Genomic DNA, 57480 nt, shown 5'->3' on the forward strand with positions numbered 1-57480 from the left:
ACGGCCTGTGTGCGGCTGTCCACCTTGAGCTTCAGGAGGATCGCCGAGACATGTGCCTTGACCGTCGCCTCCGATACGCTCAGCTCGTAGGCGATCTGCTTGTTAAGAAGCCCTTCGGCCAGCATGCCCAGAACCCGGCTCTGCTGCGGCGTAAGCGTTCGCAGGCGTTGGATGAGATCGGCGACATCGGGATCCTGTTCCTTCGCATCCCGGTGATTGACGGGTATCCAGACATCTCCTTCCAGGACGGCCCGGATGCCGTCGCGTATATCGTCGATTCCCGATGATTTGGAGATGAAGCCGGAGGCGCCGAGTTCGATGGAACGTCGTACTGTGGTGGCGTCGTCCGTGGCGGAGACGATGACGATCGGCAGGCTGGTGTATTCGGCTCTCAGTGCCATGAGGCCCGAAAAACCGCTGACGCCCGGCATGGACAAATCCAGAAGCATCAGGTCCGCATCGTGCCATTCGGCGGCTGCCTTGCGGGCTGCTTCAAAGTCGCCGGCCTCGATGATGGTCTGCTGCCCTTCTATGCCGGATACGGCCTGTTTGAGGGCTCCGCGAAACAGCGGATGGTCGTCTGCAATGATGATCGCAAGTTCCGACATTGTGGCCCCCTCCCAAGGGCGTTGATGCGGTTCTTTTTCTATTTTCCTCACACCTGTCGGCCGCTTGTCGCAAGCGGCGACGAAACCTCTGCCCCAAAAGTGCGCCAATCATTTGCTCATTACAAGAAAAAGCTTTCTCCTGAGTGGGCTTCCGGTTGACGGAGTGCAAAAAATGCGGCGGAAACTGTGGACAATAAGCCCGCTTTGCTGCAAACCGCGCTCGCAGCCACCCCCTTCGGAGACGCCCATGCAGGAAAACCCCGCGGTCATCTATAAAATCGTGCCGGAGGCGCTTTGGGCTGCTGCCAAGGCAAAGGGTGTTTTCGAAGGTGCGCCGGTGGATCTGGCTGACGGTTTCATTCACTTCTCCACGGCACGACAGGCGGTCGAAACAGCTGCGCGCCACTTTGCCGGACAGGCCGGGTTGCTTCTCGTTGCGGTCAGCGGCGAGGCCCTCGGTGAAAAGCTGGTCTACGAGCCGTCCAGAGGCGGCGATCTCTTTCCACACCTATACGCCTACCTTCCCATGACCGCGGTCCTCTGGGAAAAAACCCTTCCACTGGCCGAGGACGGTCGCCACCAGTTTCCGGAGAACCTGTGATGAACGGATTTTTTTCCTCTATTGGCCGTAAGGGACTGTTTCTGGTCGACCCCGAAAAGGCGCATGGACTGTCCATCGCAGCCCTGAAGAGCGGTTTCCTGCCGACCTGCATGGTCCCGCATGATCCAAGCCTGCAGCAGACCGTGGCGGGCCTCGTTTTTCCCAATCCGCTCGGCATGGCCGCAGGCTATGACAAGAATGCCGAAGTGCCCGGCCCGCTTCTGCGGCTCGGTTTCGGTTTTACCGAGATCGGCACCGTCACGCCGCGCGGCCAAATCGGCAATCCGAAGCCACGCATCTTCCGTCTGGTGGAGGACGAAGGCATCATCAACCGCCTCGGTTTCAACAATGAAGGCCATGGCCCGGCGCTGGAGCGGCTCAAGGCGGCGGGCCTGCGTGGCATCGTCGGCGTCAACATCGGCGCCAACAAGGATAGTGAAGACCGCATCGCGGATTATGTGCAGGGCATCGAGGCCTTTTATTCGGTTGCCTCCTATTTCACGGTCAACATCTCCTCGCCCAACACCCCCGGCCTGCGTGATCTGCAGGCGCGTGAAAGTCTTGCCGCTCTGCTGAAGGCCGTTTTGGAGCGCCGTGCGGTTGAAGCCGCGCGTTCCGGCAAAAGCGTGCCGGTTTTCCTGAAGATTGCTCCCGATCTGACCGAGGAAGGTCTTGATGATGTTGCCGAAGAGGCGCTGGCGCATGATCTCGATGGCCTGATCGTATCCAACACCACCCTGTCGCGTGAGGGCCTGCGGCCCGGTCCGCACAAGGGCGAGGCCGGCGGGCTTTCCGGCAAGCCGCTTTTCGAGCTTTCGACCACGGTTCTTGCCAAGATGCGCAGGCGTGTCGGCGGAAATCTGCCGATCATCGGCGCTGGCGGCGTGTCGTCTGCGGAAACGGCGCTGGAAAAGGTGAGGGCAGGGGCTGATCTCGTGCAGCTCTATTCATGCATGGTCTATGAAGGGCCGGGCCTGCCGTCGACCATCGTCAAGGGGCTGTCGAGGCTCGTTGCGCGTGAAGGCGTGGCGAATATTCGCGACCTGCGTGACAGCACCGTCGACCGCTGGGCCGATCGCAAGCTGGGCTGAGCGACCCTGGAGCGCCGTGCGTTTTTCAGGGCGCACAAAGAACGCTCCAGCGCGTCGAATTTGCTTAACGTGCGTTCCGAAGGTCGATCTTGGTTTTCGGGCGCGATGCCCTATGCGCAAAGCACCATCGCCCAGTAAGGGCGGTTTTTGGCGTTGGCATCGTATGCTACTGCCACGCCAAGTCCGTTATACGGCCCGAGCATGTTTTCCAGATGGTGTGGAGAGCCGATCCACGCGCGGACCACGCGCTCCACGGTATCCTGACCGCTGGCGACGTTTTCTGCCGCCGGTAGCGGAACATTGCCATCCTTCATGCGGATGAGAAAACTGTCGGTCAGGCCGATGAGATGGGCCATCTTTTGGGCCTTCACCATACGGCCTGCCTGATAAGCGGCGGCCTTGCTGGCCGCGTTATCGATGGAGAGTGGCGAAAGTCCCTTTGAGCGGCGCAGGTCATTGACCATGGGCAGCGCTGCGGCTGTCTCATCTCTCGTTCCGGAGGGGGCTCCCTTGTTCGTCGGCACGGAGACGCATGCGGAGAGCAGCGAGCCAGCGGAAATCAGCACGAAACCGCGCCGGGACAGTGTGATAAGCGATGTGTCGGTCATGTCAGCGGCGGAAGCTCAGGAGGCGCAGGATGATAAAAACGGGAATGACGATGGTCGCGCCCAGCAGCAGATAATCGCCGATGCTGCCCAGAGCATGAAAGCCCGTGTACCAGAGGTCGAGAACAAAATCGCGGATCCCGTAAATGACGTTCCATGGCGTCAGGTTGAAGACGCTCATGACGAAACCGACGATCAGCGACACGACCAGCAGCTTGACGATCGTTCGTCCCAGACTATCACCCAGCATCTTGTTGACCTCACCGGCCATCGGCATATCTCCTAAAGTTTGCAGGCAAACGCCTCGAGCCAGACATATGAAGTCAGACGCGCCCATGCAAGTTTCAGCACACTATATTGCGCCATAGTTGCGCGTGCCATGAAATAGGACTTGAGTTTTTTTATGGCTTGATAAATGACAGCCAACCTCTTCTCAGGAAATATTGAATGGCCTCGAACCAGTTTTCTTCCGGTGACGTGATCGCGGATCGTCGGGCCGACTATGCCCGCATGCTGGCCGAAAGCGGCGATCATGCCGCCGCTGCCGAACTGATAGAGCAGGCGCTGGAACTGGCCCCGCTTTGGACGGCCGGATGGTTTCGACTGGGTGAATATAGCGAGAAGGCGGGGCAGGCGGTGAAAGCTGTCGCCGCCTATGAGAAGGTGGCCGGTCTCGATGCGGAGGGTATCTTTGCAGCGGAACTGAAGCTTGCCGTCCTGGGTGCTGCCGAAACGCCGGAGCAGCCGCCAAGCCGTTATGTCGAAGGGCTGTTTGACGATTATGCCGACCGCTTTGAAACCTCGCTGGTGGAAAAGCTGGGCTATAGCGTGCCGCAGAAACTGGCCGCGCTGATCGAAAAGGCGAAACCCGACAGTGGCGGCTTCCGATGCATCGTCGATATAGGCTGCGGGACGGGCCTGCTCGGCACGGAAATCAATGGCTGGACCGGACGGCTGGAAGGTTTCGACATCTCCGCCAACATGCTGGCCAAGGCTGGGGAAAAGGGTATTTATCATCATCTGGCGCAGGCGGACCTCTCACTTGCGGCGGATGCTTCCGGCCTGTTTGCCGACGGCCTGGCGAAGGGCCGGGCCGACCTCGTCGCCGCAGCCGACGTAATGATGTATCTCGGCAGTCTGGACACCGTCATGCCGCTTGTCGATGCACTGCTTGTCACGGGAGGGCTGTTTGCCTTTTCCGTGGAAGATGCGATCGGTGAGGAGGGCTTCGTTCTGCAGCCTTCCCTGCGCTATGCCCACTCGGAAAACTATATCCGTGGTCTACTGGCAGAATCCGGCATGGATGTGCTGGACGTCGAAAAAACCACCATTCGCAAGGATGCTGGAAAACCCCTTTCCGGCATTCTGTTTCTTTCCAGAAAACGCAGCTGATCTTTTCGTTTCTTGCCATTTTATCGATAGGTCAGCTTTGCTTACGTATCGATATTGAAACTCCGCCTGTTGCAGTGCAAAATACGCCCATGAAGCCGAACCCCAGCACGATGCTGGCGGTCAATCGGCGATGCATTTTCAACGACACAAATGGCAGATCTCTTCGGGGGTACAGGCATGGCATTCACGAGAAGCGTCTATGGCATGTGGAGTGCCGATCCGGCGAAGCACGCTCCGGTGGAAGATGTGCAGGGCATCGTGACCGGTGCCATCGTTTCGGCGCTCGGCTTTTATCTGCTCAACAAGGTCGGGCTGCTCACGGGCGGCACGGCGGGCGTCGCCTTCCTTCTCCACTATGCTTTCGGCGTCAGCTTCGGCCTGCTGTTCTTCCTCGTAAATCTGCCCTTCTATTACCTGTCCTTCCGTCGCCTCGGTCTGGCGTTTTCGCTGAAGACGTTCATTGCCATCGGCCTCGTTTCTGTGTTGACGGAACTTGAAGCGCGCTGGATGGTGATCGACAGCATCAACCCGCTCTGGGCCTCGCTGCTCGGCGGCCTGCTTCTGGGATACGGCCTGCTGGCACTTTATCGCCACCGCGCGAGCCTCGGCGGTATCGGTATTCTGGCGATCTACATTCAGGATCGTTTCGGCATTCGTGCCGGTCTTATCCAGCTTGCTTTCGATGCCTGCGTCATGGTCGCGGCTTTTGCTGTCATCAATCCGGAAACGGTCGTCTATTCCATCATCGGCGCTTTCGTCCTCAATATGTTCCTTGCCATCAACCATCGTTCGGACCGGTACATCGTCGTGCGCTGAGGCTTGAGTTTTGCGACGCGGAGGCGCAGAGAATGAGGCGAAGGAACAGGGGAAGTTGATGAGCGAAGTTGTTGAACGCAAGCTGACCAGGCTGTGGGCCTCCACGCCGGATCGCCATTCGCTGCTGGAAGACATTCAGGGCGTGCTGGCGGGCAGCATGCTGGTGTCGCTCGGCGTCACTCTGTTTTCTTCCGCGGGATTGCTGACGGGCGGCACGGTCGGGCTGGCGTTTCTGGCGCACTACGCGACCGGTATCAGCTTCGGTGCGGTCTTCTTCCTCGTCAATCTGCCGTTCTATTATCTGGCGTTTCGCCGCCTTGGCCTTGCCTTTACGGTCAAGACATTCTGCGCCATCGCCATGACGGCGGTCCTTTCGGACTACATGCCCGCCCTCTTCGCCTTTGAGAGCATCAATCCCGTTGCCGCCGCACTGTTCGGCGGACTGACGGTTGCCGCGGGCATGCTGGCGCTGTTTCGCCATCGCACCAGCCTTGGCGGTTTCGGAATTCTGGCGCTTTATCTCCAGGACCGTTTCGGCTGGCGGGCTGGTCTGGTGCAACTCGGCTTCGATGGCATGGTGCTCGTCGCATCGTTCTTCGTCGCCACCCCTTTCGTCATTGTATGCTCGATCCTTGGCGCGCTGGTCATGAACCTGACGCTGGCGATCAATCACAGAAACGACCGCTACATCGCCATGTAACGGTCGTTCTATTGCGGTCTGGTCGGCTCAGGCTGCCTTCGCGGTCGCGTCAATCGGATGCTGCGAGCGGAAGCCGACGGCGATCCGGTTCCAGGTGTTGATGGTGCCGATGGCGACCGTGATCTTGACGATCTCCTCGTCGCTGAAATGCGCCTTCAACGCGTCATAGGCATCATCCGGCGCGCCGGTTTCGGCAATCTTTGTCACGGCATCCACCCAGCCGAGAAGCGCGCGTTCCTGTTCTGTATAGACGGGCGATTCCCGCCATACGCTCATCAGGTTGATCCACTGTTCGGAAAGACCGTCCTTGCGGCTTTCCTTCACATGCATGTCGACGCAGAAGGCACAGCCATTGATGATCGAGGCACGAAGCTTGATGAGGTGAATGAAGCGGTGTTCCAGCCCGCTGTTCTGAACGTAAGTCTCCAGAGCCATCAGGGCCTTGAATGCTTCCGGAGATGCCTTGGCGTAATTCATTCGGGTTTTCATGGGATTCTCCTTGGTTACTTGGTTTCAGGGCATGCTTCATCGATCCGGAAAGCGATGCGGCAATCCGGGGTCATCTTGGAACGTCGTCAGGTCAGCGTGCGGATTTGCGCTCGTTCAGTTCAAGGAAGGCACAGCCGCGTGCGGCAATACCGCCATCGTCATTGGCGGCAAGATCATCCAGAACATCGGCAATGCTGGTTTTGGCCAGCTCCGCCCGATAGGCTTTCTCTGCTTTCAGCATGGCGGCATTGATGCCGCAGGGTTTGGTGAAATACCGTTTTGGCAGAGGGTTCGGTCCGCGTTGACGGATTTCCGCACAGCGAAAAGCCGGCTCCGGCCCCTCTACCGCCAGAACGATATCGAGCAGGGTGATCTTGTCCGTCGGTTTCGCGAGCCGGTAGCCGCCTTTCGGTCCCGGCACGGTGGCGAGAATTCCGGCACCGGAAAGCAATTGCAGGTGTTTCAGAAGGTAGCTGGTCGAAACGCCATGAAACTCCGCGAGTGCGGCGGCGGAAAGGACACCGCCGTCGGAAAGCCCCGCCAGCATTCCTACGCTGTGAATGGCCTGTTCCACGCCATCGCCAAGTTTCATCGTGTTCGCTCCTCTATCATGGATTAAAATTATCCATGATTATGTGCGGATGTCAAGTCGTACTGCTGCCCTTCTTTTTTGGGACTTTTTCACTACCTTGAGAGGATGAAATTCGCCGAGTCGTCCATTTCCGGCACCAACGTCGGTTCCTTGCCCTTGCCGTTCCAGAAGTGGTTTGCGCAAAAGGGGTGGCACCCGCGCGCGCATCAGCTGGAGCTTGCGGCGCGTGCCCACAACGGCGAAAACATGCTGCTGATCGCTCCGACGGGGGCGGGCAAGACGCTCGGCGGCTTCATGGCATCGCTGACCGATCTGGCGGAGCGCGGCAAGCTGCCGCCCGGTTCCGGTTTTGTCGGTGTGCACACACTTTACATCTCGCCGCTGAAGGCACTGGCGGTGGATATCGAGCGCAACCTGATGAAGCCCGTTTCGGAGATGGGCCTTCCGATTTCCATCGAAACCCGCACCGGCGATACGCCGCAGGGCAAACGCCAGCGTCAGAAGATCAAGCCGCCGGATATACTGCTGACGACACCGGAACAGGTGTCGCTGCTTCTCGCCAACAAGGAAGCCGAGCGCTTCTTCAAAGACCTGAAATATGTGGTGCTGGACGAACTGCACTCGCTCGTCACCTCCAAGCGTGGGCATCTCCTCTCACTGGCGCTGGCCCGTATTCGCAGGCACGCGCCAGCCATGCGCACCATTGGCCTTTCCGCTACGGTCGCGGAACCGATGGAACTGCGCCGCTATCTCGCGCCGCAGCGGGAAGGTGAACCTCCGGCCGGTCTTATAGCCGTCGATGGGGGGGCAAAGCCCAACATTTCCATTTTGCAGACGGAAGAGCGCATTCCGTGGTCGGGACACTCGGCGCGCTACGCGATGCAGGATTTGTACGGGTCGCTGAAAGAGCATCAGACGACGCTGATCTTCGTCAACACCCGCTCGCAGGCGGAGCTGATCTTTCAGGAACTCTGGACCATCAACGACGACAATCTGCCGATTGCTCTGCATCACGGCTCGCTGGATGCGGGCCAGCGTCGCAAGGTGGAAACGGCAATGGCTGAAAACCGGCTGCGCGCCGTCGTCGCCACCTCGACGCTGGATCTCGGCATCGACTGGGGTGATGTTGATCTCGTCGTGCATGTCGGCGCACCGAAGGGCGCGAGCCGTCTTGCCCAGCGCATCGGCCGTTCCAATCACCGCATGGACGAACCGTCGAAAGCCATTCTTGTACCCGCCAACCGTTTCGAGGTGATGGAGTGCCGCGCCGCACTGGATGCCAACTACATCGGCGCGCAGGATACCCCACCGATTGCCGAAGGCGCGCTGGATGTGCTGGCCCAGCATGTGCTTGGCATGGCCTGCGCCGAACCATTCGATGCGGACGAGCTTTACCGCGAGGTCACGAGTGCTTCGCCCTACGCCGACCTGCCGCGCCAAACTTTTGACCGTGTGGTGGATTTCACCGCGACCGGCGGCTACGCACTGCGCACCTATGAGCGTTATGCCCGCATCCGCCAGATGAAGGATGGCCGCTGGCGGGTGTCTAACCCGCAGGTCGCACAACAGTATCGCCTCAACCTCGGCACCATTGTCGAAGCGGCCGAACTCAATGTCCGCATGGTCAAGCGCAACGCAAAGGCCACCTTCAGGCGCGGCGGCATGTCGCTTGGCAAGGTCGAGGAATATTTCCTCGAACAGCTGGTGCAGGGCGATACCTTCCTGTTCGCGGGCAAGGTGCTGCGCTTCGAGGGCATCCGCGAAAACGAATGCCTCGTCAGCCAGGCCTTTTCCATGGACCCTAAAATTCCCTCATACGCAGGTGGCAAGTTTCCGCTGTCGACCTATCTGGCCGATCAGGTGCGCTCCATGCTGGCCGATCCATCGCGCTGGCACGCTCTCCCGGATCAGGTGCGCGACTGGCTGGGGATTCAGAAGGAGAAGTCGATCATTCCCAAGCGCGATGAACTGCTGGTCGAGACATTCCCGTTCCGCAAGCGCTTCTTCATGGTCATGTATCCGTTCGAGGGGCGTCTGGCGCATCAGACGCTCGGCATGCTGCTGACGCGGCGGCTGGAAAGGGCAGGGGCGAAACCCATGGGCTTCGTCGCCACCGATTATTCGCTGGCCATCTGGGCAATGGAAGATATCGGCACGCGCCTCAGATCCGGACGCCTTTCGCTGCCGGACCTGCTGGACGAGGACATGCTGGGTGACGATCTGGAGGCGTGGCTGGATGAATCCTTCATGCTCAAGCGCACCTTCCGGAATTGCGCGGTCATTTCCGGCCTCATTGAGCGCCGGCATCCGGGCAAGGAAAAAACGGGGCGGCAGGTCACGGTATCCGCGGACCTTATTTATGACGTTCTTCGCAGCCATGAACCGGACCACATCCTGCTGGAAGCGACGCGGCGCGATGCGGCGGCAGGGCTTTTGGACATTGGGCGTCTCGGGGATATGCTGAGGCGAATCAAGGGCCACACCAACCATTGCGCGCTGGAACATGTTTCGCCGCTGGCTGTGCCGGTCATGCTGGAAATCGGTCGCGAAACGGTGGCGGGTGAGGCACAGGACGATGTGCTGGCCGAAGCTGCCGATGAACTGATCGCAGAGGCGATGTCATGATGAAAAAGGACATGCAGACGTGCTGAGCCGCCTTGCCCTTAGCGAGAGATTTTCAACCGGTTTCGAATGCCTCGGCTCGGAGATCGAGATCAATGGCGTCGCTGGCTGGTGCGATCCCTTGGGCGGGCTCTATCTGCCTGATTTGTCGCTGCTGGTGGTCTCCGACCTGCATCTGGAAAAGGGCGCGGCGTTCGCCCGACGCGGACAGCTGCTGCCGCCTTACGACACGATTGCGACGCTGAAGATCCTCGCCTCGCTGGTCGCGCGGTATAACCCGAAGATCGTCGTCAGCCTTGGCGATAATTTCCATGATCGCGCCGGCTCCGAGTTTCTGCCGTTGCCCCTGCGCGAAATCATCAGGGAAATGGCGTTGGGCCGCGAATGGATATGGATCAACGGCAACCACGACCCGGATGGCACGGTCGATCTGCCGGGTTCGTCGGTAGACGAGATGTTTTTCGCAAATCTGGTTTTCCGCCATGAGCCGAAGGCCAGGCCAGCGGATGCGGTGGGTGAGATTGCCGGACACCTCCATCCTTCCGCCACTGTGCGCCGCCGCGAAAAGACGGTTCGCCGACCCTGCTTCGCCACGGATGGCGCGCGTATGCTGATGCCTGCTTTCGGAGTGATGAGTGGCGGGCTCGATCTGCGCCACAAGGCGATGAGCGGCCTGTTCAACCGCGATGCACTGGTTGCCCATCTCATGGGGCGGGATCGGATCTATTCCGTCAGGTTCGCGAACCTTCTTGGTTAGGGGCAAGACTGAAACAGTTTTCGCTTCCGCGCTTCATCAGGCTATTGCCGGTAGACCAGAACCGGTATCTTCGAATTCTTCAACACCCTTGCGGTAACGCTGCCGAGCATCATTTCGAGGAAACTCTTGCGGCGGTGCGAGGCCATGGCTATGAGATCGCAGCCGCTTTTGTTAGCGGCTTCGATGATCGCCTCGTCGGGCCTGCCAGCGCGTGCCAGCAGCGCATCGCATTCGATGCCCATCGATACGGCGCGATCGCGCGTATCCTTCAGAAAGTGCTCCGCCTCCTCGCAACGGTGGAATTCTTCCTCTGCAATGGCGGCGATATCTTCGACATCGCTGGCAATCACATGAAAGGGTTCCGACACCGTAACCACGGTCACCTTTGCGCCTGCGTCTCTGGCAAGAGCGAACCCGTTATCGATTGCGATCTGCGCCAGCGGCGAGCCATCGGTGGGAATGAGAATGTGCTTGAACATGCCATTTCTCCTTTTCATCCCGGCCACAGCCGCAAATCCGGCGGCAAACGCCATCTTCGGCTGTAACAGTTTGAATTTTACTGCAAACCGATGAAGGAAGCGAACGCTATCTTGTGCCGATCAGCGATGACAATGATGAATGCCGTCAATCCTTGCGGAACAGAATGCTGGCGCCCCAGCCGGTGATGACGGCAAGCAGAACGCAGAGCGTTCCGTAGGCCAGCGGCGTTTCATGCGCGGCATTGGTTATGGCCTGCTCCATGCCGGTTTTCACGACGCGCAGCTTCAGCTCGCGCTGGGCGATGAATTTGCCGCTCTTGAACAGGTATGCATGGGCGGTGTGCACGCCGTTCGGCACGTTGGCGGGAAGCCGCAGTGTTGCCCAGAAAAGGCCCGTTCGTTCAAGCCGCACGCCGGTCGCATCGTTTCGATAGATGCCGCTCGTCAGCTTGAGCCGTCTGTAGGCCTCCTGAAAATCGTACACGTTGTCGGGTACGCCGGAAAAGGCAGCACTCTTCAACGGCAGGTGATCGACGCCAAGCCCCATCGCCCGCAACGTTCCGGCGGATGCAATGGCATTGATGTCGCGCGTGCTGGCCATCGAATAGGATTCAGGCAGCGGCGTGAAGGTGATTGCACTGGTATTGATCCAGATGCCCGCGACGCGATCTTTCTTGCGCACGGTCATGTAGTCGTTCGGGCCTTCAAGCGTGACGATGATATCGTATTGACCGATCGCCAGCAGCAGTTGGTCGGTATTGTTGAGGGCGCCGAAAAGCGTGAAATCCGCCCCACGGAAATCCGAAGTTATGGGAATTTCGGTAGTCGACGCACCGATCTCGATGTTTTCCTGCAGCGGTCCCTGCTGCGGGGCAACGGGGAGGGCAAGCGGCGGTGTTTGCGCCAGCGCCGGGTTGGTGACGGCAAGGCAGTCAAGAAAAATAGCGGCAAGCAGGAGACGGAAAGTCAATATCCCAGCCCTCCCACGGCAACGGAGAACAGATCTTCCGGGCGCACCACCAGAGAGACGGCAAGACGCAGGGCGACCGCAAGCACCAGTAGTGCCAGAAGCGCGCGCAACTGTTCGCCGCGCAGTTTCTGCCCGACGCGCACGCCGTATTGTGCACCGATGACGCCGGCAACCATCAGGATGAAGGCGAGAACGACGTCGACCGAATAGTTCGTTGCGGCCTGGACAATCGTCGTGTAGGCGGTCACGAAAATGATCTGGAACAGCGATGTTCCGACAACGACGTTGGTGGGAATGCGCAACAGATAGATCATCGCCGGTACCATGATGAAACCGCCGCCCACGCCCATGATCGAGGTAAGTACGCCGATGCCGAAGCCGAGCGTGATGACCGGGATGATGCTGAGATAGATCTTCGATTTCTTGAACCGCATCTTCAGCGGCAGGCGGTGCACCCAGTTGTGCTGACCGGGCCTGCGAAGCACCACGGTTTCATTGCGTGCGCTCCGGCGCAGCGCCGAAATGCTCTCCTTCAGCATCAGCCCGCCGACGGTGCCGAGCAGGATGACGTAGAGCAGCGCAACGATGAGGTCGAGTTGCCCGATGCTGCGCAGGAATGAGAATATCCAGACGCCGACGGTGGCGCCCGCCAGACCCCCGACAAGCAGCACGCTGCCGAGCTTCACGTCGAGTGTCCCGCGCCTGAAATGGGTGATGGATCCGGATACGGATGATGCGACCACCTGGTTTGCGCCCGTTGCTACGGCGACGACGGGAGGAATGTTGTAGAAAATCAGCAGTGGTGTGATCAGAAACCCGCCGCCAACACCGAACATGCCGGATAGAAAACCGACAGCCGCACCCATGCCGAGAATGATGAAGATGTTCACCGACAGTTCTGCGATCGGCAGGTAGACAGTCACGGCTCGGACCTCGGGCACATGGTTCCGGGCGGCATGGTCTGTCCGGGTGGATAACCGTGCCGCGATTTACATTTTCTGTCTGAAAAGGCCGCACATGCCAGCCTTCATACCTCATGCCCGCGAGGACGTGAGGTGTCAACATTCAACGGGAAATACGTTGATATTTTGGAAAGATAGAGGAGGTGTGAAGGCGGATGGGGAAAGCTGGGCGCGCAGAACGCGGAAAGCGGCGCAGTTGGCCGCTTTCCGTCGTGTCATGGCTTACTTGTTGCGGTCGAGCAGTGCCGTCACCAGTTCGTTGGTGATGCGGCCATCGGGTGTCTGACCAACGGATTTCTGGAAGTCCTTGATCGCGGTAACGGTATTCTTGCCGAGCTTGCCATCAGGCGTACCAGCATTGAAGCCATTGTTGTTCAGGATCGCCTGAATGTTGCGGATCGCCTTTTCCATGTCGACGGATGCGGTTTTGACGCCTTCCTTGCCTGCCCATTCGTCGGGCGGGGTTACGCCGTTCGCATCCTCGTTCAGGGGCGTGACTTTCCAGGCATCGACCTTTGCGCGGGCGCTCTGAAGCTGCTCGGGGCTCAGCGCCTTCGCAACTTCGTCGCGCTTCTGAGCGGCGTCCCCGTCTCCATCCCTGGCGGCAATCGCAAACCACTTGTAGGACTCTTCGATATCCTGCTTCACGCCGCTGCCGCGAGCATAAAGGATGGCAAGGTTGAACTGGCTGTCACGAACACCAAGCTCGGAGGCCTTGATGAACCATTGCGTTGCGGCTGCGAAATCCGGCTGGCCCGCGGCATCGGAGGCAAGCAGGACGGCGAGATTGTGCATCGCGCCCGCGTTGCCCTGTTCCGCTGCCATCGTGTAATAACGCTTGGCTTCCGAAAGATTGCGATCAACACCGTTTGCCTTCTCGTACATGTTGGCAAGGCGGTACTGTGCGGCTGCAAGCCCGTGATCTGCGGACAGCTTGTACCATTTCGCTGCCTCGGCACGATCGGCGGTCACGCCGCGTCCGTCCGTGTAACGGGCTGCAATTTCGAACAAAGCGATCTTGTCGCCTTTCGCAGCTGCTTCGGCAAGCGAGGCAGGCTCGATGCCGGCCGGTACGGCGATGGTTTCCTGCACCTGTGCAACCTGCGGTACGGGCGTTTCGAGTTGCTGCGGCTGCTGGTTTTCAGCCGTGGTATCGGCTGTCGCAGCATCGACAGTCGGCGTTTCGGCGACAGGAGCCTCATCCGGCAAAGGTGCGCCACCGACCGTGCGTTGATCGATGGTGTTTTCCGGCTGGCCGGTCGCTTCGAGACTATCCGCGACTTCCGCCTCTTTTTGGTCGATGGCAAGATCGGACGGAATGGTCACGGCCTGCTCATTGCCATTCGGTGTGACAGAAACTGGAGCTTCACCCATTTTCTGTTCGATGGCCGGTGCCGGTGCGTCGCTGCCGGTGATGAGGGTCTTGACGAGGGGCATCGCCATCATAGCAAGAAGAATGGCGCCGATGCCGAGCAGTAGGGGACGACGATAGCGGGAAAGTGCCGAACGGCCTGTGCTTCCTGCCTGCCGGTCCGCGTCGTCTTTTTCCGGTGCGGTTTCCATGGCCGCGGCCTGTGCCGCCCGGCGTGCGGCAGCGATGAAGTCCGTACGGCTGTCGGCGTCGACAGGCTTTCCACCGGCGGCGACCTGGTTTGCGCGTACACGCTCGAGAATTTTCTTGATGTCCGGTGCGCCGGAGCCCGGCTCCAGAAGTTCGTTTTCTTCACCGGCGGGCAGAACGTCAATCGGATCGAGCGACGGCGCCGGTTCGACATGCGTGCGGCCGGAAACGGTCGGAGCAGCGGCTGCGGGTGCCATCGGTGCTTTTGCCGTACCGGAGCGGAACCGCTTCGTCAGACTGGCAAGCAGGCTCGTCCGTTCCTTCTTCGCGGGGTTGGCCACGGCGGGCGGCGCAATCGTAGCCGTGTCCGTATCGCTACCGGCCAACTGCGGTGCCTCGTCGAGGAGTGCCTGTTCTTCGGCAATGTAATCTTCTTCCGCAAAGGCTGCCGCAGGCATCCGCACGTCTGCATACGCATGCTGCTGTTCAGCTGCAGGAGACACCATGTGCTGCGCGATGGTGTGAACCGGAGCTTCGTCCCGATAGTCAGGCGAAGACGTGGTTTTGCGACCGAAATCACGGGCGATATCGCGATTGTCGAGACTGTCGAGACGACTGGCAATCTGCACCAGTGTTTCGTGCAGCGCTTCGAAAGTGCGGTGCGTACGCTCTTCGGTGTTGCGGCTCAGTTCTTCCAGGCTGCGAAGGTCGTTGGCCAGATCGCTCAGCGCCGTCATGTCGGTCAGGCTGGTGCTGGCGCCGAGATTGTTGCGCGTATAGGCTTCCAGCACGGCTTCGGCGGCCTGTCGCGCCGCTTCGATGATGTACTCATCGTTCGATGCCATATAGTCTTCGATCGCTGCCATACGGGCATCGAGTTCCGGCGGAAGACCGGCGGCTTCTGCGCGGCCGGGCTGGCTGACCAGCGAGGACAGATGCGCGATCTGGTTTTCGAGGCTGAGCAGTGCGCCGTTGTCGGCGGGTGCCGCGTGGGAGGTTTCGTCCAGACGCGCAGCAATGTCGCCGAGCCGCTCTTCCAGTCGCAGGAAGGCGCTGTCATCGAAAACAGGCGCTGGCTGCGGCTGGCTGTAACGATAGTCGAGGTCGTCTATGCGACGTGCGATCAGGTCGAGACGCTCTGCCAGACCGTCGTTTACGGCTCCATGATCCAGCGCGTCGATCTTGCGGGAAATGTCGCTCAGGAAAGACGTCAGTTCCGCCTGCTGTTGCGGGCGCTGCGAACGCTCCAGAAGCAGTGAAAGCTGGTCCAGCCGCTCATGTAGTTCCGCCGCTTCGCGGGCGGCGCTGAGTTCATCGATCTTGCCGGTCAGTGTTTCGATGCGGGCCGTCAGCTCGGACGTCGGGTCCGGCCGGGCTGCAAGGCGATTGATGTCGTCCAGCTGCTCGGCAAGGCTGCTCAGCCGTGTTTCCAGACGCTGTGCCAGCGCGTTGTCCACGGCCTGCGTGTTAGGGCGATTTCCGGCGGCGGCAATCGCGCGGCTGATTTCGTCGAGCCGCTGGTCCAGACCGGAAAACTGCTCAGTGAATGCCGCCTCGTTCGGCCGCATGTGTTTGCCAAGCTGCTCAACGGCACCTGCAATGGCGATCAGCTTTTCTTCAAGGACGCGCACGGCGGGATTGTTGCTCATGCTGCCAAGCTGGGTCTTGATATCGTCCAGACGATAGGCAAGCGAAACGATCTCATCCTGAAGGGACGACGCATCGAAACCGCGCAGGCTGTCCTCGACGGTATTCCAGCGGCTTTCGATCCGGTGCACGCTGTCTTCGCGGGCAAGCTGGTCCATCAGCAGCCGCAGTTCTTCAAACTCGCCGCGCAGGTCCTGCGCATCTGAAGGCGCAAGGCCGCCCAGCTGGTCGATGCTGCTCGCCAGCCGTGAAATGTCATCGCGAAGGTCGCCAGCGAACTGCTGGTCTTCAGCGAAGGAGCGGATGTTGCGTATTTCGGCGCGAAGACCGTGCATTTCGCGTGCCACGCCTTCAGAAATGTCACTCTTCAGCTCATGACGTAGGTTGACGAGTGCCTGTGCGATTTCCTGCATGGCTGCGTCGTTCTGCGGCTGGCGTGGTTCATTGAAGGCGGCCGACGGGCGCTGGCGGACGTTCGGCGCTGCCTGGGTTTCGTGACGTTGCGCTTCCTGCACGAGCGGCCGGGTGATTGTCCGTTCGGGTCTGGCTGCAGGCTCCTGCGCACGCTGGAAGCGTGCTTCCAACAGACGCTGGCGCTGACGGATTTCGTTGACTGGATCGAGTTGCGGCGGCGTCATCGAGGCCCGCTGGTCGCTCGGCACGGAATGCGCTGCGGCTTTCGGTTCGCTGGTGGCGGCGAGCGGCTGCTGTTCGCGAGGAAATCTCTGGCTCATCAGCCCCTCGATGCGAGCTTCCAGCCCTTCAATCGTGCGATTGAGCGCATCAAGAGACGATCTGTCGCTTGGCTGTGGAGTTTTTGATCGCAATCCGTTCATCTTCTCGCTCGCTTCGCTTGCCAACCGGAACACCTGTCTATTGCCATGATGGTGAGCGGGTCGCCGCACCGTCGTGGTGTTACTCAGGAATTTTCAAGCCGTGTCCGCCTCTTGGGGGTGAATGCGCTGATTCACGGCGCAGTTACCTTTCCGGGAACAATTCACGAAACGTGGTAAAGAAGTGGTTAACTGTGGTGGGAATTTTTTAACTTTTGCGGCAGGATTGTTTCGTCTGACGGTTGTGCCGGGTGGACAGAGATCGCGCTTCTGTTCAAAGTCGCCAAAATTATTTGACGTTTACGCGCACGTCAAATAATGTGACCGCATATCGCCGGATCATGTCCGGTTTTCACGATGCGGAGGAACATCGGTAATGCCTGTTTACAAGGCCCCTGTCAAAGACACGCTTTTCATTCTCAATGACGTTCTGGGTCTGGAGCGTTACAACAATCTGCCCGGTTTCGAAGATGCAACGCCCGACATGATCGAGGCGATTACCGGCGAGGCTGCAAAGCTTGCCGAAGAACAGCTTTTCCCGCTCAACCTTTCGGGTGACCAACAGGGCTGCAAGCGTGCCGATGACGGTTCGGTTTCGGTTCCGGATGGCTTCAAGCAGGCATACGATGCCTATTGCGAGGGTGGCTGGACCGGTCTTGCTGTACCTGTGCAATATGGTGGGCAGGGGCTCCCCTATACGCTGCACGCGGCGATCGGCGAATACATGTCGTCGGCCAACCTCTCACTGATGATGTATCCCGGTCTGACGCAGGGTGCGATCGCTGCCATCCTCGTGCACGGTACGGACGAGCAGAAGCAGACCTACCTGCCGAAGATGGTCGAAGGCACTTGGTCCGGCACCATGAACCTGACGGAGCCGCATTGCGGCACCGACCTCGGACTGCTGCGCACCAAGGCCGTGCCGCAGGGCGACGGCTCCTACAAGATCACCGGCCAGAAGATTTTCATCTCTGCTGGTGAGCATTCCATGACCGGCAATATTGTCCACTTGGTTCTCGCACGCATCGAAGGCGCGCCGGAGGGAACCAAGGGCATTTCGCTGTTCATCGTGCCGAAGTTCCTCGTTAATGCCGATGGCTCGCTGGGTGCGCGCAATGGCGTGGTCTGCGGTGCCATCGAACACAAGATGGGCATCCACGGCAATTCCACCTGTGTCATGAACTACGATGACGCGACCGGCTATCTGATCGGCGCCGAGAACAAGGGTCTTTCGGCCATGTTCGTGATGATGAACGAGGCCCGCCTTGGCGTCGGCCTGCAAGGCCTTTCGATTGGCGAAATCGCTTATCAGAACGCCGCCGAATATGCCCGCGACCGTATTCAAGGCCGTTCTCTTTCCGGCATCAAGAATCCGGACAAGAAGGCCGATCCCATCATCGTTCACCCGGATGTACGCCGCACGCTGATGACGATCCGCGCCTATAATGAGGCAGGCCGCGCCTTCCTGCTATGGACCGCGCTGCAATCCGATATCGCCCATCGTTCGCAGGATGAAAAGGAGCGGCAGGCAGCGGACGATCTGCTCGGCCTTGTCACGCCGATCCTCAAGGGTGTGCTGACCGACAAGGGCTTCGACCATGCGGTCGCCGCCCAACAGGTCTTTGGTGGCCACGGTTACATCGAGGAACATGGCATGAGCCAGTATGTCCGAGATGCCCGCATAACCATGATCTACGAAGGTGCGAACGGAATTCAGGCGCTGGACCTCGTGGGTCGCAAGCTCGGCCTCAACGGTGGCCGTGCGGTCATGGCCCTGTTCAAGGAAATCGGCGATTTCTGCGAGGAGAACCGCGCCGACGAAAATCTGGTCACCTACACCAAGGGCTTGAAGAAAGGCCTGAACGACCTTCAGGCGGCGACCATGTGGTTTATGCAGAACGCCATGGCCAAGCCGGACAATGCCGGTGCAGGCTCGACCGACTACATGCATCTCTTCGGCCTCGTCGTGCTGGGTTACATGCATGCCCGCCTGGCAAAAGCAGCCCAGGGCGCACTTGCTTCTGGCGCCGCATCGGATGAGCAATACCTCAAAGCAAAACTTGTCACGGCAAAGTTCTTCATGGAGCGTATCATGCCGGAAACGGCGCTGCGCAAGGCTCGTATTGAAACCGGTGCCGACACGATGATGGAACTGCCTGCCGAAGCATTTTGAGAATAACGGCATTCACATGCCGATAGGGAGATGAGAAATGACTGACGTTTATATCTACGATCACGTCCGCACCCCGCGCGGACGTGGCAAGAAGGACGGTTCCCTGCACGAAGTGCCGTCCGTTCGCCTTGCTGCCAAAACGCTTGAAGCCATCCGTGACCGCAACGGGCTGGATACTGCGGCCGTCGATGACATCATCATGGGCTGTGTCGATCCGGTGATGGATGCGGGTGCTGTTATTCCAAAGGCCGCAGCCTTCGAAGCCGGCTATTCCACCAGGGCGCCAGGCATGCAGATCTCGCGTTTCTGCGCCTCCGGTCTGGATGCAATCAATTTCGCAGCCGGAAAGGTCGCGGCCGGTTCGGACGATATCGTCATTGCCGGCGGGGTGGAAAGCATGTCGCGCGTCGGCATGGGCATGTCCGGCGGTGCCTGGTACATGGACCCCTCCGTCAACTTTCCCGCCTTCTTTATGCCGCAGGGCGTGTCGGCCGATCTCATCGCCACCAAATACGGTTTCAGCCGCGACGACGTGGATGCCTATGCGGTGGAAAGCCAGAAGCGCGCAGCGCACGCTTGGGAGAGTGGCTATTTCAAGAACTCCGTCGTGCCGGTGAAGGACCAGAACGGTATCGTCATCCTCGACCGCGACGAGCACATGCGTCCCGGCACGGACATGCAGGCGCTCGCCTCGCTCAATGCGTCTTTCCAGATGCCGGGCGAAATGGGTGGCTTCGAAGCCGTAGGTATCATGGCCCACCCGGAAGTGGAGCGTATCAACTACGTCCACCACGCGGGCAATTCATCCGGCATCGTTGATGGCGCCGCTGCCGTGCTGGTCGGTTCAAAGGCGGGTGGGGAGAGCATGGGCGTGAAGCCTCGCGCGCGCATCAGAGCTTTTGCCAATATCGGCTCGGATCCGGCGCTGATGCTGACCGGCCCCGTTGATGTGACCGAAAAGCTCTTGAAGAAAACCGGTATGTCCCTGTCCGACATCGATCTGTTCGAACTCAACGAAGCCTTCGCTGCGGTCGTGCTGCGTTACATGCAGGCTTTCGACATTGGCCATGACAAGATGAACGTCAACGGTGGCGCCATTGCCATGGGCCATCCGCTCGGTGCTACCGGCGCGATGATCCTCGGCACGGTGCTGGACGAACTGGAGCGCCGCGACCTTAACACGGCATTGGTCACGCTCTGCATCGGTGCGGGCATGGGTACCGCAACGGTCATCGAGCGCGTTTGATTTCGGGAGGAAACCGATGAGCTACATTAATTTCACCGTCGAAACCGATGCGGACGGCATTGCCCTCGTTACCTGGGATATGCCGGAAAAATCCATGAACGTCTTCACAGCCGAAGTCATGGAAGAACTGAACGCCATCGTTGATGCAACCGTGGCGGACGCCGCCGTCAAGGGCGTGGTCTTCACCTCTGGCAAAAGCAGTTTTTCCGGCGGCGCGGACCTGTCCATGATCAAGTCGATGTTCTCCTTCTATCATGAGGAGAAAACGAAGAACCCGGATCAGGCGGCGCAGAAGCTGTTCGATCTCGTTGGTAAGATGAACGGCCTGTTCCGCAAGATCGAAACCAACGGCAAGCCATGGGTTTCCGCCATCAACGGCACGTGCATGGGGGGCGCGTTCGAATTGTCGCTGGCCTGCCATGGCCGCGTCGCGTCGAATGCCAAGAGCGTCAAGATCGCCCTGCCGGAAGTCAAGGTTGGCATCTTCCCCGGTGCTGGCGGCACGCAGCGCGTGCCGCGCCTCACCGACGCGCAATCCGCTCTTCAGATGATGACGACCGGCCAGTCGCTCACCGCGCAGCGCGCCAAGGCCATGAACCTCGTCCATCAGGTGGTGGAGCCGGATCAACTCGTCTCCGCTGCAAAGCAGATGATCAATGACGGTCTGAAGCCGGTTGCTCCCTGGGATGAAAAGGGCTTCAAGGCGCCCGGCGGCGGCATCTGGACACCGGGAGCCGCGCAACTTTGGCCCGCTGCACCCGCGATCCTGCGCCGTGAAAGCGCCGGCAATTATCCGGCAGCCCTCGCTATCCTCAAATGCGTCTACGAAGGCCTGCAATTACCTTTCGACACGGCCTTGAAGGTCGAGCAGCGTTACTTCACGGAAATCCTCCGCTCGAAGGAAGCCTTTGCGATGATCCGCTCGCTGTTCATTTCCATGCAGGAACTGGGCAAGGGCGCTCGCCGCCCCGCGGGGCAGCCGAAGAGCGATCTGAAACACGTCGGCGTCGTCGGTGCCGGTTTCATGGGCGCGTCGATTGCTTACGTTACCGCCGTTGCCGGCATCGATGTGACGCTGATCGACCGCGATTACGAAGCCGCCGCCAAGGGAAAGGCTACCTGTGAAGGGCTGGTAAAGGATAGTGTCGGCAAAGGTCGGATGACGCAGGAGGACGGCGCTGCTATCCTCGCGCGTATCACGCCAAGCGCCGATTACACCTCGCTCAAAACCGCAAACCTCGTCATCGAAGCGGTGTTCGAGGATCGCGACGTCAAGAAGGGTGTTATCGAAGCGGTGGAAGCCGTGTTGCCGGAAGGCGCAATCTTCGCCTCCAACACCTCGACACTGCCGATCACCGGGCTCGCGAAGAGCTCGAAGCGTCCCGCCGATTTCATCGGCATCCATTTCTTCTCGCCGGTCGAGAAAATGATGCTGACGGAAGTCATCCTCGGCAAGGAAACCGGCGACAAGGCTTTGGCTGTTGCCTTGGATTACGTCGCGAAGATCAGGAAGACGCCGATCGTGGTCAACGATACGCGTGGCTTCTTCGTCAATCGCTGTGTGCTGCGCTACATGGCCGAAAGCTACGACATGCTGATCGAGGGCGTGCCTGCGGCCATGATCGAGAATGCCGCGAAATTCGCGGGCATGCCGGTCGGTCCACTCGCGCTCAACGATGAAGTGGCCATCGATCTTTCCTACAAGATTCTCAAGGCGACCGTTGCCGACCTTGGGGAAAAGGCTGTCGATCCGCGCCATATGGAACTGGTGAAGAAGCTGGTGGAAGACGAAGGCCGCTTCGGCCGCAAGAACGCCAAGGGCTTTTACGATTATCCGCCTAAGCCAGCCAAAAAGTCTCTCTGGCCGGGTCTCAAGGATCTCTATCCGCAGAAGAAGCCGGAAGACGTGGACATGGAGGTTTTGAAACAGCGCTTCCTCGTCACCGTCGCGCTGGAAGCGGCAAGAACGGTGGAAGAGGGTATCGTTACTGATCCGCGTGAAGCCGATGTCGGATCCATCCTCGGTTTTGGCTTCGCGCCCTACACCGGCGGTGCGCTCTCCTACATCGACGGCATGGGCGTTAAAACGTTCGTCGCGCTGGCGGAAAAGCTGGCCGAAAGCTACGGGCCGCGTTTCAGGCCGACACCGCTCCTGAAGGAGATGGCCGCGAAAGGAGAAACTTTCTACGGCCGTTTCGATCCTTACGGCGATACCGCGCAAGCGGCATAAACAAACAATCGACATCGACACAGGCCCTTCGGGGCCTGTTTTTTTTGACGCAAGTGGCTGGATTGTTTTTATTTTCATTCTGACGCGGATATCACGGTGCTCGCCTCATGCTGGTTTTCCGGGATATTTCCGGCCTTATGAGGGTGGGTGATGAAGCCATCCACAGGCTCGATAAAAAAACTGTCAAAAAAGTTCGCAGCGGTGCTTGCCATGTCCGAACAAGATGTTATAACCCCGCTCACTTCCGGGGCAGACAACTGCTCCAGACGCAAAAGCGAAGGTTCGTCAGGAGCCTGAAGTGCCCGGATAGCTCAGTTGGTAGAGCAGCGGATTGAAAATCCGCGTGTCGGTGGTTCAAATCCGCCTCCGGGCACCATTACTCTCTTAACGTAAATCTCAAGTATTTTCTGCCTAAGATGGTCTCAAGGTTGTATTTTCAGCCTTTGCGGATAGAAACCGGCTATTCTTTATTTCATTATCGTTTTTTTTCGCGTCGGAAATGAAGTGCTTCGAAGCTGTTCCTCCCTGTTTGCTGGCTGATGAGGTAGAGCTGTCTTTCTTTCTGACGACAATTGCTGGAAGCCGTGAGGAAATCCGTGTCGCAGGTCGGATCGAAAAATCTGGAAGATGCCGTTCGTCTCGATCAGCTTCATGCCGTCCGCAAAACGGTGCTGGTTTCCATACCCATCAATATCATTCTCGGAATAGCCGCTGTTTTGATCGCCGCTAACTCCGGTAAGGCCATGGCTGGTCTGAGCTGGTTTCTTGCCTCCTCGATCGTCAACATTTCCCGCTTTGCCTTTTGCCGTTATCCGATCAGGCTTGACGGCGGGCTCGCAGGCGGTGGGAAACTGATGGCGCTGGGCGTCGATCAACACCTCCTGTTGCATGCGGCCTTTGCGCTCGCATCCGGCATCGTCTGGGCCTTCATCCCGGTTTTGTCCGACGGATATACCACCCCGGAGAGCCTGTTTTATCTGATCTTGGGCTGCGGCATTACGGCCGGTGCGGTGACTTACGGCTATTCTTTCGCCCCTATCGCCATCTCCTTCATCACGCCGCCGATCCTCTCGGCTGTCGGCTGCTTTGTCTGGGCAGGCGGGATGGAAAGAAATCTTCTTGCGGCGACCATGGTGCTCTACCTCGTTGCGCTGGTTCGCGGCGCGTTCGTCGGGCAGCAACTCGTCAGAAGCGACAGCCGACTGAAAAACGAGGCGACGCAGCTCTCGCGGTCGCTTGAGATTGCCAATGACCAGGCACTCAGATTTGCCGGTGAAATGCAGGAACGTGCCGTGCATGACGCGTTGACGGGCCTGCTCAATCGCCGGGGCTTTTCCGAAGCGCTGGAGCAGTTCGTTCCGGAAACGGAACGTGGCTGCCTGCTGCTGCTTGATCTGGACGGCTTCAAATCGGTCAACGATGCCTTCGGACACAAGGCCGGAGATCGGATTCTGGTCGAAGTCGCAAGGCGACTGCGCGATACCGTGGCCAGCCATGTCATCGTTGCGAGACTGGGCGGTGATGAGTTTGCCATCCTTTATGACGATAGGGCAACCGGTGAGGATCCACAAACTCTGGCGATGCGTTTGATCGCGGCGATTGCCATCCCTTTCTCCCAGCTCGATGCCGGCCGTGTCGGCGTCAGCATCGGTGTTTACCAGGGGGAAGCGCACGATATCGATGAGATGCTGATCTACGCCGATGCTGCCCTTTATTCTGCAAAGAAGGAGGGCCGCAATCGCTTCCGCATGTTCGATGAGGAACTGCGCCGTCAGGCACTGGTCCGACGTGATATCGAGCGCGATCTGGGTGCTGCCCTTGCGCGGGAGGAGCTGGAAATCTGGTTTCAGCCGATCATGCGGGACGGAGGGAAAAAACTCGATTCGCTGGAGGCGCTCTTGCGCTGGAACCATCCGGAACACGGATGGATCGATCCGATGGAGATTGTCAGGACCGCAGCGACCGCCGGCCTTTCGGAGATGCTGACGCGGTTCATCCTGCGCGAAGTCATCAACATGATCCGTGACCTCAAGGCGCTTGGTATGAGTGATGTGCGCGTGGCGATCAACGTCTCACCGCGCGAGTTGGCGCAGATCGCCATCGACGATCTGGTTCTGAGAAAGCTGAAGGAGAAGGGTGCACCCGCTTCCATGCTCGAGCTGGAAATGACCGAGGAGGTGGCGGTCAACCCCCGCGCCGTCCAAGAGAAACTTGCGCGCCTGAAAGCACAGGGCGTCAGCCTCGCGATCGATGATTTCGGCTCGGGTTATTCATCGCTGGGTTTGTTGCAGCAGTTTCATGTCCATCGGGTCAAGATCGACAAGTCCTTCATCGCAGGCATCGCCGGGTCTGAAAAGGATCGTTCGCTGGTCGGCGCCGTTCTTGGCGTGTCCCGCGTCTTCGGCTTCGACGTTGTCGCCGAGGGTGTGGAGAGGGAAGAGGACGTCAAGGCGCTCCGCGAACTCGGCTGCACCATCCTTCAGGGGTATTATTTTGCCAGACCGATGTCGTTTGATGAGGCCGTAAGCTGGAGCAAGGGGCAGCACGCCGGTAGACACAGCGGTGCTACTCCAAAGGCCTGAAAAGACCGGATGGTTAGAGCGTTTCCATTTTAGCAAGGAAACGCTCTAGAGATGCTCGCGGTTGTCCGTGCTCTGCTCCGCACGGTCCCGATACAGAGCGGCGCGTCCCAGAAGCATCAGGGATACGGGCGTGGTCACCGTCATGAAAATCCCGATGAAGATTTCGTGGAACACGAAGCGGTCGCCGGAAACAGAAAAATAGATGATGGAGGCCATCACGATGCCACCCGTACCCCAGCTCGTTCCGAGCGTGGGCGCGTGCAGGCGCTCATAAAAGCTGTTCAGCTTGGCGAAGCCGATCGTGCCGATCAGGGTAAGGGATGCGCCGAGCAGCACGAAGAAGGCGACCAGAACAGCGGCCCAGAGCGGAAATTCAGCGGCATTGTTCATTCGATCACCTCACCGCGCATCAGGAACTTGGAAAGTGCGACCGTCGAGACGAAACCGAGGATCGCAATCAGCAGGGATGCTTCGAAATAGATATCGTTGCCGGTGCGAAGCCCGAAGGTCAGCAGCAGCAGCATCGCGTTGACGTAGAGCGTATCGACGCCCAGCACGCGGTCTTGCGCTCGCGGGCCGATTGCGATCCGGTAGACCGAAATCGTCATGGCGATGGCAAGCATGAACTGCGCAAGTGAAAAGGACCAGAAAAGGATAATCGAACTCATTCGAATATCTCCATCAGCAGTTTTTCGTAGCGGTTCTTGATGAGATTGATCCACGCGGCTTCGTCGACGTCATCGAGAACATGAATGAGGAGCGTTCGCTGGCTGGAATTGTACTCGAGCCACGCGCTCCCCGGAGTGGCGGTCAAGATCGTCGCCAGCACCGCAAGCCCCATCGGATCGAGGATATCGAGCGGTATCGTCAGGAAGCCGGATTTGCGATTTCTTTCCCGCTTGAACAGGATGATCGTCATGACCGAAAAATTCGAACGGACGATATCGTAGAGCACGATCAGAATGAGTTTTGGAAGAAGGTGCCAGTTGCGGATACGCGGTTTTGCCGGACGCAGCGATGCCATCGACCAGGACGCAAACATTGCAACGCCCGTCCCAAGCAGGAGATGCCCCGGCGAGAAGCTGTTGATCGTCATCCAGAAGATGATCAGCGAGACGGTAAGCAGCGGATAGGGGAGAATACGGCTTATCATGGCTGTGCCTCCGGTTCTCCGCCCGCTCTCGGTGCTGAAATGACACCCTGGATGTAGCTGCCTGGCAGGTCCAGGATGCGGGCCGTTTCCTGCATGTAGGCCATGATCGGACCGGCCTGTATGGTCATGGCTAGTGTCAATGACAGCAGCAGCATGACGGGCGCGACTTCGATCACCAGAACGCGCGGTACCGTGCCCTCTATGGACGCCCAGAAGGTGCGGATACCGGCACGCGTCATTGAGATCAGCGAGGCGAAACCAGAGAAAATGATGAGGAAGACGATCCACCACGAAAGAGTGGAGACGTTGTCGTTGGCACCCAGACCCGAGGGGTTGAGGATAGCCGACAACATCGAAAATTTGGCGATGAAGCCCGAGAGCGGCGGCAGTCCGGCCAGCAGGATGCCGCAGGCGGCGAAACACGTACCCAGAACGGCCATGGTTCCGGGCATCGTTGTGCCGACTTCCTCCTCTTCCTCTTCTTCGTCGAGATCACCGTAGGCTTCCATGGTGACGGCAAGAACGTTCGCGCCTGCATCCTGACCGCGCTCGACCAGTTCGATCAATATGAAGAAGGCGCTGATCGTCAATGTGGAGCTGACGAGATAATAGAGCGCACCTGCCGCAACCATCGGGTTGCCCGTACCCATCGCAGCGAGCAGCGTGCCGGAGGACACCAGAACGGAAAAGCCTGCGAGACGGCCGAGAGCCTGCGATGCCAGCACGCCGATCGTGCCGAAGATGATGGTGGCGATACCACCGACAAGCAGTGCATCATGACCGAACCCGGCGGATTCACCGGCGGTCTGGCCGAAAAGAAGGAAGGAAAGGCGGGCAATGACATAGATGCCGACCTTGCTCATGATGGCGAACAGGCCGCCGACAGGGGCGGATGCCGCGCCATAGGCGGATGGCAGCCAGAAGTTCAGGGGCCACATTCCGGCTTTCACAAGAAACGCAACGCCGAGAACCGCCGCACCCGTTTCCAGCAGCATTCTCTGGTCGGGATTCAGCCCCTCGATGCGATGCGCAAGATCACCCATGTTCAGGGTGCCGGTGACGCCGTAGATCAGGCTGACACCGATCAGGAAGAAAAGCGCCGCGACAAGGTTGATGGCGATGTAATGCAAACCCGCCTTGACGCGCTGCTGGCCGGAACCGTGCAGCAGAAGGCCGTAGGACGCCGCCAGCATCACTTCGAAAAAAACGAAGAGATTGAAAAGGTCGCCGGTCAGGAAGGCGCCATTGACGCCCATCAGCATCATATGGAACAGCGAATGGAAATGCGCACCCGACTTGTGCCATTTCGCCAGCGCGTAGATCAGCGAGGGAATGGCGAGCAGGGCGGTCAGCAACACCATGAGCCCGGAGAGGCGGTCGGCCACGAGCACGATGCCGAAGGGGGCTGGCCAGTTGCCGAGAAGATAGACGCCGGTCGAGATGACGGCCGCGATCTCGGTATTCACCGTCGAGTTGACGTCGATGAACAGAAGGATCGCCACGATCAGTAGCACGAATGTCGAGGCGAGGCTGATGCCCGCCTTGATGGCGCGCTGGCGCTCATCGAAGAACAGCAGTAGCGCTGCCGTCAGCAACGGCACCAGAATGGGGGCAATGACGATATGGAAGGGAAACGAACTCACTTGCTTTCCCTCCCGTCCACATGGTCGGTGCCCGTCAGGCCACGTGCCGCCAGCAGAACGACGAGAAACAGAGCCGTCGTTGCAAAGCCGATGACGATAGCCGTCAGCACCAGTGCCTGCGGAACCGGGTCCGCGAGGGTGGAGGTATCGGCACCAGTGTTGAGGACCGGCGGGGCATTGGTCTTGATGCCGCCCACGCCGAAGATGAAGAGATTAACGGCGTAAGAGAGCAGGGAAAGCCCCACGATGACCTGATATGTTCTCGGGCGCAGTACCAACCACACGCCGGAACCGGTCATGATGCCGATGCCGATTGCAAGGATAAGCTCCATTACGCGTCCTCCGTTCGTGCCGCTTCAGGCGTGCGAACGCGATAGTTGCGCAACGATTGGTGGGCGAGTGCTATAAGAATAAGTACGGTCGATCCGACCACCAGCGAAAAGACGCCGAGATCGAACAGCAAGGCGGAGGCCGTCGGCATTTTGCCGATGTAGGGCAGCTCCGTGTACTGGAAGTACGAGGTCAGGAACGGGTAACCGAAATACCATGATCCGAGGCCTGTCGCCGCTGCCATCAGAAGGCCGAAGCCCATCCAGCGCAGGGGCAGGATGCGGATACGGTCTTCCGCCCAGCGTGCGCCGCCCGCGAGATATTGCAGCAGGAAGGCGATTGCCATGGTGATGCCGGCCGCAAATCCGCCGCCCGGCAGATCGTGGCCACGCATCAGCAGGAAGATCGAGAAGGTGATGATGACGGGGAACATCCACTGCATCACAATCGACGGCACATAGAGATAATCCCGCACCGTATCGCCCTTGCTGCGCTCCGGGCGCTCCGAATCGAAGGCGTTCTGCATCTGCTGCTGCTCTGGCAACCCGATGCTTTCATGCGCCGGACGGAAACGTCGCAGCAGGGAGAAGACCGTCAGCGCCACGATGGCAAGCACGGCGATTTCGCCGAATGTATCGAAACCGCGGAAGTCGACCAGAATGACGTTGACGACATTCGTGCCGCCACCTTCCGAATAGGCCCGCTCCAGAAAATAGGTGGCGATGGCGTTGGGCACGGGCAGGGTCATGACCGCATAGGCGATGACGGACATGCCAATGCCGCTTGCTGCCGCCACCAGGAAGTCACGGGCGCGGCGAAGCTGCGCGGGAAGTTCGTTGCTGTTGTCGACCTTTTCATTGCGTTTCGGCAGCCAGCGCAGGCCGAGCAGAATGAGAACGGTCGTGACGATCTCGACCAGCAGCTGCGTGATGGCGAGGTCCGGCGCGGAAAGCCAGACGAAGGTCAGGCAGGTCACCAGACCCGCGACGCCGAGCATGATGAGGGCGGCAAGTCGGTGATATTTGGCCTGCCAGGCGGCACCGAGTGCCGCGATCATGCCGATAAGCCACAGGATAGCGAAGATCGGGTCGAAGGATGTAACGCGGGGAAGGGTCAACGAGAATTCGGAGAGGAACAGGGGCGAAAAACCGGCCAGCAGGGCCACCAGAATGAGCAGCCTGAGCTGCGGCTGAAGACGCCGCGTACCAAGCGTGCTCTCCAGCCACCGCGCCCATTTCCAGGACACGGTGACGAGAATGCGCTCGAAGATACGTTGCCCGCGCAGATGCCTGAAGACTGGCGGGCCGTCCTCGCATCTGGAGAAATATCCTCCGAGGATGGCGTAGATTGTGACGCCACCGGCGAGAGCCACGATACTCATGAGGAGCGGCAGGTTGAACCCGTGCCAGATGGACAGGCTGTAGACCGGGGTCTGCGGGCCGAGAACCGAAAGGACGGCCGAATGCAGGTAAGGCCCGATCGACAGGCTCGGGACAATGCCGACGACGAGGCAGGCGAAAACGAGGAACTCGATTGGAAACCGCATCCAGCGTGGTGGTTCGTGCGGATGTGGATTGGGAAGATCGACAGGCTTCGGGCCGAAGAATACGGTATGGATGAAGCGCAGCGAGTAAGCGACGGCGAATGCGCCTGAAAGCGTGGCGACATAGGGCAGGGCGCGGTCGAGGAGCGAATCCGCATGGGTTTCGACAGCCTCTGCGAAGAACATTTCCTTCGACAGAAAGCCGTTGAAAAGAGGCACGCCAGCCATCGCCGCACTCGCCGCCATGGCAAGCGTCGCCGTCGCGGGCATGAAGGTATAAAGCCCGCTTAGCCTGCGCATATCGCGCGTTCCGGTTTCATGGTCGATGATGCCAGCCGCCATGAAGAGCGATGCCTTGAAGGTGGCGTGGTTGACCATATGAAAGATTGCTGCGACCGCTGCCAGCGGGCTTCCAAGACTGAGCAGCGTGGTGATGAGGCCGAGATGGCTGATGGTCGAATACGCCAGCAGACCTTTCAGATCCTGCTGGAACATGGCGAAATAGGCGCCCAAAAGCAGCGTGATGATCCCGGCGGCACCAACGATCCAGAACCATTCCTGAGTGCCAGCAAGCACTGGCCAGAAGCGCACCAGCAAGAACACGCCCGCCTTCACCATGGTTGCGGAGTGAAGATAGGCGGAAACCGGCGTTGGCGCAGCCATGGCGTTGGGCAGCCAGAAATGGAAAGGGAACTGCGCGCTTTTCGTCAGTGCGCCACCCAGAATGAGGATCAGTGCCGGTAGATAGAGCGAATGGGCGCGGATCTCCGGTCCGGCGGCGAGGATCACGTCGAGATCGTAGCTTCCGGCCATATGCCCGAGGATCAAAACACCAGCCAAAAGGCTGAAGCCACCGATGCCCGTCACCGTCAGCGCCATGCGCGCGCCGTCGCGCGCGGCTGCATTGTGGTGCCAGTAACCGATAAGCAGGAATGAGAAAATGCTCGTCATTTCCCAGAAGATCGACAGCAGGATCACGTTGCCGGAAACCACCACCCCCAGCATCGATCCCATGAAGGCCAGCAGAAACGCGAAAAAGCGCGGGATCGGATCCTCGGTGGACATGTAATAACGGGCGTAAAGAACGACCAGCAGGCCGATGCCGGTAATCAGGATTGCAAAGATCCAGGAAAATCCATCGAGCCGCAGGGTGAAGTTCAGGCCGAGCTGGGGCAGCCACTCAACGTCATATTTCAGAACTGCGCCAACGCTGACGGAGCTGTAAAGAAAGATGCTGCTGACAAGCCCGAAGAGTGCAACCGCTCCGGCAACGGAAGCAGGAGCGGCGGCCGCGCCGTTACGCGGCATGAATGCCGTAATAATGGCGCCGACAAACGGTAGTGCGACGAGAAATGGTAGGATGGTTGCAAGTGTCATATGCGGTGGCGGTTTTCTCTCTGGAGATCAGGCGGAGGCGGTTTTCCGACGACTCCGGTACCCGGGGCTCTAAAAACGAGACGCGGGTGAGGACGCCGGCATAGCTACCAGATAGTGCGCGGCGGTGCTCTTGGCGCCGCGTTGGAAAAGTCTCGAGGGGTGTGTCGTGAAACCGCAACACGACCCGTTCCCTGCCTGTCGTCGCCGTCAAACAGGCTGTGCGTGAAGAGCGTATCGGCACGCATCGTTGCGTTTGCGCCGCACAAATGAGAGCTGTGATCGACGCTGTCGGTGCAGTCCTGTCTGTGGGGTGAGAAGGGGGCACGCCCCTGTTCCGTCACCTGAAGTCGCTCATAGCGGCTTGTTTTGGAAACGGCCTTGATACCTGCCTGCGCCTGAAACCCGACCATGACAAGAAGGCTTGCGACGACGATCCCGATCAGAACCTGCGGATGGCGCCCGGAACAGCGGCTTTTCCCCATCCATTGCAAGTTCGCACCTCCCTTAGTCGCAAAGTCTCGTTAAATCGTCACCGCGCAGCGAATATCTCGTTGATTTGTTTTAGGGGAAGCCAGCCGCGCTTGTCCAGCGTATCAGGCAGAAAAACGCCCATATGCGGCAATTCGCACGCTGGAATTGCATTTTGACGAGCGGAATGAGCGTAGAAATTAAAAGATTCCGCTAATTTTAGCGTTTGACGCGGCGCGATAGTTTTTTTAACTTTCAAGCAAGGAATTAACCATAAAGATTGATGGTATTTCCACGGCGGAACGTGATTCTCATCACCTTCCTGGCATGACGCCGCACTGCCGTACCGGGACCGATCCGGTATGCTCGTTTCTTGGTTCAAGAAGGTCTGGCAAGCGTCGATGCCGCATCGCAAGCGATGTGCATGTTCGTTCAATAATCCCCTCTGGGTGCTGGCATTTTGAACCGGGCCATTGACCGGTGGACGCCGGTTGTCATGTTTTTGGGGATGTCGGTGGGGCAGGATTTGCCATCGGATCAAGCGCGTAGAGCCCCGGGCGGCAGCCTGGCGGGACGATTGCGTTTTGCCGGCCTCGAGCAGCCGCAAACGGATTTCCTGCGCGATTATCGCAGCATGCTGGAGCCTTATCTGAAGGCCGGCCTGCGCGACGTGATGAACCGGTTCCAGTCCATGCCGGACTGTTCGCCATCCTTCGAAAGTGAAAATCAGCTTGATCGCCTGCATGATCTGCAGGCGTCGCACTGGAGCGTTCTGACTGACGCACGATTTGACGCTCTCTATGCGGAACGTGTCAAGGTTCTCTCCGATAACGCCAGCCGCATGGGACTGGACCCGCGCTGGCAGATCGCAAGCCATGCGGTCGTTCTGGAACATCTGCTTGGCGGTCTTGTGACAGAGCATGCGCCCCGATCCATCTGGCCCGGCAGCAAGAAAAAAAGCCGGGAACTTGCCGAGGCCGTCAAGAACGTCGTCCGCCTCGTGATGGTCGATACGGAGATTGCCGTTTCCCTTCGCTTCAATGAAATGCGTGTTCGCCATGGCCGCGAACTGGCCGAACAGCGCCAGAGCGACCGCGCCGAAGCCGCATCATTGCTGGGTCAGGCCTTGACGGCTTTTGCGGCGGGCGATCTGCGGGCACGCATCGGCAACGATGTTCCGGAGGCATATCGGGATATTGCCGACACCTTCAACGCGGCACTGGAACGGATTGGCGCATGTCTGGTTGCCTCTCGCCATCGTGTTGCACAGGCGGAGGACCTCAGTGGCGGATTTGCACAAAAGGGTCGCTCTCTTTCACAGCAGTCGAACCGGCACGCGGAAGCGCTGGGCGGAGGCGCCCGTTCGCTCGATGCCATGATCGACGACGTTGTGGGGAGCGGTGAACTCATCGCTGAGGTCGAAAAGGCCGTTTGCCGTGCTCGCGATGCCGCGGTGGAAAGCGGCAAGGCCGTGGGTGAGGCGATCAGCGCCATGTCCGACATCGAGCAGTCCGCCGAGCAGATCGGCACGATCATCGGCACAATCGACGAGATTGCGTTCCAGACCAATCTTCTCGCCTTGAACGCGGGCATCGAGGCCGCACGGGCGGGTGACAGCGGACGAGGTTTCGCGGTCGTCGCGCAGGAAGTCCGGGCGCTGGCCCAGCGCTCCGCCGATGCGGCGCGGGAAATCAAGAGCCTTGTCAGCAGCACGAAGGCACAGGTCGAAGGCGGTGTGCGCCTTGTGGGTCGCACACAGCAGGCCATCGGCGATGTTGTGCAGCAGGTATCCGGCATCAACGAAACCGTCGGGGAAGTTTCACGCCGTACGGCGGCGCATGTTGCAGGCCTGCGTGCGGCGGCCGCAGATATCGGCGAACTGGAGCGGCAGGCCGGGCGTATCGCAGGCGACGTGACCGAGGTGTCTGCGGATGCGGATGCTCTGCACACGGTTATCATCGAGCTTGGCCACACCGTCCGCGAATTCCAGATCGCAAGAAGAAATCAGGACGACGCGCGCGTGGAAACGGAACGTCAGGGTTTTCCCTCTAAGAACTCTGACAGCGAGTGGACGTCTCGCAGCAACGACTATCAACAATTCAGACGCCAAGGAGTGATGTGATGGCAGCGAAAAAAGCAGCCGAGGCGACGCTGAAACTGTCACCGGTTCTGGATCTCAATGAGGCGACGGCACTGCATGCCCAGCTGATGACGATGAGAGGAGCTTCGTTGTCGGTGGACGCGTCGGAAGTGGAACGGGTCGGTGCACTTTGCGCTCAGGTTCTGATGGCCGGTGCGAAGTCTTGGGAAGAGGACGGCAAAGCATTCGGTTTTGCGGCGGTTTCCGATGCCTTCGACAAGACCATGAAATTGATAGGCATCAATATCGATCATTTGCTCCCCAAGGAGATGCAACAATGAAGAAAAGAGTTCTTACAGTCGATGATTCCCGAACAATCAGGAACATGCTTCTCGTGACACTGAACAATGCCGGTTTCGAAACGATCCAGGCGGAAGACGGTGTTGAGGGTCTTGAAGTGCTCGAACAGAGCAACCCGGACGTGATCGTCACGGACATCAACATGCCACGCCTCGATGGCTTCGGTTTCATCGAGGGCGTTCGCCGCAACGAAAAGTATCGTGCGATACCGATCCTCGTTCTGACGACCGAAAGCGATGCCGAGAAAAAGAATCGTGCCCGCCAGGCTGGCGCAACCGGCTGGATCGTCAAGCCTTTCGACCCTGCCAAACTCATCGATGCCATTGAGCGCGTAACCGCCTGATACGGGACATTTCACGATGGATATGAACGAAATCAAGGAAATCTTTTTCCAGGAATGCGAGGAACAGCTCGCCGAACTGGAATCGGGGCTTCTCAAATTGAACGATGGCGACCGTGATCCGGAAACCGTCAACGCCGTTTTCCGAGCCGTTCATTCCATCAAGGGCGGTGCAGGCGCCTTTGGTCTAGACGACCTCGTTGCCTTTGCGCACGTTTTCGAAACGACGCTCGATTGTGTCCGCTCCAACAAGCTGGAGCCGACACAGGATGTTCTCAAGGTCATGCTCAAGTCGGCTGACGTTCTGGCCGACCTGACAAATGCGGCCAGAGACGGCGGGAGCGTCGAGGATAGCCGCACCCGCGGTCTGGTGAAGGAGCTGGAAGCGCTGGCGAACGGCGAAACCGCTCAGGTGTTCGCGCCGGCAGCGGCACCGGCACCGGCACCGGCAGCGAAGGCGCCGGTCTTTGCGGCGCCCGCGCCGACCGATGAAAGCGGTTTCCAGCCTGTCATGTTCTCCTTCACCGAGTTCGCCGATGACGAGCCGATGATGGAAACACCGACTTTCCAGATCACCTTCAAGCCGCATCCGACGCTCTATTCCAAGGGCAATGAGGCAGCGCTGCTTCTGCGCGACCTTTCCCGCATAGGCGAAATGAGCATCAATTGTGACCAGTCGAGCCTTCCGTCTCTCGACAAGCTCGATCCTGAAGCCCCTTATTTTTCCTGGACGATATCGATCAAGACCGACAAGGGCGAGGAAGGTATTCGCAGCGTCTTCGAATTTGCCGAGTGGGATTGCGATCTGGAAATCACGGAGATCGTTTCCGACGTGGCGGAAGACGAAGAACTCCCGATGATCCCGGTTCCGTTCGATCTGTCCATTCTCGGCGGAGACAATGAGCCTGCAGTTCAGCCCGCCGTCGAAGAGGTACCGGAGGCTGTCGTCGCCGTTGAAACGGCTGTGGCCGCAACACAGGTGACCAAGAGCGTCAACGCTGCCATCGAAAAGCGCGAGGCCGCAGCACCTGCCGCAGCCGCAGCACAGGCGAACAACGCCGCTGCCAATGCCAGTGCCGGTCAGACGATCCGCGTCGACCTCGATCGCGTCGACCGCCTCATCAACCTCGTTGGCGAGCTTGTCATCAACCAGGCCATGCTGTCGCAGAGCGTCATTGAAAACGATGCAAGCGGCACGTCCGCCGTGAACATGGGGCTGGAAGAACTCCAGCAGCTGACGCGCGAGATCCAGGACAGCGTCATGGCGATCCGTGCACAGCCGGTGAAGCCGGTGTTCCAGCGCATGTCGCGTATCGTTCGCGAAGTCGCCGACATGATCGGTAAGCAGATCCGTCTGGTGACGGAAGGTGAGAACACGGAAGTCGACAAGACGGTTATCGACAAGCTGGCCGAACCGCTGACGCACATGATCCGCAACGCCGTCGACCACGGCGTCGAAACACCCGAAAAGCGTGAAGCCGCCGGCAAGAATCCGGAAGGCACGATCAAGCTTTCGGCCAAGCATCGTTCGGGCCGCATTCTGATCGAACTGCAGGACGACGGTGCGGGCATCAACCGCGAACGCGTCCGCCAGAAGGCCATCGACAACGATCTGATCGCGGCGGACGCCAACCTGACCGACGAGGAAATTGACAACCTGATCTTTGCGCCGGGTTTCTCCACCGCGGACAAGATTTCCGATATTTCCGGCCGTGGCGTCGGCATGGATGTGGTCAAGCGCTCCATTCAGGCGCTCGGCGGTCGCATCAGCATCTCGTCGCGTCCGGGTCAGGGTTCGACCTTCACCATGAGCCTGCCGCTGACGCTCGCCGTTCTGGACGGTATGGTGGTGACGGTAGCCGGCCAGACGCTCGTCGTGCCGTTGACCGCAATCGTCGAGACGCTGCAGCCGGAAGCGAAGAACATCCATTCCTTCGGTTCGAACCAGCGATTGATCTCGATCCGCAATTCGTTCTGCCCGCTGGTGGATGTCGGCCGGATACTCAACTTCCGCCCGACGCAGGCCAATCCGGTCGAAGGCGTCGCGCTGCTGGTTGAATCCGAAGGCGGCGGCCAGCGCGCCCTGATGGTCGATGCGATCCAGGGTCAGCGTCAGGTCGTCATCAAGTCGCTCGAGGCAAACTACACCCACGTTCCGGGTATCGCCGCAGCGACCATTCTGGGTGATGGTCGCGTGGCCCTCATTCTTGATGTCGACGCAATCGTCAGTGCTTCGCGCGGGCAGCCGCTCAAGCAGGAAATGTCGCTCGCGGCGACGGGTTGAAAGCGGATAATCCATGGCAGCACTTAATTTCAGCGATCAGCGTCAATCCCCGGACGAAGTTCTCGCGAGCGGCGAATACCCGCTGACCCGGCGCGATCTTTCCGAAATTGCTGCGATGATCTACGCGGATGCGGGCATCTATCTGAACGATACGAAAGCATCGCTGGTCTATTCGCGGCTGTCGAAGCATATTCGCAGTCTCGGTCTTCCCGGCTTTCGCGCATATTGCACTCTGGTGTCCTCACCGGAAGGTGCCCCGGCTCGTCGTGAGATGCTGTCGCATCTCACGACCAATTTCACGCGGTTCTTCCGGGAAAACCATCATTTCGAGCATCTGCGCGATACGGTGCTTCCGGGGCTGGTGGCGCGTGCCAAGGCGGGTGGGCGCGTCAGGATCTGGTCTGCCGCCTGCTCTGACGGGCAGGAACCCTATTCCATTGCGCTGACCGTACTGGCAATGTTTCCCAATGCTGCGGATTACGATTTCAAGATCCTCGCAACCGACATCGACCCGAAAATCCTGGCGCAGGCCCGCGCCGGCATCTATGATGAAAACGCCCTGGAAACCGTTTCTCCTGCCATGCGCAAGCAATGGTTCGCTGAAGTGGATGCGGGCGGGCGCCGCAAGTTCCGGATCGATGACAAGGTGAAGCGTCTCATCACCTTCAACGAACTGAACCTGATGACGCAGTGGCCTTTCAAGGGCAATTTCGACGTCATTTTCTGCCGCAACGTCGTTATCTATTTCGATGAACCGACACAGATGCGCATCTGGTCCCGTTTCGCGGCCCTGCTGCCGGAAGGTGGTCATCTGTATATCGGTCATTCCGAAAGGGTTGCTGGCGACGCCAAGAACCTCTTCGATAATACCGGCATCACGACCTATCGGCTGATCGGCCACAAGTCGGGGAGGCATGTATGAACGCGCCAGCGCGGGTACTTGTCGTCGATGACTCGCCCACGATGCGCGGGCTCATCTCGGCGGTTCTGAAAGCCGACCCGGATGTCGAGGTCGTGGGCCAGGCAGGCAATGCCATGGAAGCACGCGCCGCCATCAAGCAGCTCGATCCCGATGTCGTGACGCTCGATATCGAGATGCCGGAAATGAACGGCCTGGAGTTCCTCGAAAAGATCATGCGGCTTCGCCCGATGCCGGTCATCATGGTGTCGTCATTGACGCATCGCGGTGCTGATGCCTCGCTGGCCGCGCTGGAAATTGGTGCTTTCGATTGCGTTGGTAAACCGGCGCCGGGCGATGCACGCCCGTTTGGCGATCTGGCTGACAAGGTAAAGGCCGCTGCCCGCTCCGGCTATCGCGCGGTTCGACCGCAAACGCCTGCTGCTCCGCAACAGGTCGCGGTTGCCGAATACCGGGCAGGACGCAAGGTCGTGGCGATCGGATCTTCCACCGGTGGCGTCGAGGCCCTGATCGCGGTGCTCCAGAAGTTCCCGGTGAATTGCCCTCCGACAGTCATCACCCAGCATATGCCGCCGACGTTCACCAGAAGCTTTGCCGAAAGGCTTAACCGCATCTGCGCGCCGGTGGTGGAGGAAGCAACGGATGGCGCGCGCCTCCAGACCGGCAAGATCTATCTCGCGCCGGGTGGGGAGCGCCATCTGCAGATTGCCAATCGTGCAGCCCCGTGCTGCCGTCTGGTCGAGCGAGATCCGGTCAATGGTCATCGCCCGTCGGTCGATGTCCTGTTCGATTCTGTCGCCGAACTCGCCGGGCGAAACGCTGTCGGCGTCATCCTCACCGGTATGGGGCGCGATGGCGCAGCCGGACTTTTGAAGATGCGTCATGCCGGCGCGCGAACGGTCGGCCAGAACGAAAAAACCTGTGTTGTTTACGGCATGCCCAGAGTGGCCCACGAACTGGGTGCTGTCGAACAGCAATTGCCGTTGGCTTCCATCGGCGAAGAAATCCTGAAATTAACCACTGCCCGTAAAGAAGGTTCTGACTAATGTCTCTCGCAGAAAAAATCAAAGTTCTGATCGTCGACGATCAGGTGACCAGCCGGCTGCTGCTGAGCGATGCCTTGACGCAGCTCGGCTTCAAGCAGATCACCGCCGCCGGTGACGGCGAACAGGGAATGAAGATCATGGAGCAGCAGCCCCATCATCTCGTCATTTCCGACTTCAATATGCCGAAAATGGACGGTCTGGGCTTCCTGCAAGCCGTTCGCACCAACCCGAACACCAAGAAAGCCGCATTCATCATCCTCACGGCCCAGGGCGACCGCGCGCTGGTGCAGAAGGCAGCTCAGCTCGGGGCGAACAACGTTCTGGCCAAGCCCTTCACGATCGAAAAAATGAAGGCTGCCATCGAGGCTGTTTTTGGATCGCTGAAATGATCGAAACTGCGGCCAAGCGCGTCCATATTATTCAGGGGGAATACAAGGTCATCAGTGATCCCGATGTGGTCCTGACGACACTTCTTGGTTCGTGCGTGGCTGCCTGTCTGAGAGACCCTGTTGCCGGTGTCGGAGGAATGAATCATTTCCTCCTGCCGGGAACCGGGGGAACAACGGGCGGAGATGCGACGCGCTATGGCGTGCATCTCATGGAGCTGCTGATCAACGGCCTTCTCAAGAAAGGCGCGCGTCGCGATCGTCTTGAAGCGAAGGTCTTTGGTGGGGCCAAGACGATTGCCAGCTTCTCCAACGTCGGGGAACAGAACGCTGTCTTTGCCATGCAGTTCCTGAAAGACGAAGGTATCCGTGTCATCAGCTCCTCTACGGGCGGGGAGCATGGGCGGAAAATCGAGTTCTGGCCGGTTTCCGGTCGGGCCAGACAACACCCGCTTACCGGCGCGGAAGCGCAGAAGACCGTCGCTCTCGAAACACGTCCGGCTCCAGCACCCAAACCGGTCGCCAGCGACATCGAATTTTTCTAGTACGGAGTTATCAATGCAGATCGCCGACCTCCCCGGTTCACCTCCGTTCGAAGAAGCGCTGCCGGACGTTCTGATGCGCGTCGTGTCGGAACTGCACGATGTCGCATATCTTATAGAGCGCATCGAGCCGCAACTGCTTGAACTCGCGGATGGCGCCTTGTCTCCCGAGGGCGTGAAGCTGCTGCAAGGCATCGATCTGGCGGTTCAGAAGACCCGTGGGCTTGCCGAGTTCATCGACACGGTTACTGGTTCCATTCCGGGCGACTGGATCGTGGATGTCAGCACGGCGCTGAGCCTGGTCAAGCTCGCGGAAATGCAGAAGGCACTTGGCTCCGCGTTGAGGCACGGCCATTCGCAGCCGCTCGACAAGGCAGCCGGCGATTTCGATCTTTTCTGAACGGGGCGGGGTTCACCCGGCTCCGGCGCCAAGTCGCAACTAGGCAACGCTCGCGCAAGCTTCGCATCCTAATGTGGAGACGGGACCATAAGGTCTCGGACTCTATGAATGACGGTGCGGAACAGAATGAATCTGTTAAATCAAATCCCTCAGGTCTTTAAGAACCTATCGGCGCTGGGGCAGACACGACTGCTGATGCTGGGTGGTGTGGGCGTTTTGTCCATGGCCATCATTCTTGCGGCAGCACTTTATGTGAACCGTCCGGCTTATGAGACCCTTTATGTGGGGCTTGAGAAAAGCGATCTGAACAAGATCAGCATTGCGCTTGCTGAAGCCAATCTCGATTTTCAGGTAGGCTCCGACGGAGCGAGCCTTCAGGTGCCTGTCGGTGCAACGAGCAAGGCACGGCTTCTTCTGGCTGAGCGCGGTCTGCCTGACAGCGCCAATGCCGGTTATGAACTTTTCGATAACGTGGGGTCGCTTGGCCTCACTTCCTTTATGCAGGAAGTGACGCGGGTCCGTGCCCTTGAAGGCGAAATTGGACGATCCATCCAGCAGATCGACGGAGTGGCGGCCGCACGCGTCCACATCGTCATGCCGGATGTCGGCAATTTCCGCCGTGGCGAGCAGAAGCCGACGGCGTCCGTCATGATCCGCGCCAGTTCGGCCGCGGGGCGCAAGGCAGCTGCATCCATCCGTCATCTCGTTGCTTCGGCCGTCCCGGGCCTCGAAGCCGATGACGTGACCTTGCTTGATTCGACCGGTCAGCTGCTTGCCTCTGGCGACGATATGGCCAATGCCGCGATGAACCGCTCGCTGACGCTTGCACAGAACGTACAGCAGGAAATCGAAACGAACATCGACAAGGCTCTGGCGCCGTTCCTAGGCATGGACAATTTCCGCTCCAGCGTCACGGCACAGCTCAACACCGATAGCCGCCAGATTCAGGAAACCGTTTATGACCCCGAATCGCGCGTCGAACGCTCTATCCGGACGGTAAAGGAAGATCAGAAGTCGCAGGAAACGCAGCCCGATACGGCGGCAACTGTGGAGCAGAATGTTCCTCAGGCCGCTCCGCAGGGCGGCGGCGGTGGTCCGCAGTCTTCCGACGAAACTGCAAAGAAAGAAGAACAGACGAACTACGAGATCAATTCCAAGACCGTGGCGACCGTAAAGAACGGTTACACCCTGGAGAAGATTTCGGTTGCCGTTGTCGTCAACAAGGGTCGGATCGCCAAGATGGTTGGCGAACCCTTCGATCAGGCGAAGATTGACGCCTACCTTGCAGAAATGCAGAAGATCGTCACCTCCGCCGCTGGCATCTCCACGGACCGCGGCGACGTGATTACCCTGACCGCCATGGATTTCCTCGAAACGCAGTTGCTGGATGAGGCTGTCGCTGGTCCTGGCATTGGGGAGGTCCTGAGCCGCAATTCGGCCGGCATCATCAACTCGCTTGCCTTCGTTGCCGTCGCCTTCCTGGTCATCTGGCTTGGTGTGCGCCCTCTGGTTCGCACCGTGGCAGGAAACGGCTCTGCGGTGGGCGAACTCAGCCAGGATGCCGCGGGTCTGGAACTACCGGACTTCGCTCCGGCCTTGGATGCGGGATCGGGTGGCCTGATGGAAGGCTTCGGCGCCGACTTCGGTTTCGACAGCACCGACGATCTGCTGGCAGGCGACGATGGCGATGGCACCTTCAATCGCCGGGTTCGCGAAGGACCGGAGCGCCGCCTCTCCCGCATGGTGGAAATCAGCGAGGAAAGAGCAGCAAAGATTCTTCGCAAGTGGGCAGTGGAAAAGGCTGCATGATTTGGACAAACGGCCGGGTTTTCCCGGCCGTTTTCGTTTTTCTGCCGTTTTGGTAGGCTATGATAGGTGAGAGAGAGGATTGCCGTTTTGGGACGCCGTTTACACAAAATTCATCAATGTTGAAATTTGCTGGGAATAGCTCAAGAATGACAATTATGAATATGCCAGCTTTTCGGTATGTTTTCTTGGAATGGACAGACAGGGAAATGCGTGGAAATGCTGGGGCCAAGGAATAGCAATTCCAAGTCGGTTCCATAGAATGAAGTGATTCGGTCTCCGGGAGCGCGCTATCAAGGTGGTGTGTTTCTTGAATGGAATGATTCCATCCCGATGTATTATCTCCCAGATGGGAGCAAGAGGGCGTAGGCGATTGAAAGTCGATGTTGATATCCGCAGGCTGTCGACCAGGCCTATGGAAGGCATGGGGAAGCCGTTGCCGCGTGATCAGCTTGCCAAGAACGTGGCGGCTTCGGCCGCCGCCGGAAACGTTGCAGGTGCACTCGACCTGCTCGTGACATATGCGGGTGCATCCCATTATCTGCTGGCACGGGACGACCTGCTCGAAGAAACCGGCCTGAAGTTTATCGTTACGTCCGATTGGCCTTTCGATCTGGTTCGCAGATTGGGCACGGAGCTTGCAAACAGCCAGAACAGATCGAGTGAGATGGAGAAGTGCCTCTCGCTGCTGCAGCCGAGATTGCTTTTCCTGCCGGACGATGTGCCTGTGCCATACGGGATTGATCGCCAGTATTCGGCGCTGTCGTTCTGCGTAGGGCGTATTCGCCTGTCACTCCTGCTGCTGTTTCCCGAAGATGCAATACCGTTGCCGGAGCGTCTTCGCGAAATTGCGCTGCTGACGGGATATTGCGTCAGCTTCGGTATTGCCAGCGAGGCCAAGGCCGTTCGCGACATTGACCTGACTGAGCGAGAGCTTGAATGCCTGTTCTGGATCGCCGAAGGCAAGACAAGCGATGAAATTGCAATGATCCTTGGAATTTCCCGCAATACGATCAATAATTACATCACAAGCGTCATGCGGAAAACCGCGACGAAAACCCGCTCGGAGGCGATTGCCTACGCCGTGCGCAACAACCTCGTATAACGGTCGGACGATGATGCAGACGAAGGACACTGAGGGTATGGGGCAGGCAGGGTCGTTTCAGCGTGGACCGGTGGTCGCGAGCAGGTCGGACCTCTTCCCTAAGCTCGTTGCAATGCAGAAGGTTCTTGGCGCACGTAATTTCGTCGTGTCGAAGGCTGCCGCTTCCGGTTTTCCGAACAAGAAAAAACTGACATGCGAGTTGGAAAACTGGGGAATGAACGCTGCCGAGCAGAGCACCCAGTTCATCCGGTCGGTTGGCGATATGCTTCTTGACCATATCGAGACATCGTTGCTGCCGGTCATCTGGCGCAACAAGAACGGCGGTGGTTTTGCGGATCTGCCGGATGTGCCGGCTTTGCTACGCAGGATCGAAAACGATGCGTTGCCTTATGCCGGTCTTGCCATGCCGGTGCGCCTTGGCACGATCGGAAACGGCTATATCGTGTTCTGCGGCACCAACCTCGTTCTCGACAACGAGGTGGTCATGGAGCAGCATATCAAGTGCTGCGAGATCATGGTGGACATGCTCGCGCTTGATGAACGCAAGGCGGCTCCTTCCGAAGCACTCAGCGAGAGGGAAATCGCCTGCTTGCAGCTTGCCGGTGACGGGCGCATCAGTGAAGAAATCGCCGTAAAGCTCGGACTTTCTGTCCACACCGTCAACGCCTATCTCGGATCGGCAACCATCAAGCTCGATTCCGTTAACCGCATCCAGGCGATCGCCAAGGCCATCCGGCTCGGCTACATTCACTAGCAGTCCATTCTCGCCAAGAACTGACGATCGGCGGTGACCCGCAGATCGTCCGCTTTACTGTGTCTGACGTCCATTTCTCTCTTTTTTAACAGTTGTCAAATAGAACTATTGCAGTTTTAGCTCTTTGAGGAACTGTTTTCATGAACAACCGGCTCTTTAAGTCCGTTGCTGGTCAGGTGGTTGGTCTAACGATAGCCTTGATAGCAGTGGCTATCGCCGCTGTCGGCACCTCCACGTATCTGCGGTTGAAAGACAACATCATGGAAACGGCGCTGCTGGATACGCGCGGCGCAATTCGTAGCATGGCCATTCTCTATGAGATGAAGGTCGGTGGCGTGACCCTGAAAATGGTCGATGGCGATCTGACAAATGTCAATCGTGCCAGCATCGGTACATTGCTGGATCATGATCTCGTTGACCGTACCGTTGCGGCAAATGGCGGTGTGGCGACGATTTTCGAAACCAAGGGCGGTGATTACGTTCGCGTTTCCACCAACGTGAAAACCGAAAAGGGTGAACGCGCGGTCGGAACGAAACTCGCCAGCGATCATCCAGCCTTCGCAAAGGTCGCGAAGGGGGAGTCCTATTTCGGAACTGCCAGCCTTTTCGGCAATAGTTACATGACAGGCTATATGCCGGTCCTCAACAAGTCCGGGGCAACCGTCGGTATTCTGTTTGCCGGTATTCCGATGAACGTTTACGCCGCCCAGATGGATGGCCTGCGGAATCTCGTGCTGCTTTGCGGCGCAATCGCCATGGTGGTCATGGGCTTTCTCGCCTATTTCATCATCAAGCGGACGTTGCGGCCACTCGGCAAGCTGACAGAGGCCGTGAAGGCCCTGTCGGAAGGAAACCTCGATACGGAAATTCCTTACACCGACAGCAAGAACGAATTCGGCAATATTGCACGCGCGTTGGGCATTTTCCGGGAAAACGCCTATGAGAAGCTGGTGATCGAAGGCCGCAGTGTGGAAGAGCGTGCAGCTGCCGATGCGGAACGTAACCGCAATGACGCCGAACGGCAGGAAACGACGCGTCAGATTGAATTCGCCGTTACGGAAATCGCTGCTGGCCTCGGCCGGCTTTCGCGTGGCGATCTGACCCGCACCATCGAAACCCCGTTTGAAGGCCGTCTCGACAGGCTTCGGGTGGACTTCAACGAGTCCCTGCTGAACCTTCGGGATGTTCTCAGCCAGATCCATGATCGCACGCTGGTCATCCAGAACAGCGGTCATGAAATGCGCCAGTCGTCCGATGATCTCTCGAAGCGGACGGAGACGCAGGCTGCGTCACTGGAAGAGACGGCCGCCGCCGTCGAGGAAATCACGGTGACGGTAAAGTCCTCCGCAATGCGGGCTCGTGAGGCCAATGACGCGGTGCGGTTGACAAAACGCAGCGCTGACGATTCCGGCTCTGTCGTGAATAACGCCGTTGAGGCCATGGGTCGGATAGAAGACGCTTCCCGCAAGATCGAGCAGATCATCGAGGTCATTGATGACATCGCGTTCCAGACCAACCTGCTCGCCCTGAATGCCGGTATTGAGGCGGCGCGCGCCGGTGAGGCGGGCAAAGGCTTCGCTGTCGTCGCCCAGGAAGTGCGTGAACTCGCGCAGCGTTCGGCCGATGCCGCTCGTGAAATCAAGCAGCTCATCAATCAGTCGACGCACGAGGTCAACTCCGGTTCGATGCTGGTTCAGGAAGCGGGCAAGGTTCTCGCGGCCATCAGCGAGCAGATAGTCACGGTCAGCAATCATGTCGAAACAATTGCCACGGCCACGCAGGACCAGTCATCCGCGCTGCATGAGGTGAACGGAACCGTCAACCAGATGGACCAGATGACCCAGCAGAACGCGGCGATGGCCGAACAGTCAAGTGCGGCAAGCCAGGTCCTGTCCAATGAGGTTGAGGCTCTGCTGGAGCTTGTGCAGCGTTTCCAGATGGAAACGCGTTCCGACAGTCACGCCGACCGGTATGTTCGTGCTGCCTGATGTTCTTTTCAAGGGCTGCCGCTATTCGGCTGCAGCCCTTGGCGGGCCGGACGCCTGATTGAGGTAAGCACGCAGTGCAGCCGGCTTGACTGGCTTGTGCTGGACGGTGATGCCGTATCTCTCCGCTGCGCTGCGTACTTCCGGACTGCGATCGGCGGTGATGAGCAGAGCGGGGATGTTCTTGCCATGGAAAGCGCGGATGAGGCGGATAGCGCTGATACCATCCCCATCATCGAGATGATAGTCGGCCACAATGATGTCCGGCGCTGTCGTGCGACTGAGGAAAGGTTCGTCAAGCATGGCAACCGCATTTGCTGGTAGTACGTCGCATCCCCAGCCATTCAGCAGCAATGTCATGCCCTCGAGAATTTTCGGTTCATTGTCTATGCACAGAACCCTTACGCCTTGAAGACGCTCCAGTCCCGTTTGCGCAATGCCCTGATCCGGCTTCCTGATCGGCGTCGTTCGCGCCGCATCGCGCTGTAGATGAATGCGGAATGTCGTGCCTTTGCCGGGTGTCGAAATCAGTTGCACGGGGTGATGCAGGACACGGGACAGGCGGTCGACGATGGAGAGGCCGAGCCCCAGGCCGGATGCTGTCTTCGCGCCTTCGTCCAGGCGGGCAAACTCCTTGAAGATCGTCCTGAACTTGGAGGCAGGTATGCCGATGCCCGAATCCGTGACCTGAATGATGACTTCGTTCCCCTTGCGGCGCGCGCCGACGATCACTTTACCGGTCAGCGTGTATTTGACGGCGTTCGACACCAGGTTCTGGATCAGGCGCCGCAGAAGATTGGGGTCGGAGCGAACGCTCAGGGATGTGGGCATGACCACGAGGTCGAGCTTCTTTTCCTGCGCCATTGGCGCGAAATCCGTCTCGATCCGGCGCAGAAGATCGTTAAGCGGGACGGACGCCATGCGGGCCTTCATGGAGCCGGTATCCAGGCGGGAAATATCGAGCACCGCGCCGAGGATCGTCTCTACGGACTCCAGCGCGGAATCGATATTGTGAACGAGATCGCGTTCGCCCGAAGCGCCAAGTCGCTCCACCAGTGACGACGAGTAGAGCCGTGCGGCGTTCAGTGGCTGTAGAATGTCGTGTCCGGCCGCCGCGAAGAAACGTGTTTTGCCGATATTCGCTTCGTCGGCGGAGGCTCGCGCCTCTGCAAGTTCCCGGTTCACGCGCGTAAGCTCGGCGGTTCGCTCCACCACGCGCTGCTCCAGCGTTTCGTTCGCCTGCTTCAACGCCTGGTCGCTCGCCACGCGCTGGGTGATATCGGTGAACGTCGCCACGATGCCCTTGTCCGGCATCGTGTTGGAACGAACCTCTATGATGCGCTCGCCGCCGGAAAGAACGAGCGAAAATGGCATGTCCATCGTCAGGAAACGGGCGATCAGCGGACCTGTTTCTCCCGCTTGAACATCACCGCGTTGCTGAAGCATGACGACGATATCAGTCAGCGGCACTCCAACCTGACCGAACTGCTCCGGCAGGTCGAGCAGCGTGCGGAAACGCCTGTTCCATATGGTCAGTTGCTGTGAACTGTCGAACACGGCAATGCCTTGATCCATCTGCGCCAGCGCCGTCTGCAGCATGTCCTGATTGTATTGCAGCGCTTCGCTGGCCTGATCCAGCAGCCAGGCAGTGTCGGCACTGGTATCTTCCGCCTTCTGCAGAATGATCGACAGCACCAGTCTGGCTGAGGAGGAGCCGATTGCACTGCCAAGCAGCTGTTCGGAAAAATGGATCAGCGCCATATCGGCTGGTTGCTCGTCGTTTAGCTTGCGACCCGCCGTCTTTTCGTAGGTCGCCAGTGAGCGCAGCATGCGTTCTTCCCCGAGATATCGGGCAATGGCGCTTTTCAGATCGCCGACGCTGACGCGGGTTTTCCAGCCGCGTGTTGCGAACTGTGATTTCGAATGGCGTTTGACGAAGATGCCTGACTGGATACGCTCGACCGGGCGCGGGTTACGCGACAGGGAACCTAGAACGAAAGCCAGCCCGTTGACGAGAAGGCTCAGCAGCACCGCATTGACGAAGGGATCGGCTTGCGGGCCGCTGAATACCGTACTGCCGGAAAACAGAAATCCGAGGACGGTGGCTGCGATATGGGAATTGTCCGGCCCGCCAAGGCTGGGAAGAAACATCAGATAGGCCCAGACGAAGAAGCCGGAGCTTAGGCCTGCAATTGCGCCGCGGGCGTTGGCTCTTCGCCAGATCAGGCCTCCGAAAACGGCAGGCGCCATCTGGGCGATGGCGGCAAAGGCGAGCAGACCGATGGAGGCAAGGCCGGATGTTGCGTCAGCCGCCCGGTAATAGGCGTAACCCAGCAGAAGAACGGCGAAGATCGCAGTCCTTCGGATGTTCAGCAGGGTCTTGGCGAAGTTGTCCCGATGCGGCGAACGGTTGAGAAGCTTCTGCCGAAGAAAGATCGGCATAACGATGTCGTTGGAAATCATCACCGACAGCGCAACCGACGCCACGATGACCATCGCCGTGGCAGCTGAGAACCCGCCGATGAAGGCTATCAGCGAGACAACCGGCATTTCGTGCGACAGGGGTAGCTGAAGCACGTAAAGGTCGGCATCGCCGGTACCGCCAAATTTCAGGATACCGGCAACGGCAATCGGCAGAACGAATATGTTGATGGCGATGAGATAGAGCGGGAACAGGATTCCCGCGATGCGCAATTCACGCGGGGTGCGGTTTTCAACGACGGTGACGTGAAACTGCCGCGGCAACAGGATGATGGCGAAAGCCGACAGCATCGTCAGCACGATCCAGCGGCTGATGGGCGTCTGATAGGCGATTGCATGCATCGCCTGTTCGTTGGCCGCGGCCAGCCGCCATAGTTCGGAGGGGCCGTCAAACAGAATGAAGACAACGTAGAAGCCGACGGTGCACATCGCCACAAGCTTGACGACCGACTCCATCGAGATCGCCAGAATAAGTCCGTCCTGATGCTCCGTGGCATCCGTATGGCGCGTACCGAAAATGACGGCGAAGCCTGCCATGACGAGGGTAACGACAAGAGGCAGGTCGAGGAAATAGAGGTTGCCGCTGCCGATGCCGTAGTCGCCCGGATCCACCATGGTCGCAACGGAGCTGGAAACCGCCTTCAGCTGCAGCGCGATATAGGGGATCGCTCCCACCAGTGCGATGACTGCGACAATCATGGCAACGGTGGAGTTCTTGCCATAGCGCGCAGCGATGAAGTCGGCGACGGAGGTCAGCTTCTCCGCCTTTGCCAGCTCGACGATGCGGCGGATGACGGGCATGCCAATGGTGAAGGCTAGGATGGGGCCGGTGTAGATGCCGAGGAATTCAAGCCCTCGGTCAGCCGCAAGCCCTACGCCGCCGAAATAGGTCCAGGAGGTGCAGTAGACGGCAAGGCTCAGCGCATAGACGAAGGGACGCCCTTTTTGCGGAGCGTTTCTTTTCCGGCTGTTGCTGTCGCCATAACTTGCCACTGCGAACAGCAGCAGGACATAGGCGAATGCCGAACCGAATATGACCCATCCAGGAAGCACGCATCCTCCCCATGCAGGAACTTCTCCAAACACAGCATAGGGGAATTTCAGGCGGTTGAGAATGCTGGTGGTCTGAGCAAAAAGTTCAACGTCCGCCTGAAATAATCTAATAAAGACAATCTTGATGGATTCCCTACAGCGCGTGGAAGCTGTATCGTTCACGCCGTAGGGACAGTCATACTGCTTCAGCCTCAGAAGCCGGAGAGAGGGACAATCTGGATGCTTAACGAATTTAAAACGTTCATCGCCCGCGGCAATGTCATGGACCTTGCCGTCGGTGTCATTATCGGTGCCGCTTTCAGCAAGATCGTCGATTCCGTCGTCAACGATCTCATTATGCCGATCGTTGGTGCGATCTTCGGCGGTTTCGATTTTTCGAACTACTTCCTGCCGCTGAGCTCCAGCGTTACCGCCACCTCGCTTGCAGCGGCCCGTGATCAGGGTGCCGTTTTTGCGTATGGCAACTTTCTGACGGTTGCTATCAACTTCCTGATCCTGGCGTGGATCATTTTCCTGATGGTCAAGGGCGTCAACAAGCTCCGCACATCGGTTGAGCGTCAGAAGGTCGAGGAGAAGTCCGAGCCTGCGCCGCCGCCGGAAGACGTCAAGCTGTTGACGGAAATCCGCGATCTGCTGAAGACCCGCTAAGCCCGAATTTCTTCCCGGTCTGACTCGAGGTCAGCCGAAACTGGCCGTTGGCCGGACCGGGAAACAATCCATAACGAAAATCCATCTTCGCCTCACGGAATATCATGCATATCGGCCGTTCGATGCGATAAGACGACACCAAACGGAGTGTCTTTTATGTCCATTATGAACAGCCTGAGTACGCGTGCTCTGGCCGCTCCCCAGAGCGGCATTGTCGAGGTCAAGAACTATGCCCGCGGGCGTGACAATCTCCTGCCGCTTTGGGTCGGCGAAGGCGATCTGCCGAGCCCCGATTTCATCAACCAGGCTGCCATCGATGCACTGAACAATGGTGAAACATTCTATACCTGGCAGGCCGGTATCCCCGAGTTGCGTCAGGCGTTGAGCCGCTATTACAGCCGGCATTTCTCCGCAACGCTGCCTGAAGAACATTTCTACGTGACCGGTTCCGGCATGCAGGCGATCGCGCTTGCCGTGCAGGCTCTGACATCTCCTGGCGACGAGATGGTCTATTTAACGCCGACCTGGCCGAACATTGTCGCAGCCATCGGTGTGGCTGGCGCCAAAGCGGTTGCCGTCGGCATCGATTTCCGCGATGGCGGCTGGCACCTCGATATCGGCAAGCTGGAAAGTGCCATCACGCCGAAGACCAAGGCGCTGTTCATCAACACGCCATCCAATCCGACAGGCTGGACTGCGACGCAGGATAATCTGCGTGACATTCTTGCGCTGGCCCGTAAACACGGCCTGTGGATCGTCGCAGACGAAATCTACGCGCTTTACCACTACGCTGATGGTCGCGCACCCTCGTTCCTCGATGTGATGGAACCCGACGACCGGATCGTTTTCGCAAATTCCTTCTCGAAGAACTGGTCCATGACCGGCTGGCGCGTGGGCTGGCTCGCTGCCCCGCCGGAAATCGGGCAGGTCATCGAAAACCTCATTCAGTATTCCACGTCCGGTGTGGCGCAGTTCATGCAGCGCGGCGCTGTCGCGGCGCTCGACCACGGCGACGATTTCATTCGCGAGAACTATGCTCGGGCGCTGAAGTCGCGCGATATTCTCTGCGATGCGCTCATCGCCACGAACCGGGTGGAAACGCTGAAGCCTGACGGCGCGCTGTATGCCTTCCTGAAGGTGGACGGTGTGACCGACAGCCGCCTGGCCGCATTGGATATTGTCGACAGAACGGGCGTCGGCCTTGCACCCGGAACGGCCTTCGGTCAGGGTGGCGAACTCTTCCTGCGCGCCTGCTTCCTGCGCAATCCGACGCAGATCGAGGACGCGGCCGACCGGCTCTCTTCCTACATTCTCAGCCGCTAAGGCCTTCGGGCCGCATCTCGCGGCTCTCGTTGAGATACGCGACCTTATCACACCGCCTTGATGTTTTCACAACTTCAAGGCGGTGTGTTGCGTCGATATCATCGACCCGCTGAACCTTTTGTGGTATTTATCCTGACATTGCGGTTCAGACTGACCTTTTGAGCCAATCGATAAAATTCTCCCTATTGCCATAACTTCCCGTAAGCCACGTCTGCAAACAGGCAGCCGAAGGCACGCGTGTTCGCCATGCAAGTAATCAATGATGAAGAATTATTGGATTTGATGACTGCAACAAAAGACAACAGGGAAGAGTGTCATGGGTGTTCTGGTCACAGGCGGGGCTGGCTATATCGGCAGTCACATGGTGTGGGCGTTGCTCGATGCCGGTGAGGACGTCGTTGTCGTGGACAGGCTGTCGACGGGGTCACGATGGGCGGTTGCGCCACAGGCGCGCTTCTATCTCGGCGATGCGGCGGACGGTGCGCTGCTCGGCCAGATTTTCGAAGAGAACCAGATCGATGCCATCTTTCATTTTGCGGGTTCGCTCAGCGTTCCTGACTCGATCCGTAGCCCGCTGGAATATTATGAAAACAACACCGGTACGACGCGTGCGCTTCTCAGCGTTGCCGTGAAGCATGGTGTCCGCAACTTCATCTTTTCCTCGACCGCAGCGGTTTACGGAACGCAGCCCTTCGATGGCCCAGTTGCGGAAACAGCGGTCCTCAGCCCTGAAAATCCATATGGAATGTCAAAGCTGGCATCCGAGATCATGTTGCGTGATGTTGCTCAGGCGCACGACTTGAATTACGTGGCGCTACGTTACTTCAATGTGGCTGGCGCGGACGTGCAGGGCAGGGCAGGGCCGTCGCCAACCGGCGTGGCGAACCTGATAAGGGTGGCCTGCGAAGCAGCGGTTGGACGGCGCGAACAGGTCGAGGTCTACGGAACGGATTATCCGACTGCCGACGGCACCGGCGTGCGCGATTATATCCACGTCAGTGACCTGATCGACGCTCACCTCTTGGCCATGAAGCACCTGCGCGCCGGAGGAGAAACAAAAACGCTCAACTGCGGTTACGGCGTCGGTTATTCGGTGCTTGAGGTTCTGCAGGCGATAATACAGGAATCCGGTCGCGATTTTCCGGTTCTTTACCGTGCCCGCCGCCCCGGCGATGTGGGGGCTATGGTTGCGGATTCCACCCGGATCCAGTCGGAACTGGGCTGGCGGCCTCGTCACAATGATCTGAGGACCATCGTTCGCACAGCCCTGCAATGGGAAGAAAAGCGCGAAGCGCGCCGTAACGATCTGATCCAGCCCGTCAGACGCAGACTGGCGGCCATAGGTTGATGGCGAGCTGCGTTGACTGACGGCGGATCAGAGGCGAGAAAACCGGGATATCGGTTTTTACGTGCTCGGCCGCTTACACAAAAATGGACGTTTTGACAGACCCGCCGCTTGCAGCAACGGATTACTTTCAGTCGTTGGCGGTCCTGTCGCCGTTTTGTCGGTCGGGGCTGCTTTCGTCGTCTGCAACGGGAATGGCGTAGGCGCCGTTCAGCCAGCGGGCGAGGTCGAGAGACCGGCAGCGATCCGAGCAGAACGGATAGTTTTCACGCGTCGATGCACGACCGCATTCCGGGCAGGGCTGCGATTTGCGAAGCGGGGTGACCTTTCCCGTGCCTTTGGATGCTTCCGCCATCGATTATCCTTCGAGCCAGCCCGTCGTTACGTCAAATCCCTCGCCAGCCAGCAGCGTGGACGTTTCATATAGCGGCAGGCCGACCACGTTGGTGTAGGAACCGGTGAGCTTCTGGACAAAGCAGCCTGCAATGCCCTGAATTCCGTAGGCGCCAGCCTTGCCGCGCCATTGTCCGGATGCGATGTAGCTGTCGATCTCGCGGGTGGACAGCCGCTTGAAACGGACTTTCGTTTCGGCGACCTTCTGGCGAACCTTGCCGCCCGGCGTAATGAGGCAGATGCCGGTATAGACCCAGTGGCTGCGACCCGAGAGCAGATGCAGGGCCGCCGAGGCGTCTTCCGTGTACTCCGCCTTACCGACAATGCGGCGCCCGACCGCGACCACCGTGTCCGAACCAAGCACGTAGGCATCCTTCCAGGCGTGCTCGTGCCTGATGACGCCATAGGCGGCTTCCGCCTTCTGCAGAGACAGGCGGCGACACAGCGTGCGCGGATGTTCCAGCTTTGCGGGTGTCTCGTCGATATCCATCGGCATCAGACGCGCCGGCTCGATGCCGATCTGATGCAGCAGTTCCAGACGCCGCGGTGAGCCGGATGCCAGAACGAGCTTTTGTTTGGTGTCAGTCATGCCGCTGATGCCGAAAACGGATTACTTGAAACGATAGGTGATGCGGCCCTTGGTCAGGTCGTACGGGGTCATTTCTACAAGAACCTTGTCACCTGCCAGAACGCGAATACGGTTCTTGCGCATACGGCCAGCCGTATGGGCGATGATTTCGTGTTCGTTTTCCAGCTTGACGCGGAACGTTGCGTTCGGCAGCAATTCGGTTACGATGCCCGGAAATTCGAGGACTTCTTCTTTTGTCATGTAAGAGTTTTCTTCCTGTTGATGATGCCGGACGTCTCGCGTCCGGTAAAATTGCGCGGAAACTACACAATCCCCGCACATTTGTGAACCTCTAGACGGTCGCTAATTCGTCAATCTTTTTGCAGCGTATCTGATGCAGGCGCAGGCCGCTTCGGCAGCCTTTCGGAAATCAGTCGCGCCAGGTGGTCCCGCACCTCGCGATAGGCGTCGAGAATCTGCTCGCGCGTGCCTGTGGCGACTGTCGGATCCATGGTTGGCCAGTAGACGACATCCAGTGAATTGGACCGCGTGAGTTCCAGTGCCGTATGATGCGCTTCCGGTGTCAGTGTAATGATAAGATCGAAAAAATCGTCTTCAATCTCATCCAGCGTACGTGGCTTGTGTTTGCCGAGCGAAAGCCCCTGTTCTTCCAGAACCGCATCCACGAAGGGATCGCGCTCACCCGCCCGCACACCGGCGGACTGGATATAGATGCCGGGCGCCACCAGCCGTTTGGCGATGACCTCAGCCATTGGAGAGCGGATGGAGTTCATGCCGCACATGAAAAGGACCGATCTGGGCGCGCGCCCTTCGTTCGGAACTGCGGCCGGGTCGCTCATGCCTAACCCCGCCAATAGAGCACGCAGACAAGGGTAAAGAGGCGGCGCGCCGTGTCGAAATCCACCTGTATCTTGCCTGAAAGCCGGTCCATCAACGTTTGAGAGCCATCATTGTGGATGCCGCGTCTACCCATGTCGATCGCTTCGATCTGGCTTGGGGTGGAAGAGCGTATCGCCTCGTAATAGCTTTCGCAGATCAGGAAATAGTCCTTGATGATACGACGGAATGGGGTGAGCGACAGAATATGTGTCGCGACGGCTGTTTCATCTTCTGTCCGGATTGAAAAAACCAGCTTGGAATCGACCAGCGACAGTGAGAGCCGATATGGCCCGCCCTCATGGCCAACCGGCTCGAAACTGTTTTCCTCGATCAGATCGAAGATGGCGACGGCGCGTTCATGCTCGACATCGGGTGTGGACCGGCCAATGCTTTCGTCCAGCACCACATCGCAGAGCCTGAATTCGCCTGATGCCATATCTTATCCTTCCGGATTGAGGCGAATGGCGACGGAGCGCGCGTGGGCGTCCAGGCCTTCGGAGTGTGCAAGCGTGATGGCAGCCGGTGCTAGTTGACGAAGTTGTTCCGGCCCCAGCCGCAGGATAGACGTGCGCTTGACGAAATCCAGCACGGAAAGGCCGGACGAGAAGCGCGCCGAGCGTGCTGTTGGTAACACATGGTTGGAGCCGCCGACATAATCGCCGATGACTTCCGGCGTATGGCGGCCAACAAAGATCGCACCCGCATTGCGGATATTCGCCATCAGCGCGTCAGGGTCGTTGACCGCCAATTCCAGATGTTCGGCGGCGATACGATTGGCGAGCGGAATTGCGTCGGCAAGAGCTTCGACCAGAATGATCGCTCCGAAATCGGCCCAGCTCGCCGTTGCCGTTTCCGCACGCGACAGGCGCTTCAGCTGCCGCTCGACAGCCGCTTCCACGGCCTTGCCGAGATCGGCGTCATCGGTAATCAGGATGGACTGCGCGCCGCGGTCATGCTCCGCCTGGGCCAGAAGATCGGCCGCCAGCCAGTCCGGGTCATTGTCCTTATCGGCAATCACGAGGACTTCGGAGGGACCGGCGATCATGTCAATGCCGACCGTACCGAACACCTGCCGTTTCGCCGCTGCAACATAGGCGTTGCCGGGGCCGACGATCTTGGCAACCGGCGAAATCGTCTCCGTGCCGTAAGCCAGCGCCGCAACGGCCTGCGCTCCGCCGATACGGTAGATTTCCTCGACACCTGCAATCTTTGCAGCGGCCAGAACCGCAGGATTGATCGCACCGCCATTGGCCGGCACGACCATGACGATGCGGTCTACGCCGGCGACCTTGGCCGGAACGGCGTTCATCAGGACCGAGCTTGGATAGCTCGCGGTGCCGCCGGGTACGTACAGGCCGACGGCTTCGATGGCGGTCCAGCGTGATCCTAGCCCCACACCGATCTCGTCCTCGTAGATATCGTCCTTCGGCATTTGCCGGGCGTGGTGTTTCTCGATGCGCTTTGCCGCCAGTTCAAGGGCGTCCAGAACCGTCCGGTCAACAGATGCAACGGCTGCATCGATTTCAGCTGCCGTGACGCGCATCGGTGCCTTGGAAAAATCGAGGCCGTCGAACTTCAGGGTATAATGGGCAAGAGCTGCATCGCCGCGATGGCGAACGTCGTCGATGATCTCACGAACGGTTGCGTTTACGTCTTCCGAAACTTCCCTTTTGGTTGTCAGGAAGGCCGCAAATTTCTGTTCGAAATCAGCCGATGCCCGCTCCAGCAAGATTGCCACGTCTTTACCCTTTCACTTGATCCCCGCAACGGTCTGCGGGGTCATACCATGCGCCGCAAAAACATTTGCGGCTCTGGTAAGTGGCATAAATCGAAACAGGCAGGAAAGGCAACCTTTCCGACGCGCTGTCACGCTTGTTCGGCGTCGGGGTGATGTGGTTTTGCGGCAGTTTCCCATGCGCCGCTGACATCGGTCAGCTGTGCTTCGATGCATTCCACATCGATGGCGATTGCGCCGCCGCCTGATAGGGTAAGTTCCACGGTGCCGTCAGGTCCATCCTGCTTCTGGTCGAAGCGGATCGCCAGCAGCGAAAGCACCTGTTCCTTGTCTGTCCGGTTGACATTGTGCGAACGCACGGCCGACACCCGTTTGAGAACGAGAACGCTACGGCAGCGTTCCGGAGGGTGACCCTTCTTGCTGGCCTCCTCCCAGACGAAACGATTGGCGGAAAGGCTGAATTGCCCATATTTCGGTTCGAAGGAAACGTCTTTCAGCTTGAAGACGCTGTCCTGCATGTGAGTCGAGATGACGGAGAGATCGTCTGTGTCCAGCGCGAGCAATTTGAGGCCGCTCATCATTTTTCTTCCTTTGTTGCGGTGCGGGCCGCTATTCCCTTTACTTGTATAGGAAATAGGCAGTCGAAGCCCGCTCTGCAACGGTAAGACGAAAGATGAGCGGCGAAGACCTCATCAATCGCTGACGCGCTCGACCAGAGCGCCGCAACGCGTGAGTTTTTCTTCCAGACGTTCGAAGCCACGGTCGAGATGATAGACGCGGGACACCATCGTCTCACCCTCCGCCGCCAGACCGGCGATGACGAGCGACACGGAAGCGCGCAGGTCGGTTGCCATGACGGGGGCACCCTTGAGGCGCGATACGCCCTCGATGCGCGCCATCTGGCCGGAGAGCGAAATCTTCGCACCCAGACGGGCCAGTTCCTGAACGTGCATGAAGCGGTTCTCGAAGATCGTCTCGGTAATGTGCGAGACACCCTGGGAACGGGTCATGAGCGCCATGAACTGCGCCTGAAGGTCGGTCGGGAAGCCGGGGAAGGGTTCCGTAACGACATCCACCGGCTGAATACCGTTGCCATTGCGCACGATGCGAAGACCCGTTTCCGTATCGGTGATGTCCACACCCGCGAGCTTCAGCGTGTCGAGCGCGTTATCAAGAAGCGATGCGTGCGTGCCTTCCAGAACGACGTCGCCGCCGGTCATGGCGACGGCCATGGCGTAGGTTCCCGTTTCGATGCGGTCAGGCAGAACGCGGTGACGTGCACCGGAAAGCGACGTTACGCCTTCGATGGTGATGGTGGAGGTGCCAGCGCCTTCGATCTTTGCACCCATTGCGCTCAGGCAGCGTGCCAGGTCGACGACTTCCGGTTCGCGTGCGGCGTTATGAATGACGGTGGTACCCCTTGCGAGCGTAGCTGCCATCAGCATGACGTGGGTTGCGCCCACGGAAACCTTTGGGAAGGTGTAGGTCGCGCCGATCAGGCCGCCCTTGGGCGCCGTGGCGTTGATATAGCCGCCATCGATTTCCATCGTCGCGCCA

53 protein-coding genes and 1 tRNA gene (2 of these 54 only partly in view) are annotated in these 57480 nt (G+C 58.9%); 28 read left to right on the top strand and 26 right to left on the bottom strand.

Annotated elements, in window-relative coordinates; genetic code table 11:
* Positions 1-608, bottom strand: the 5' portion of a protein-coding gene (locus tag N7578_RS11355) for a response regulator transcription factor (protein WP_311110438.1). It extends 43 nt beyond the left edge of the window; only the first 608 of its 651 coding nucleotides appear in the window; the start codon lies at positions 606-608; the stop codon falls past the left edge of the window.
* A 247-nt stretch (positions 609-855) separates the two neighbouring features.
* Between N7578_RS11355 and N7578_RS11360 the strand changes: the two genes are divergently transcribed.
* Positions 856-1209 (top strand): DUF952 domain-containing protein, encoded by a 354-nt coding sequence (locus tag N7578_RS11360; RefSeq protein WP_311110439.1) that lies wholly within the window; start codon positions 856-858, stop codon positions 1207-1209.
* Entirely contained in the window at positions 1209-2300 is a 1092-nt protein-coding gene (locus N7578_RS11365) for a quinone-dependent dihydroorotate dehydrogenase (RefSeq protein ID WP_311110440.1), read from the top strand. Before N7578_RS11360 ends, N7578_RS11365 begins: the two co-directional genes overlap by 1 nt.
* Before the next feature lie 110 nt (positions 2301-2410).
* Here the strand turns inward: N7578_RS11365 and N7578_RS11370 are convergent, their stop codons facing one another.
* Together N7578_RS11370 and N7578_RS11375 are read right to left on the bottom strand one after the other, a co-directional pair.
* Entirely contained in the window at positions 2411-2908 is a 498-nt protein-coding gene (locus tag N7578_RS11370) for a CAP domain-containing protein (RefSeq protein ID WP_311110441.1), read from the bottom strand.
* A gap of 1 nt (position 2909) precedes the next feature.
* Positions 2910-3176, bottom strand: a complete 267-nt coding sequence (locus N7578_RS11375) for a DUF6460 domain-containing protein (protein ID WP_311110442.1) — start codon at positions 3174-3176, stop codon at positions 2910-2912.
* Positions 3177-3352: 176 nt separating this feature from the next.
* On the opposite strand from N7578_RS11375, the gene N7578_RS11380 reads away from it, so the two are divergent.
* The 3 genes from N7578_RS11380 to N7578_RS11390 all read left to right on the top strand — a co-directional run bounded on the left by N7578_RS11380 (position 3353) and on the right by N7578_RS11390 (position 5813).
* Entirely contained in the window at positions 3353-4297 is a 945-nt protein-coding gene (locus N7578_RS11380; RefSeq protein WP_311110443.1) for a class I SAM-dependent methyltransferase, read from the top strand.
* A gap of 204 nt (positions 4298-4501) precedes the next feature.
* A complete protein-coding gene (locus N7578_RS11385; RefSeq protein WP_311112477.1) occupies positions 4502-5113 on the top strand; it encodes a YitT family protein in 612 nt (203 codons plus the stop codon).
* A 58-nt stretch (positions 5114-5171) separates the two neighbouring features.
* Positions 5172-5813, top strand: coding sequence for a YitT family protein (locus N7578_RS11390; RefSeq protein WP_311110444.1), 642 nt, complete (start codon positions 5172-5174; stop codon positions 5811-5813).
* Positions 5814-5840: 27 nt separating this feature from the next.
* Here N7578_RS11390 and N7578_RS11395 read toward each other — a convergent pair whose 3' ends face one another.
* Positions 5841-6302, bottom strand: coding sequence for a carboxymuconolactone decarboxylase family protein (locus tag N7578_RS11395; protein ID WP_311110445.1), 462 nt, complete (start codon positions 6300-6302; stop codon positions 5841-5843).
* A gap of 91 nt (positions 6303-6393) precedes the next feature.
* Entirely contained in the window at positions 6394-6894 is a 501-nt protein-coding gene (locus tag N7578_RS11400) for an Rrf2 family transcriptional regulator (protein ID WP_311110446.1), read from the bottom strand.
* 105 nt (positions 6895-6999) lie between these two features.
* Here N7578_RS11400 and N7578_RS11405 point away from each other — a divergent pair, with 105 nt between their 5' ends.
* Both N7578_RS11405 and pdeM read left to right on the top strand, forming a co-directional pair.
* Positions 7000-9519, top strand: a complete 2520-nt coding sequence (locus N7578_RS11405; protein WP_311110447.1) for a ligase-associated DNA damage response DEXH box helicase — start codon at positions 7000-7002, stop codon at positions 9517-9519.
* Between the two features lie 19 nt (positions 9520-9538).
* On the top strand, positions 9539-10273 hold the full coding sequence (gene pdeM / locus N7578_RS11410; RefSeq protein ID WP_311110448.1) for a ligase-associated DNA damage response endonuclease PdeM: 735 nt from the start codon (positions 9539-9541) through the stop codon (positions 10271-10273).
* A 41-nt stretch (positions 10274-10314) separates the two neighbouring features.
* Here the strand turns inward: pdeM and N7578_RS11415 are convergent, their stop codons facing one another.
* The 4 genes from N7578_RS11415 to N7578_RS11430 all read right to left on the bottom strand — a co-directional run bounded on the left by N7578_RS11415 (position 10315) and on the right by N7578_RS11430 (position 16728).
* Positions 10315-10752: a universal stress protein gene (locus N7578_RS11415; RefSeq protein ID WP_311110449.1), complete on the bottom strand. Its 438-nt coding sequence runs from the start codon at positions 10750-10752 to the stop codon at positions 10315-10317.
* A gap of 145 nt (positions 10753-10897) precedes the next feature.
* Positions 10898-11722, bottom strand: a complete 825-nt coding sequence (locus N7578_RS11420) for a TIGR02186 family protein (RefSeq protein ID WP_311110450.1) — start codon at positions 11720-11722, stop codon at positions 10898-10900.
* Positions 11719-12645: a sulfite exporter TauE/SafE family protein gene (locus tag N7578_RS11425; RefSeq protein WP_311110451.1), complete on the bottom strand. Its 927-nt coding sequence runs from the start codon at positions 12643-12645 to the stop codon at positions 11719-11721. The genes N7578_RS11420 and N7578_RS11425 overlap by 4 nt, the downstream gene beginning before the upstream one ends.
* Positions 12646-12906: 261 nt before the next feature.
* Positions 12907-16728 (bottom strand): peptidoglycan-binding protein, encoded by a 3822-nt coding sequence (locus N7578_RS11430; protein WP_311112478.1) that lies wholly within the window; start codon positions 16726-16728, stop codon positions 12907-12909.
* Positions 16729-17101: 373 nt separating this feature from the next.
* Between N7578_RS11430 and N7578_RS11435 the strand changes: the two genes are divergently transcribed.
* From N7578_RS11435 to N7578_RS11455, 5 genes are all read left to right on the top strand, one after another.
* Positions 17102-18898: an acyl-CoA dehydrogenase C-terminal domain-containing protein gene (locus N7578_RS11435; protein ID WP_311110452.1), complete on the top strand. Its 1797-nt coding sequence runs from the start codon at positions 17102-17104 to the stop codon at positions 18896-18898.
* Positions 18899-18935: 37 nt separating this feature from the next.
* Positions 18936-20144 carry an acetyl-CoA C-acetyltransferase gene (locus tag N7578_RS11440; RefSeq protein WP_311110453.1) on the top strand — a complete coding sequence of 403 codons (1209 nt, stop codon included), beginning with the start codon at positions 18936-18938 and terminating at the stop codon, positions 20142-20144.
* 16 nt (positions 20145-20160) lie between these two features.
* A complete protein-coding gene (locus tag N7578_RS11445) occupies positions 20161-22374 on the top strand; it encodes a 3-hydroxyacyl-CoA dehydrogenase NAD-binding domain-containing protein (RefSeq protein ID WP_311110454.1) in 2214 nt (737 codons plus the stop codon).
* Between the two features lie 300 nt (positions 22375-22674).
* Positions 22675-22750, top strand: a tRNA-Phe gene (locus N7578_RS11450).
* Between the two features lie 220 nt (positions 22751-22970).
* Positions 22971-24956, top strand: a complete 1986-nt coding sequence (locus N7578_RS11455; RefSeq protein ID WP_311110455.1) for a bifunctional diguanylate cyclase/phosphodiesterase — start codon at positions 22971-22973, stop codon at positions 24954-24956.
* A 45-nt stretch (positions 24957-25001) separates the two neighbouring features.
* On the opposite strand, the gene mnhG is transcribed toward N7578_RS11455, so the two are convergent.
* The 8 genes from mnhG to N7578_RS11495 all read right to left on the bottom strand — a co-directional run bounded on the left by mnhG (position 25002) and on the right by N7578_RS11495 (position 31906).
* Positions 25002-25346 carry a monovalent cation/H(+) antiporter subunit G gene (gene mnhG, locus N7578_RS11460; protein WP_311110456.1) on the bottom strand — a complete coding sequence of 115 codons (345 nt, stop codon included), beginning with the start codon at positions 25344-25346 and terminating at the stop codon, positions 25002-25004.
* On the bottom strand, positions 25343-25624 hold the full coding sequence (locus N7578_RS11465; protein ID WP_003503490.1) for a K+/H+ antiporter subunit F: 282 nt from the start codon (positions 25622-25624) through the stop codon (positions 25343-25345). Before N7578_RS11465 ends, mnhG begins: the two co-directional genes overlap by 4 nt.
* Positions 25621-26109 (bottom strand): Na+/H+ antiporter subunit E, encoded by a 489-nt coding sequence (locus tag N7578_RS11470; RefSeq protein WP_311110457.1) that lies wholly within the window; start codon positions 26107-26109, stop codon positions 25621-25623. The genes N7578_RS11465 and N7578_RS11470 overlap by 4 nt, the downstream gene beginning before the upstream one ends.
* Positions 26106-27752, bottom strand: coding sequence for a monovalent cation/H+ antiporter subunit D (locus N7578_RS11475; RefSeq protein WP_311110458.1), 1647 nt, complete (start codon positions 27750-27752; stop codon positions 26106-26108). Before N7578_RS11475 ends, N7578_RS11470 begins: the two co-directional genes overlap by 4 nt.
* Positions 27749-28084 carry a Na+/H+ antiporter subunit C gene (locus N7578_RS11480; RefSeq protein WP_311110459.1) on the bottom strand — a complete coding sequence of 112 codons (336 nt, stop codon included), beginning with the start codon at positions 28082-28084 and terminating at the stop codon, positions 27749-27751. The genes N7578_RS11475 and N7578_RS11480 overlap by 4 nt, the downstream gene beginning before the upstream one ends.
* Positions 28084-31002: a monovalent cation/H+ antiporter subunit A gene (locus N7578_RS11485; RefSeq protein WP_311110460.1), complete on the bottom strand. Its 2919-nt coding sequence runs from the start codon at positions 31000-31002 to the stop codon at positions 28084-28086. The genes N7578_RS11480 and N7578_RS11485 overlap by 1 nt, the downstream gene beginning before the upstream one ends.
* A 104-nt stretch (positions 31003-31106) precedes the next feature.
* Positions 31107-31484: a hypothetical protein gene (locus tag N7578_RS11490; protein ID WP_311112479.1), complete on the bottom strand. Its 378-nt coding sequence runs from the start codon at positions 31482-31484 to the stop codon at positions 31107-31109.
* A 47-nt stretch (positions 31485-31531) separates the two neighbouring features.
* On the bottom strand, positions 31532-31906 hold the full coding sequence (locus N7578_RS11495; RefSeq protein ID WP_311110461.1) for a hypothetical protein: 375 nt from the start codon (positions 31904-31906) through the stop codon (positions 31532-31534).
* A 72-nt stretch (positions 31907-31978) separates the two neighbouring features.
* On the opposite strand from N7578_RS11495, the gene N7578_RS11500 reads away from it, so the two are divergent.
* From N7578_RS11500 to N7578_RS11560, 13 genes are all read left to right on the top strand, one after another.
* Positions 31979-33592: a globin-coupled sensor protein gene (locus tag N7578_RS11500; protein ID WP_311112480.1), complete on the top strand. Its 1614-nt coding sequence runs from the start codon at positions 31979-31981 to the stop codon at positions 33590-33592.
* Positions 33592-33891, top strand: a complete 300-nt coding sequence (locus N7578_RS11505; protein ID WP_311110462.1) for an STAS domain-containing protein — start codon at positions 33592-33594, stop codon at positions 33889-33891. Before N7578_RS11500 ends, N7578_RS11505 begins: the two co-directional genes overlap by 1 nt.
* Positions 33888-34253: a chemotaxis response regulator CheY1 gene (cheY1, locus tag N7578_RS11510; protein ID WP_311110463.1), complete on the top strand. Its 366-nt coding sequence runs from the start codon at positions 33888-33890 to the stop codon at positions 34251-34253. Before N7578_RS11505 ends, cheY1 begins: the two co-directional genes overlap by 4 nt.
* A gap of 16 nt (positions 34254-34269) precedes the next feature.
* Complete coding sequence (locus N7578_RS11515; protein WP_311110464.1) at positions 34270-36534, top strand: chemotaxis protein CheA; 2265 nt, start codon at positions 34270-34272, stop codon at positions 36532-36534.
* A 13-nt stretch (positions 36535-36547) separates the two neighbouring features.
* Positions 36548-37456 (top strand): protein-glutamate O-methyltransferase CheR, encoded by a 909-nt coding sequence (gene cheR / locus N7578_RS11520; protein WP_311110465.1) that lies wholly within the window; start codon positions 36548-36550, stop codon positions 37454-37456.
* The gene (cheB, locus tag N7578_RS11525) at positions 37453-38499 is read left to right on the top strand and encodes a protein-glutamate O-methylesterase CheB (RefSeq protein ID WP_311110466.1); all 1047 of its coding nucleotides are present in this window, start codon (positions 37453-37455) and stop codon (positions 38497-38499) included. The genes cheR and cheB overlap by 4 nt, the downstream gene beginning before the upstream one ends.
* Positions 38499-38888 (top strand): chemotaxis response regulator CheY2, encoded by a 390-nt coding sequence (gene cheY2 / locus N7578_RS11530; protein ID WP_311110467.1) that lies wholly within the window; start codon positions 38499-38501, stop codon positions 38886-38888. The genes cheB and cheY2 overlap by 1 nt, the downstream gene beginning before the upstream one ends.
* Positions 38885-39430: a chemoreceptor glutamine deamidase CheD gene (gene cheD, locus N7578_RS11535; protein WP_311110468.1), complete on the top strand. Its 546-nt coding sequence runs from the start codon at positions 38885-38887 to the stop codon at positions 39428-39430. Before cheY2 ends, cheD begins: the two co-directional genes overlap by 4 nt.
* Positions 39431-39443: 13 nt before the next feature.
* Positions 39444-39827 (top strand): chemotaxis protein CheT, encoded by a 384-nt coding sequence (locus tag N7578_RS11540; protein WP_311110469.1) that lies wholly within the window; start codon positions 39444-39446, stop codon positions 39825-39827.
* A 126-nt stretch (positions 39828-39953) separates the two neighbouring features.
* The gene (gene fliF / locus N7578_RS11545) at positions 39954-41636 is read left to right on the top strand and encodes a flagellar basal-body MS-ring/collar protein FliF (RefSeq protein ID WP_311110470.1); all 1683 of its coding nucleotides are present in this window, start codon (positions 39954-39956) and stop codon (positions 41634-41636) included.
* 370 nt (positions 41637-42006) lie between these two features.
* On the top strand, positions 42007-42738 hold the full coding sequence (gene visN / locus N7578_RS11550) for a transcriptional regulator VisN (RefSeq protein ID WP_311110471.1): 732 nt from the start codon (positions 42007-42009) through the stop codon (positions 42736-42738).
* Between the two features lie 10 nt (positions 42739-42748).
* The gene (visR, locus tag N7578_RS11555; RefSeq protein ID WP_311110472.1) at positions 42749-43492 is read left to right on the top strand and encodes a transcriptional regulator VisR; all 744 of its coding nucleotides are present in this window, start codon (positions 42749-42751) and stop codon (positions 43490-43492) included.
* A 140-nt stretch (positions 43493-43632) separates the two neighbouring features.
* Positions 43633-45480 (top strand): methyl-accepting chemotaxis protein, encoded by a 1848-nt coding sequence (locus tag N7578_RS11560; RefSeq protein ID WP_311110473.1) that lies wholly within the window; start codon positions 43633-43635, stop codon positions 45478-45480.
* 21 nt (positions 45481-45501) lie between these two features.
* On the opposite strand, the gene N7578_RS11565 is transcribed toward N7578_RS11560, so the two are convergent.
* Complete coding sequence (locus N7578_RS11565; protein ID WP_311110474.1) at positions 45502-49011, bottom strand: hybrid sensor histidine kinase/response regulator; 3510 nt, start codon at positions 49009-49011, stop codon at positions 45502-45504.
* A 219-nt stretch (positions 49012-49230) separates the two neighbouring features.
* Between N7578_RS11565 and mscL the strand changes: the two genes are divergently transcribed.
* The 3 genes from mscL to galE all read left to right on the top strand — a co-directional run bounded on the left by mscL (position 49231) and on the right by galE (position 52330).
* Positions 49231-49659: a large conductance mechanosensitive channel protein MscL gene (gene mscL / locus N7578_RS11570; protein ID WP_311110475.1), complete on the top strand. Its 429-nt coding sequence runs from the start codon at positions 49231-49233 to the stop codon at positions 49657-49659.
* Between the two features lie 156 nt (positions 49660-49815).
* Positions 49816-50982 carry a pyridoxal phosphate-dependent aminotransferase gene (locus N7578_RS11575; protein WP_311110476.1) on the top strand — a complete coding sequence of 389 codons (1167 nt, stop codon included), beginning with the start codon at positions 49816-49818 and terminating at the stop codon, positions 50980-50982.
* Between the two features lie 316 nt (positions 50983-51298).
* Positions 51299-52330 carry a UDP-glucose 4-epimerase GalE gene (gene galE, locus N7578_RS11580; RefSeq protein ID WP_311110477.1) on the top strand — a complete coding sequence of 344 codons (1032 nt, stop codon included), beginning with the start codon at positions 51299-51301 and terminating at the stop codon, positions 52328-52330.
* 127 nt (positions 52331-52457) lie between these two features.
* On the opposite strand, the gene yacG is transcribed toward galE, so the two are convergent.
* The 8 genes from yacG to murA form a co-directional block, all read right to left on the bottom strand.
* Complete coding sequence (yacG, locus tag N7578_RS11585; protein WP_311110478.1) at positions 52458-52682, bottom strand: DNA gyrase inhibitor YacG; 225 nt, start codon at positions 52680-52682, stop codon at positions 52458-52460.
* A gap of 3 nt (positions 52683-52685) precedes the next feature.
* On the bottom strand, positions 52686-53309 hold the full coding sequence (locus tag N7578_RS11590; RefSeq protein WP_311110479.1) for a Maf-like protein: 624 nt from the start codon (positions 53307-53309) through the stop codon (positions 52686-52688).
* 21 nt (positions 53310-53330) lie between these two features.
* Positions 53331-53549 carry a translation initiation factor IF-1 gene (gene infA / locus N7578_RS11595; RefSeq protein ID WP_004432473.1) on the bottom strand — a complete coding sequence of 73 codons (219 nt, stop codon included), beginning with the start codon at positions 53547-53549 and terminating at the stop codon, positions 53331-53333.
* Positions 53550-53659: 110 nt separating this feature from the next.
* Positions 53660-54148, bottom strand: a complete 489-nt coding sequence (locus N7578_RS11600; protein WP_311110480.1) for a low molecular weight phosphatase family protein — start codon at positions 54146-54148, stop codon at positions 53660-53662.
* Positions 54149-54150: 2 nt separating this feature from the next.
* Entirely contained in the window at positions 54151-54624 is a 474-nt protein-coding gene (locus N7578_RS11605) for a UPF0262 family protein (RefSeq protein ID WP_311110481.1), read from the bottom strand.
* Between the two features lie 3 nt (positions 54625-54627).
* Entirely contained in the window at positions 54628-55926 is a 1299-nt protein-coding gene (hisD, locus tag N7578_RS11610; protein ID WP_311110482.1) for a histidinol dehydrogenase, read from the bottom strand.
* A 128-nt stretch (positions 55927-56054) separates the two neighbouring features.
* On the bottom strand, positions 56055-56501 hold the full coding sequence (locus tag N7578_RS11615; RefSeq protein WP_311110483.1) for a DUF2948 family protein: 447 nt from the start codon (positions 56499-56501) through the stop codon (positions 56055-56057).
* Between the two features lie 114 nt (positions 56502-56615).
* Positions 56616-57480: the 3' portion of a UDP-N-acetylglucosamine 1-carboxyvinyltransferase gene (murA, locus tag N7578_RS11620; protein ID WP_311110484.1), read on the bottom strand. It continues 428 nt past the right edge of the window; only the last 865 of its 1293 coding nucleotides appear in the window; the start codon falls outside the window, past its right edge — the gene reads right to left on this strand; the stop codon is at positions 56616-56618.

Source organism: Agrobacterium tumefaciens (assembly GCF_031801495.1).
Lineage (GTDB): Bacteria > Pseudomonadota > Alphaproteobacteria > Rhizobiales > Rhizobiaceae > Agrobacterium > Agrobacterium tumefaciens_K.

Excerpts from the sequence above, each read along its gene's own strand:
- N7578_RS11360 (WP_311110439.1), top strand. The coding sequence starts at position 856 with ATGCAGGAAAACCCCGCGGTCATCTATAAAATCGTGCCGGAGGCGCTT.
- N7578_RS11365 (WP_311110440.1), top strand. The coding sequence starts at position 1,209 with ATGAACGGATTTTTTTCCTCTATTGGCCGTAAGGGACTGTTTCTGGTC.
- N7578_RS11370 (WP_311110441.1), bottom strand. The coding sequence starts at position 2,908 with ATGACCGACACATCGCTTATCACACTGTCCCGGCGCGGTTTCGTGCTG.
- N7578_RS11375 (WP_311110442.1), bottom strand. The coding sequence starts at position 3,176 with ATGGCCGGTGAGGTCAACAAGATGCTGGGTGATAGTCTGGGACGAACG.
- N7578_RS11380 (WP_311110443.1), top strand. The coding sequence starts at position 3,353 with ATGGCCTCGAACCAGTTTTCTTCCGGTGACGTGATCGCGGATCGTCGG.
- N7578_RS11385 (WP_311112477.1), top strand. The coding sequence starts at position 4,502 with ATGTGGAGTGCCGATCCGGCGAAGCACGCTCCGGTGGAAGATGTGCAG.
- N7578_RS11390 (WP_311110444.1), top strand. The coding sequence starts at position 5,172 with ATGAGCGAAGTTGTTGAACGCAAGCTGACCAGGCTGTGGGCCTCCACG.
- N7578_RS11395 (WP_311110445.1), bottom strand. The coding sequence starts at position 6,302 with ATGAAAACCCGAATGAATTACGCCAAGGCATCTCCGGAAGCATTCAAG.
- N7578_RS11400 (WP_311110446.1), bottom strand. The coding sequence starts at position 6,894 with ATGAAACTTGGCGATGGCGTGGAACAGGCCATTCACAGCGTAGGAATG.
- N7578_RS11405 (WP_311110447.1), top strand. The coding sequence starts at position 7,000 with ATGAAATTCGCCGAGTCGTCCATTTCCGGCACCAACGTCGGTTCCTTG.
- N7578_RS11415 (WP_311110449.1), bottom strand. The coding sequence starts at position 10,752 with ATGTTCAAGCACATTCTCATTCCCACCGATGGCTCGCCGCTGGCGCAG.
- N7578_RS11430 (WP_311112478.1), bottom strand. The coding sequence starts at position 16,728 with ATGAACGGATTGCGATCAAAAACTCCACAGCCAAGCGACAGATCGTCT.
- N7578_RS11435 (WP_311110452.1), top strand. The coding sequence starts at position 17,102 with ATGCCTGTTTACAAGGCCCCTGTCAAAGACACGCTTTTCATTCTCAAT.
- N7578_RS11440 (WP_311110453.1), top strand. The coding sequence starts at position 18,936 with ATGACTGACGTTTATATCTACGATCACGTCCGCACCCCGCGCGGACGT.
- N7578_RS11445 (WP_311110454.1), top strand. The coding sequence starts at position 20,161 with ATGAGCTACATTAATTTCACCGTCGAAACCGATGCGGACGGCATTGCC.
- mnhG (WP_311110456.1), bottom strand. The coding sequence starts at position 25,346 with ATGAACAATGCCGCTGAATTTCCGCTCTGGGCCGCTGTTCTGGTCGCC.
- N7578_RS11465 (WP_003503490.1), bottom strand. The coding sequence starts at position 25,624 with ATGAGTTCGATTATCCTTTTCTGGTCCTTTTCACTTGCGCAGTTCATG.
- N7578_RS11470 (WP_311110457.1), bottom strand. The coding sequence starts at position 26,109 with ATGATAAGCCGTATTCTCCCCTATCCGCTGCTTACCGTCTCGCTGATC.
- N7578_RS11480 (WP_311110459.1), bottom strand. The coding sequence starts at position 28,084 with ATGGAGCTTATCCTTGCAATCGGCATCGGCATCATGACCGGTTCCGGC.
- N7578_RS11485 (WP_311110460.1), bottom strand. The coding sequence starts at position 31,002 with ATGACACTTGCAACCATCCTACCATTTCTCGTCGCACTACCGTTTGTC.
- N7578_RS11490 (WP_311112479.1), bottom strand. The coding sequence starts at position 31,484 with ATGGGGAAAAGCCGCTGTTCCGGGCGCCATCCGCAGGTTCTGATCGGG.
- N7578_RS11500 (WP_311112480.1), top strand. The coding sequence starts at position 31,979 with ATGTCGGTGGGGCAGGATTTGCCATCGGATCAAGCGCGTAGAGCCCCG.
- N7578_RS11505 (WP_311110462.1), top strand. The coding sequence starts at position 33,592 with ATGGCAGCGAAAAAAGCAGCCGAGGCGACGCTGAAACTGTCACCGGTT.
- cheY1 (WP_311110463.1), top strand. The coding sequence starts at position 33,888 with ATGAAGAAAAGAGTTCTTACAGTCGATGATTCCCGAACAATCAGGAAC.
- N7578_RS11515 (WP_311110464.1), top strand. The coding sequence starts at position 34,270 with ATGGATATGAACGAAATCAAGGAAATCTTTTTCCAGGAATGCGAGGAA.
- cheR (WP_311110465.1), top strand. The coding sequence starts at position 36,548 with ATGGCAGCACTTAATTTCAGCGATCAGCGTCAATCCCCGGACGAAGTT.
- cheB (WP_311110466.1), top strand. The coding sequence starts at position 37,453 with ATGAACGCGCCAGCGCGGGTACTTGTCGTCGATGACTCGCCCACGATG.
- cheY2 (WP_311110467.1), top strand. The coding sequence starts at position 38,499 with ATGTCTCTCGCAGAAAAAATCAAAGTTCTGATCGTCGACGATCAGGTG.
- cheD (WP_311110468.1), top strand. The coding sequence starts at position 38,885 with ATGATCGAAACTGCGGCCAAGCGCGTCCATATTATTCAGGGGGAATAC.
- N7578_RS11540 (WP_311110469.1), top strand. The coding sequence starts at position 39,444 with ATGCAGATCGCCGACCTCCCCGGTTCACCTCCGTTCGAAGAAGCGCTG.
- fliF (WP_311110470.1), top strand. The coding sequence starts at position 39,954 with ATGAATCTGTTAAATCAAATCCCTCAGGTCTTTAAGAACCTATCGGCG.
- visR (WP_311110472.1), top strand. The coding sequence starts at position 42,749 with ATGATGCAGACGAAGGACACTGAGGGTATGGGGCAGGCAGGGTCGTTT.
- N7578_RS11560 (WP_311110473.1), top strand. The coding sequence starts at position 43,633 with ATGAACAACCGGCTCTTTAAGTCCGTTGCTGGTCAGGTGGTTGGTCTA.
- mscL (WP_311110475.1), top strand. The coding sequence starts at position 49,231 with ATGCTTAACGAATTTAAAACGTTCATCGCCCGCGGCAATGTCATGGAC.
- N7578_RS11575 (WP_311110476.1), top strand. The coding sequence starts at position 49,816 with ATGTCCATTATGAACAGCCTGAGTACGCGTGCTCTGGCCGCTCCCCAG.
- galE (WP_311110477.1), top strand. The coding sequence starts at position 51,299 with ATGGGTGTTCTGGTCACAGGCGGGGCTGGCTATATCGGCAGTCACATG.
- yacG (WP_311110478.1), bottom strand. The coding sequence starts at position 52,682 with ATGGCGGAAGCATCCAAAGGCACGGGAAAGGTCACCCCGCTTCGCAAA.
- N7578_RS11590 (WP_311110479.1), bottom strand. The coding sequence starts at position 53,309 with ATGACTGACACCAAACAAAAGCTCGTTCTGGCATCCGGCTCACCGCGG.
- infA (WP_004432473.1), bottom strand. The coding sequence starts at position 53,549 with ATGACAAAAGAAGAAGTCCTCGAATTTCCGGGCATCGTAACCGAATTG.
- N7578_RS11600 (WP_311110480.1), bottom strand. The coding sequence starts at position 54,148 with ATGAGCGACCCGGCCGCAGTTCCGAACGAAGGGCGCGCGCCCAGATCG.
- N7578_RS11605 (WP_311110481.1), bottom strand. The coding sequence starts at position 54,624 with ATGGCATCAGGCGAATTCAGGCTCTGCGATGTGGTGCTGGACGAAAGC.
- N7578_RS11615 (WP_311110483.1), bottom strand. The coding sequence starts at position 56,501 with ATGAGCGGCCTCAAATTGCTCGCGCTGGACACAGACGATCTCTCCGTC.